The sequence below is a fragment of the Paenibacillus chitinolyticus NBRC 15660 genome, assembly GCF_000739915.1.
GTDB lineage: Bacteria > Bacillota > Bacilli > Paenibacillales > NBRC-103111 > Paenibacillus_F > Paenibacillus_F chitinolyticus.
Window position 1 is genome coordinate 1 of record NZ_BBJT01000003.1, and the last position, 55730, is coordinate 55730.

Here is a 55730-nt window from a genome sequence, read left to right on the forward strand (position 1 = left end):
CAGCCCTGTGGTTTTCGTTTTGTAAATCGGCCTTGCGAATCTCTGTGCATACTTACAGCGCGTCTGCTGCCAGCCCGTTCTTACTAGGCGTTCGCCTTCCCGCGGGAAAACACGTTTTCCAAAGCCAGGAATTGCTTGCCCGTAAAGAACAGGCCCAGGGACATGCCGAGCAGCGCCAGCTCCAGCTCATAGCCTCCTGTGAATCCTAGGCTTAGCTTCGCCGTGAAGATCGCCACCAGCATGATAACGGCAAATGCCGCCGCAATCCAGCGCGTTCCAAGCCCGATCAGCATAAGGATGCCGCCCGCCAGCTCGATAACCGCCACCACATACGCCATAAATCCGGGAAGACCGAGACTGCCGAAAAATCCGGCGACACCGCTCAATCCGCCTTCAAATTTCTGATAGCCGTGAACGAGAAAGATCAAACCGAGAACAATCCGTAAAATAAACGCTCCATACTGCCATTTGTTAAGTGAATTCATTTTTTAATTTCCTCCTTGGTTTTACACTACATCTTGTAGTGTTTATGGTCGCAAGAACACTACGAAATGTAGTGTCTGTGCTTAAAAATTTTTCAGAACAAGATCTGGACGAAAAGCCACGTCATTACAACCAGCACATAACCGGAAATCATGGTCGGTGTCAGTGGCGGGCGAAATGAAATCGGGGATTCCGGATCGACGATTCTTCTGATTCTGTAATTGATCGAGGTATCCGCGAACGATGCGTATGCGAATGGCATGGCAACCGTACCGCCTCTGCGGAGCAGTTTCAGCAATGCGCTGCCGAGATCGCGGGAAGAGCCTTGGCGCGAAATCGCGTAATTGTCCGCAAGTATCTCGCGCGCGATTTTGTACTGGTGGTGGAACCATTTCAGTACGGGAAGATACCACAGCACCGAAGCTAATAACGAGAGGAAGAACATACTGCGCGGATCTCCCGTCTGCTGATGATGCAGCTCATGGTGGATAACGGCCTCCGCCTCACTCGCATCCAGCATATCCAAGAGTCCGGTGGACAGGACAACCGCCGGTTTGCCGAATCCCATCGTCAGCGCGATCGGCTCGTCCGACACGACCACGACGATGTTTCCCCGCGCTTCGGGATACATCCGGTTCAACTCCGCAGACAGCTTCGTATGCCGGTATGCGTCCAGCTTGGCGAAAATTCTCCGCGATAGGACGAACTGCCGGAGGATTTGCCACATACTGTACACGAACGTGCCGATCACAAAGACGTCCAGCAGATGGGCGATGGAGAAAATCCCCTTCGAACGCATCCATTCGGTGCAGACATTCAGCACGTTAAACCCGATTCGGATACCGAACAGGACATGCAGGGCATACATGGTCATCTGAAACAGGACAACGCCCGCAATCAAAACCGACGAACGGAAAATGAATCTGGACCGGGACTGCCACATGTTACTTGTCCTTCCGCAGATCCAGGATTTTCTGTTGCAGCTTCTCAATGAGCATGGGATCCACCTCTTCCAGGGCATCGAGCATATGGTTGACCACCAGAGACGATCCGAATTCCTCCATAAGCTCGTGGGTCAATTCTTTCGACTGGCATTCGAGAAACTCGTCTCTGGATTGGACTGGCTTGTAAAGCGATGTCCTCCTGTCCATTCTTTTCGACAAAATTCCTTTATCCAAAAGCCGGTTCATGACCGTCATAACAGTGTTGAAGTTCACAAGCTTCTCGCGTTCCAGCGAGTGCTGGACATCCTTGATCGCCATCTCGGGCCCGTCCCACAAAATGTTCATGATCTTGGCTTCCAGAGGTCCGAAAAACCGGTTAAGCCCGCTTTCGTTCGTTTTAAACGTATGAATTTTCACGAGGCCACCCCCTTCCACTACCCATTGTAGTGTTAGCGGCCTAACGGTGTCAAGTGTACATGCGCAGAGCCTTATATACGGGGCTTGAGGCAGTAGAAGCGAAGATATGCTATAGTAATAAAAAAGGTACTGTGAAAGGAGGCCGTCCCATGGAAATTATCCCCGAGCAGTGCAAAGTGGTCGTGGCTCTGGACATGATTGTCGGCAAATGGAAACCTCTGGTCATTCAACATTTAATCAGCAAAGATACGCTGCGGTTTAACGAGCTCAGAAGATTGATGCCCGATATTACCCAGCGTATGCTGACCCTGCATCTCCGTGAGCTTGAAGAACAGGACATCGTCCGGCGGGTCGTATATCCGCAAGTTCCTCCTAAGGTGGAATACTCCATCACGGAGTATGGCCGGACCCTGGAGCCGATCCTTCACTCCATGCACGTCTGGGGCGCGGCCCACGTCGAGCATATGAAGCAGCGGAACGCGGAAGCCGCCGCAGACGCGGAAAGCCGGGCGGCTTCGGCCAGACCGTAGCGCCCGGCCCATCGCCTCGGCGCAGACGCGTACGCGCGCACTGCGCGCTGTTCCCGCCGCGCGATGCGGCGTCTCAAGTGGCGTGTGCGGCCTGCCGCGGACGCGGGACGCCTCGCGCCTGAGCTCGCGCAGCAAAAATAACCTCCGTCCCTGACAGGGAAACGGAGGTTATTTTTGCTGCGCCGGCCGGGCCATTCCCGGCCGGACGCTCCGGCTCCCCGCCGGGAGCGATTAGAAGCGTTTCGCCGCTTCTTTCGCTTTCGCGATGGCCGCTTCTTTGATCGCCGGAGCTTTATCCGGCATAGCCGCCATGCCTTCCACGAAGATGCCTTCGAAAGAAGGTACGCCGTGGAACATCATGATTTTTTTCAGGAAGCTGTGTCCGCTCTCGAAGCCCGCGGCAGGACCTTCGGAGTAGACGCCGCCGCTTGCTTGGATATGAATGGCTTTCTTGTCGGTCAGCAGGCCGACCGGGCCGTTTTCCGTGTACTTGAACGTTTTGCCGGCGATGCAGATGGCATCGATGTAAGCTTTAAGAACCGGAGGGAACGAGAAGTTCCACATCGGGGATACATAAACATATTTGTCGGCCGCAATGTACTGCTCCACGATGTCGTTCAGACGCTGAACTTTCGCCTGCTCGGAAGCGGAAAGCTGGTCGAACGAGGAACCGGAGCGCAGCTTGCCCCAGCCGCTGAATACGTCCGCGTCGATTTGCGGAACATCCGAGTTGTAAAGATCAAGGGCGATCACTTCATCGGACGGATTCGCTTCGCGGTACGCCTCGATAAATTCTTTTCCTACCGCCATGCTGTAAGAAGTTTGGTGATCGTGCGGGTGAGCCGTAATGTATAGGACTGTTGCCATAATTGAATTCTTCCCTTCTTATCGGAAATTATCTTGACTTCAAAGTAATTATGTCTCATATTTTCCGTTCTGGGAAGTAGGCACATCTATGTGGGTTAGGATAAAAAAAGGTACTGTAAACGTGCGGATAACAGAATAAACCCCATTTCTGTGGGAGAAATGGGGCTTCTGGTTCGGGACCGCCGATATTTATTTGGCTAGTTTGACCCGATCCTCAACCGGTTTAAATTCCTTGTCGCCCGCAGGCGCGGTCGGCTTGCCGAATGGCATCTGGGCGATCAGTTTCCACGATTCTGGCAGGTTCCAGGTGCTTTTTACCTTCTCGTCGATCAAAGGATTGTAGTGCTGAAGCGTCGCTCCGAGCCCTTCGCTCTCCAGCGCCGTCCAGATGACATATTGCAGCATGCCGCTTGACTGTTGGGACCAATTCGGGAAATGGTCCTGGTAGCTCGGAAACTGCGCCTGCAAACCCTCGATGACAGACATATCCTCGAAAAACACAACCGAACCGTGACCGCTGCGGAAACTGTTCACCTTCTGTTCCGTGGCGGCAAACTGTTCTTCCTTGACGATCGTACGAAGAATATCTTTGACGATATCCCACAGCTTATGATGCTGCTCACCGAGAAGTACGAGCACTCGCGCGCTTTGGGAGTTAAAGGCCGAAGGCGTGTGTTTGACCGCTTCCTTCACGATTTCCACAATCTTGTCGTCCGAAACCGGGGATTCTCCGCTGATTGAATAAATAGAGCGTCTTTCCCGGACCGCTTGCAAAAATGATTCCGCTGACATACGTATCCCTCCGTTATTCGTAGAAGTGAAGTGATTGTAATTTGCCGCGTTGTACCCGTTTTTATGCAAAGCCTATTATTCACGGCGGGTTAAAGGACAATCTTCCCTTATTACCCGCGGCGCCGCGTTAGGAATCTTCTTGACCAATACCGGGAAGGACGGCATTCAAAACGTAGGCAGCACGTTCAAATTCTCGCTCCGCAGGAGGCCGATCCCAGCCAAGTATGGGGATTGCCCGCCCAGCACCAGCCCAGCTTCGGCTTGCCGCCGCTAATCCACAGCGCGCTTACCCTCCGGTCGCCGCATCTGGAGCCGCATAAAGAAAACCCGTGATTTTTCTGCAAAACGTCCGGCAAATGGGTAATCACGGCAATTCCCTCCTCGATCGTCAGCGGAGAACGGTTCCATTCCGCAAATGATTTCATCGCTTCATTCGGCGTCCGGTTCAGTGTTTCCGAGCCCGTATCCACATCCAGGAGCAAGTATGCTTCTCCTTCGGGAAGCTCCACGCCTTCGATAGGTTCGAACCTCGCGAGATCTTCGGCTTCCATGACGCTGAAGCCGTTTTTCCCGCTGCGTTCCACCCGCCGCATCATCTCATCCCGTGGAAGTGTCCCGGTCGTCACGACCAGGACGAAAGGCAGACTGCCCTCTCCCGGCTTGAAATCTTCCCGCATCCGCTCGGCGGCTCTTTCTTTTAACGGGGCGAAAAGCTCGCGGAAAGCCGCTTCCTCCATTCCCATGAAACCGGGGTAGCCTTTGTCTATTAAATTTCGGATCTGTCTTTCAAATTCTTCTTCAAATCTCATCAGTCCGCTCCTCTCCCGCCGGTAGCTTTTTTTAAACTCTCCGGCTCTCCATATTCTCATTTTCATTGTATAACATGCGTGCGAATTCCAAGTTTTCAACAATTAGATCCTTTGAAACCTCACTTTTTTGATAGAATACTTATAACCTTACTTGAAGGTTTAGATTGCTGTGGAGGTCATTCCCATGAATTTCAGACCCATCGATATCGCCCGAAAATTGCGCGTCAGCACAAGTGCTTTAAGAAATTACGAAGCCGCCGGACTCGTCCCTCCCGCAAATCGGACCCCTTCCGGTCACCGGACATACACAGAGCTGCATGCGGCTTATTTCGAGTGCATCCAGGCGATGTCGCCCGGCTTCGGCATGGACATCACCGCGGAAGTACTGCGCCGGCTCCAAAAAGGAGAGTGGGCCTCCGCCCTCTGGTGCATGACCGAAGCGCAAACCGCTCTCTTCCGGGACAAACGGAGAGCCGACGACACGCTGGCTTATCTGGAAAGCGGGGAAGCCGCAACGGCTCAGGAAGCGCAGGACCCGGGCGGCCAAAGCATCGGCCAGGTGTCGGCGGAAACCGGCATCCCGCGCTCCGCTATCCGTCACTGGGAGAAGACGGGGCTCATCACCGCCAACCGGAATCCCGCCAACGGCTACCGGACGTTTAACCGCCTGCAGGTGCGCAAAATCCGGCTGATCCACACGCTCCGGCAGGCCGTTTATTCGCAGGAGCTCGCGGAGCTGAAAAAAGCGATCGGGCTTCTCGACCCTGACAATCTCGAAGCGGCCATAGCCATCGCGCGCGATTCGCTCCGGTATCTGGAGCGGATGAATCTGCATCAGTTGAAGGGCGCGTACTGTGTCTACCGGCTGTGCGAAAGGCTGAATGTGCCGCTTTCCCCCTCCCATAGAGAATAATGGCAATCCCGTTTGAACACATTAGGGGTATCGAATCCAAAGGTGTGTATTGCATGAGTCTCTACCGCAAGCTTCTCCGGGCTGCCCGGAACTCAGGACCGGGTGAAAATTTCCATGAACCGGAAAATTCCCTCCAGGCTTCCGATTCCATTGCCATCAATATCGGTTATCTTCACCATAGTCTATGCCATACGGAAGATATGAAGCAGAAGCCTCTCCCCTTCGCCGGAACGGACGGGATGCTGGTTTACCTCGAATCCCTCGTGGATCAGGACAAAATACAGCTTCATGTGATCCAGCCTCTGCACGAGAACACCGGCCAAGAGCCGGACAACCTGTTTAATATTTTGGAAACGACCCGTGAAACTGCGCTGGATAACGCCGTCAAGGCTTTGATTCTGGGAAAATGCGTTTATTTTCTGGAAGGTCTTCAAGAGTTTTATATTTTGGCAACCGAAGCGGTCTGCAAACGGAGCGTGGAAGAACCCGAGAACGAAGGCGTGATCCGGGATCCGCATTACGGCTTCATCGAAGTTCTGAACGTAAATTTGTTTCTGATCCGCAAGCTGATCGCAAGCCCGTATTTGACGGTCCGCTACTATAAGGCCGGTACGCATACGCAAACCCGGATAGCTATCGTTTATATGAAAAATATCGCCAATGCCGAGCTCGTTCAGGAAGTCGAGGAACGGATCCGGGCCATTTCCACCGACACCGTGCTTACCACGGGAATTATTCAGGAGATGACGGAGGATCACCCGTTCTCCATGTTCCCCCAGCATTTGGCCACCGAGCGTCCGGACCGGACCGCTTCCAATATAATGGAAGGACGCGTCGCGATTCTTACGGAAGGAAGTCCGACCGTTCTTATCGTTCCCGTCACCTTCTTCGCCTTCTACCAATCGCCGGACGATTATAACGGCCGCTGGATCGTCAGTTCTTTTGTCCGGATGATTCGGATGTTCAGTTTCCTGCTGGCATTCACGCTCCCGGCCATTTACATCGGGACCGTTTCCTTTCATCCGGATATTTTGCCGCTGGAGCTTGTTCATACGATCAAAAGCTCGCTGGAACGCGTGCCGTTTCCCGCTATCGTCGAAGCCATGCTGCTCGAACTCATCTTCGAGCTGCTCCGCGAAGCGGGAATCCGGCTGCCCAGCCGGGTCGGACAGACGATCGGTATCGTCGGCGGCTTGGTCATCGGGGATGCCATCGTGCGGGCGGGACTCGTTTCCTACACGATGATCATCGTCGTTTCGCTCACCGCGATCGCCTCTTTTCTCGTCCCGTCCCACGAAATGAGCTCGGCCGTGCGGATTTTGCGCTTTCCGCTGATGATCGCCGCTTCGATTTTCGGATATGTGGGAATCGCTTTCGGTCTCATGCTTCTGACGATCCACTTGTGCAAACTGGAATCTTACGGAACGCCTTACTTCTCTCCTTTCGCACCGCTGAGAATAAAAGATATGAAGGATGTGTTTGTCCGCTTCCCTTCTTGGCTGCTCAACGCGCGTCCCCATGACGCCAATCCTAAAATCATGAAGCAAGAAGAGGCGACCTCAAGGAGCTGGAAACGGGATGAAGATTGAACCCAAGGACACCATTTCGCAAGGCCAGCTTTTTCTGCTCATTATCAAACTCCAGATCGGTGTCGGAATTTTGTCGCTGCCGTACCGTCTTCACCAGCTCGCCAAAGGCGGAGGCTGGATTTCGGTCCTGATCGCCGGTGTCTTCCTGCAGTTGATCCTCGTTATGATGTGGATGCTGATGAAACGATTCCCCTCCTACAGCGTGTTCCGGATCGCGTCCGTCGTAACGGGCCGATATGCGGGCGCTTTGATCGGAGCCGCCTACGTCGCATACTTTCTTCTGGTCGGGGGCGTCGTCATGATGGGCGCGTTCGATATCATCAACCGCTGGATTCTCCAGAACACCCCGCGCTGGGCGGTGTTATTCTTGTTTATGCTGACCGGCGTTTATTTGATCCGGGGCACGTTTCGCACCATTTCGCGCATCTTTATCCTGTTCACGTTTCTCATCGGGCCGATGATGTTCCTTATCGGATACGGTGTGCACCGTGCAAATTTCCTGTACCTGCTTCCGCTTGACGAGGCGGGAATCTGGAATATCGTTGTAAGCTCGAAAGAAACGATAACCGCCATGTACGGGTTCGAGCTGATTCTCATCATTTATCCTTTTGTAAAAGGAAGCCATGGGGGCAAACTGAAAGCCGTTTCGGCCGGCACCTGGTTTGTCGTTTTGTTTTACGCCTTCACGGTATTTACCTGCATGACCGTTTTCAGTCCCCAGCAGCTGAACATGATTCCGGAGCCGGTCATGTATCTGCTGCGTTCGCTGCCGTTCGGGGCGATGGACCGCGCGGATCTGCTGTTCCTCCCCATCTGGATGATCTCCATGGTAGCCTCCATGACCGGCTACTGTTATGCGGCCGCATTTGGCATCGGTCATCTGCTGAAGCATAAGGATCATAAAAAAGCCGCGCCCTTTGCGGTAATTATTTCCTGTATCATCGCGTATCTGCCGCAGACGAAGGAGCAGTTCGAGCTATTCTCGTATATCGCCGACGCGTCGGCTTATTTTTTCCTCATCGGATTCCCGGTTCTGCTCCTCCTGCTGTCCTACGCACTCAAGAAGAAAGAAGGTGATCCCGCATGAAACGGGCCGGACGTATCGGGACCGTGCTGCTCCTGCTCGCCGTGCTGCCGGGCTGCTGGGATGAGGACAGTTTGAGAAATGCCAGACTTGGATACGGGGCGGGGTATGATCTCACACCCGACGGCAGGCTGATGCAGACGATGGAAGTTGTGGATGAGTCCAAACAACCCGAGCAGCAGGGCTCGGCGAAGAACGAGGTCGAATCCGGCGTCGGTTATTCCGTCAGGCAGACGAGTGACATCATCCGCACCAAGGTAACCGGGGATATCCGGTACTTCAAATACGGCTTTATGCTGCTCGGCAAAAGCGTAGCGGAAAAAGATCTTTATCCGTACCTGGATGTTTTGTACCGCGACCCGCGCAACCCGACTTCCCGGGTTAAAATTGCCGTCGTGGACGGCTCCACAAACGAAATGCTGCGGCTGAAACAGATCGGAAACATTCTCATCGGCGAATTTATTACAAGGAAAATCGAAAGCCTGGAAGAGATGAGCATTTTCCCCGAATTATCGCTGGAAACGATGCTCACGCTGCTGCTGGACCCCGGTCAGGACTTCGTACTCCCCTATCTTAAACAAGTCGGTAAAAACGTCGAAGCCACAGGGGTCGCTCTGTTTAACGGTCAACGGATGACAGGCAGCCTGAATGTGGAGGAAGCCATTCTGTACTCGCTTCTCTCGGGATCTCACAAAGATACGGCAAGATTTGTACGGAAAATTAAAGAGGGGGACCGGAGTAACTTGGAGAATTACATCACGTTCGATGCCGGGGGAAAGAAAAGCAAGCGCAAATTGAAAATCCAGGTCCGGGACCGTAAAGTGGATGTTTATTTGGACCTGAACCTTCCCGTAAGAGTGACGGAATTTGCAGAGGATCATCTGCATAAAAAAGACACGGTGAACCGGCTGAACAAAGACTTGTCCGCTCTCCTGACCGAGGACGCCGAAGCCTTGATCGAGAAGCTGCAGGAAAGCGGCTGTGACGCATTCGGGATCGGCAGACGGCTGATGGCCCGACATACAAAGTTGTGGAAGTCCATGGATTGGCTACAGGAGTATAGAAATGTCCGTTTCCATCCGAAAGTCAACGTGGAAATTGTGGGTTCGGGCGTCTTTAACTGACCCGCCGGTCTTGTAGACCTATGCCCGTTATACGCCCGGATTCCAAGAGGCGCTGCCGTCTTCCGGCATTCCCGGCAGGATCAAGCCGCCGTCTATCCGCAGAGAGACGCCGGTCACGTACGACGCCTGCCCGGATGCCAGCCACACCGCCGCATGGCCGATATCGTCCGGCAGCCCTATCCGGCCCAGGGGGACCGTCTCGGCGAACTTGTCCGGCTCCGGCTCCGGTTCCCGCACAAGGACGGCACCGGGAGCAAGGCAGTTGACGCGTATGCCGTAAGGCGCCAGATCGAGCGCGGCGGCTTCCGCTGCCCGCTTCAAACCCGCCTTGAGTCCTCCGTAGGCGACATCCTTCGGATAAGCCCGTTCGGCCCGCGAGGAGGTAATGTTCAGGATGCAGCCGCGAATGCCTCGCTCAATCATGTGGCGGGAGGCATCCCGCATCAGAAGCAGCGGAGCGCGGAAATTCAGCCCGTATAAGCTGTCCAGGTTTTCCGCGGGCAGCTCCTGTATGCGGCCGTACAAGCCGATGCCGGCATTGTTCACGAGAACGTCGAGGCGGCCGAGGATTCGCAAGGCCTCCGGCACGGTCGCTTCGGCCGTTTCAAGCTTCCTCAGGTCGCCTTCGATAACTCCGCATGGGACTCCCGACAAGCGTGAAATCTCCTCGGCGGCTGCCGCCGCGGACTCCCCATCCTGATAATGGGTAATCGCGACCCGGTAGCCTGCCGCCGCAAATGCAAGGGCAATGCCCCGGCCGATTCCGGTGCTTCCTCCCGTTACGAGTACGGCGGGGGGTTGTCCGTTCTGTTTCTCTGGCATGCCATTCTCCTCCTTCGTCTTTTCAATCGTCAAGCGGCCTGCTTACGGGCCCGCAGTCCAGCGCCGCTTCCACGGCGCAGATTATGAGCTCGTGATCCTCGATCACATGCGGCAGCTCCCCGGGCTCGACCCAGATGCGGGCCGTACACTCGTTATCCCGGGTGAAAGGGTGACAGGCGGTTATATCCATCCGGTAAAAAACCTGATAGCCGACGAGCGGATACTTGCCGCCCGGAACGAAATTCGGGTTGTTCTCATGGCTCACCTCGATCATCCCGACCGGACGGATCACTCCTTCCGCGCAAGCCTCCTCCAGGCATTCGCGGTGCAGGGCCTCCCCGGGTGTCTCGCCCGCCTCCACGTGCCCGCCCGGCAAGTTATAACCGCGTGTTTTGACGCGGACGAGCACTATTTTGCCTTCGTAAAAGCAGACGCCATGCACACTCGTGACATCCTTTTCGGGAGGCGCTGCGGCAGCAATCCAGGTCAATTTTACAAGATGGCCTCCCCAATCGGCCTCGATCGTCTTCGGTTTTAACATCGTTTACCTCCGTTTGTCCGCTGTCGGTACCGGCACCTGCACCGGTGCCAAATTCTCAAAGCGGCTGCTTGTGATTTTGCGGCAGCCTATAGTCCAGCCATTTCTGCCAAGCCAAGTCAAGCTGGCTCAGCACGATACCGATATCGACGGGTTTCTTCATTCCGGTCCCTCCGCTTCAAGGTTTCTATTAAAGGAAGCGCCTTCATTTAAGTTCTCTATTAAATATAGCGGTTTCTGCCGAAAAAAAGAATCTGCCCGGGGTTAAAACAGGTTCGGTTTCTGTAAACCGGCCCTGTTCAGCCCGCTGCAAAAAGCCCCAGTCCCTATAAAAGAGGACTGAGGCTGCTTTTGTTTTGAAAAACCGGGGAAGCGGAAGATGGGATGAGTCTCCGCGCGTTTTCCGCTTCCCTACTTGATGACGTGCCGCGTACCGCTTTTCTTCTCGTAAAACAGCTGCCGGTTGCGGTTGAATACACAGCGCAGGACGTGAATAGCGAACCAGGCATTAAACAGGAACATGGCGAACGTCGCGATGACCATCAGGATATCCGGAAGATTCTCGATCCCCGCCCGGATGTACAACTGATTCAGGCCCCCGACGAAGAGATACAACAGCCCGTACCGAACGAAAAGTTCGTACAGCGTTATTTTATCGGATTTGCCTGTGAGACGGATACGGACGATCCATTTGCCGAGCGTCTGGCCGTTCGTGAAATAAGGCAGCACGATAAAATACAGCACGACGCCCGCCGCATAAGGAAGAGGTACGTTCAGTACAGCCAGAATGGCAAGTATCGGACTCATCACGAACCAGTCGAACAGGAACGCCAGCCCGCGGCGGGTGTAGGTGACGCGTTTGGCCGCCAAGTCCACTTTGTCATCGAGCGATTCGATCTTCGGCAGCAGGGAAGAAAGCCATTCCGCCGCCACATATCCGATCATGCCCCCCGCCGTATTCATCATAATATCGTCGACATCGAAGAGCCGGTATGGGTAATCGTAAATCCCGTACAGGCCCGTGACCTGCGTGATTTCGAAAAACAGAGACAGACCTATGGAGAACAATAGGCATTTGACCCAGCTTGTACGGAAATAATACCGCAGAAAAATACCGAACGGCACCGTCAGCAGCACGTTAAAGAACACTTGAAGGAACGCCCGTTCCTTCAGCAGATGGAGATAGGTGCGCGGTTGGTCCGCCACTACGGCCGTCTCCTTGAGGATATCTTCCAGGAAGTGGAACGGAATCCACTGGGCATACGACTCCACCGCCGGAGGCGCGTTGTGGATGCTTGGAGGAAGCGGCAGAATGATCAGGAATACGGCATTCATCATGTACAGAAGAAACAAGTAAAGCAGCAAAGCCCTGTAAAAGTGTACATACCCGTACTTGCGGTACTGGACAATCAGAAAAGGAAGCGTAAACAGGACCGCCGCAATCGGAAACGTCAGAAAAGCATACGAAATCGGAAACAAATAGAAACTGAACACGGAAACACCTGCTGTCAGAGATTTGGTAAGATCTGATTTTAGCACAAGTCATGCCGCTATGCACATCATGCCAAGAGCAGCGTCTTCATATACGCGTACATGCCCTTTTCACATCGAAACATTCACCAGGCATCGCTAAAAAGCCGGGCATCACCGGAAGCCGGAATGAAGATATGCGTGTATTCATTTCCGTTTATACCTTAAAATGGTTGAATATACAAGACGCCAGTCATGTCGAATAGAATCGAAATTATTCGGAAACCCTTCGCCGGACAGGATGGAAACCCCTTCTCAAAACGATCCAAAAACGTCCAAAAAGCTTGATTTTCAGCCTTTTTGTGTGATTTTTGTGACACTTGCGGGAACTTGAAAATAACTGTTAACTTTATGAGTACCCTTGTCGATATAGGTCATACAACCTACAACAAAGAGGTGCGCGAATTTTGGAGAAATCTTCTATCATTGGTATCATTCTGGCGATTATCGCCGTAGGCGTCGGCATGGTTTTAAAAGGGGCCAGCCTGACTGCTCTGTTCAATCCCGCCGCTTTACTCATTATTTTTGTCGGAACGGCGGCCACTCTCTTTATCGGATTTTCGGGCGAAGAACTTAAAAATTTTCCTAAATTGATGAAAATCGTTTTCACCGAACAAAAGCTTATGCCCAAAAAAGACCTCATTAACATGGTCGCGGACTGGACGGCTCTCACACGTCGCGAAGGCCTTCTTTCTCTCGAGGAAAAAGTGAACGATATCGACGATCCCTTCCTTAAAAGCGGAATGCGGATGATTATCGATGCAAACGATCAGGACTTCGTACGCGAAGTGTTGATGGAAGATATTGCGGCTATGGAAGAGCGGCACCGGAACGGCGCTCAAATCTTTACACAGGCGGGAACGTACGCCCCTACTCTGGGGGTATTGGGAGCGGTTGTCGGCCTGATCGCAGCGCTGAGCAACCTGAACGAAATCGAGAAACTCGGCCATCTGATCTCCGCGGCGTTCGTCGCGACTCTTCTCGGTATTTTTTCCGGTTACGTTCTCTGGCATCCCATCGCCAATAAACTGAAGCAGAAATCCAAAAAAGAAGTCACGCTGAAGCTCATGATGGTGGAAGGACTCCTATCCATTCAGGCCGGTATTTCTTCTTCCGCCGTCAAGCAGAAACTGCTCGTATTCGTACCAAGCTCCCAGCGTGAAGATGAGGATTCCTCGAAGCAACCGGGTATGGACAATGAGTAAAAAGCACCGGAGAGAACATCATGAGGAACATATCGACGAGACCTGGCTCATCCCTTATGCCGACCTTTTGACGCTTCTGCTGGCCCTGTTCATTATTTTGTTCGCTTCCAGCCAGGTGGATTCGAAAAAATACGACAGTATTATGCGGGCTTTGAACTCCGCTTTTACCGGGGGAACCGGGACGTTCGAATCGTCCGCCAAAATCCCGTTGAACCGGGACTCCAGTACCGCGCTCAAGAAGCATGACAACCCGAACCCTTCGGAAAGCGAAGCGCTTCAAAAGCAGTACGAGGCCGAGCAGGCCGATCTTGAGAAGCTTAAACAGAAGCTCGATCAATACATCACGGACAACAAGCTGGGCTCCGAGCTGACAACGACCCTGACTGACGACCAGCTCATGATCACCATCCAGGACAAAGCTTTATTCGCCTCCGGGTCTGCCGTCATCAAACCGGAATCGCGCCTTCTGGCCCAGGCCATGACCGATATGCTGAGCCAATATCCGAAATATCGGATCGAAGTGGCCGGACATGCCGATAATGTGCCGATCAACAACAAGGAGTTTGATTCGAACTGGGATTTAAGCTCCAAGCGGGCCCTGAATTTCATGAAAATTTTGCTCGAAAATAACGCTATCGACCCGAGCCGGTTCCGTTCGATCGGATACGGCGAGTACCGGCCGGTGGATTCAAACGTCACAACCGAAGGCCGGTCCAAAAACCGCCGCGTCGAGGTCAGCATTATGCGCGGCATCAAAGCGTCGGAAGTGAAAAAAACCGCCGAGGGCGAATAGCACACTCGAAAAAAAGCAGGTTCCCGATTGATGAGGGGAACCTGCTTTTTTCTGCTGCCTGGGGGACGGTGTGCGGTTTTTGAGCGGCTGCGATGCAGAGCCGGCCCGCACGGCCCTCATCGCTGCTTTTCGCTCCGGCGACCATACCGTTACACATGCTTCACGGTGCTCGTTTCGATTTCTGTGGAGTCCGGCAATTCCGGATCAAGGCGATTCGGCCAGCGCCACTCCGTAAGACTGCATGGCAGCCGGCACACCTTTGAACCTTAGCCGTCCGTCGCTGATCAACGTCCACAGCCGGTATTCGATAAACTCCACCATAACGGCGCCGCCCCAGCTCTCCAGCGCTTCCATAATCACCCGGCTGGCCCGGACGAACCCCTCTTCGTCATCGCTGGCGTCACGCTGCATTTGACCGACAAAAACCGTCCGACCAGATATGAAGCTTCGCATCGGAAGCCGACAGCTCTTCCCAGTCCCGGATGTACGCTTCCCGTGTCTGCGCCGGCAAAGGCCGCTTTCCCTCTTCATGCAGCCGCACGATTTCTTCAATCGCTTCCGTGGAGAGGAAACCGAACGCGTAAGAATGCGGCACCGGGTCGAATCGGTGGGCTATCCTTTCATACAGCTGCGAAACATGGCCGATATAGACGGTATTCGGAGCATCGCGGAGGACAGCCAGGGCTAGACGCATCCCGATCTGCTCATGGGCGTGATCACCGGTCCAGATTGTAATGTCCTTGTCGGCGGGTAAGCCGCGTATAGCCTCCAGAATGAGATCTGAACCGTGCCGGATCCCTGTTAACTGGGCGTACCCATACCCCTTGAAACGTTCGAACATCCATTCCAGCCGGAACTTCCGCCCTTCCTCCGTCTCCAGCCCCCGGATCGGCCCTTCGGAAAAACAATCGTTGAACGCGAGGATCTCGCTTTCTTTCCTTCTGCCCAGGCTGCTGAGCGCACACTTCAAAGCTCCCGCGTCGGACAGTCCCATCACGATGTGGACATGGCTTGCTCTTCCCTCGTTCTCCGCCCGTTTTCGGGACACATGTCCATTCCATATTTCTAAAATTTGTTTTTGAAAACCATGTTCTTTCTCGGAATGCTCGTCGTAACGCCGCGCTTGCTCCAGCATTTGCAGCAGCAGCCCTTTGGCTTCATTGGGATGAAGGGCGTGAATTTCGTCAAGCATATCCGGGCGTTTCATTCCGCACACCTCACTTAGCGGGGTTATGTAAAATAATGGTACTCTATTTTATTTTAGCATAGCACCCTTCCGGAAATCCGGCTATACTCCCGACTATGGCTGCCTGAGGTTCACTAAACTCAAACCCTTCGGTCCCTACATAGGGAGTTCCGCTTTCGGCGGATATAAAAAAGACCGCCGACAAGGCAGTCTTTTTGATGCGTTGCAATTAAACGGTCGAAGCGTCAAGCTTTTCGTTGGCGCCGGACGCGGCGGCTTTGCTTTCCGGAGTGCGTCCCATAAACCACAGCGTGGACCAGATCAGTAGGAAGCCGATCAACTGTCCGATTGTCAGGGCCTGATCGAATACGAGCCAGTTGATCAGAACACCGACGGCGGGGAAGGACAGCTCCGCGATCGTCGCGAGAAACGCCTTGGTCGAGGACAAACCTTTATAGTAGAGCAGCATGCTGATCAGCCCCGGGAAAAACGCCTGGAACAGCAAGTTCACCACAATGAGCGCCCACTCGCCCGTAGCTTTATGAAGCTGCCAGGCGTCCCCACTCGCCATCAGCACGATAAACAGCAGCGGAATGGCCAGTAAAAACCGGAGCGAAGTTACGATCGGGAAATCGAGATTTTTTTGCAGCAAATATTTGCCCATGACCGTGGATCCGCCCCAGAGAATTGCGGCCAGAATCGACAGCAGACAGCTCAGGGTACCCAGATCTTTGAGCCCCAGCGACGGGGATTGAAACCCGAACGTCAGCAAATAGGTGCCCGCAAGCGCGAAAAAGATGTATTTAAAAAATCGGGCCGGCAGAGCTTCTTTCAGCAGTACACGCGCCAAGGTAATCGCAAATAAGGGCTGAAGCTTTTGTAAAAGCAGCACGGCATTCGCGCTTCCATGAGCAAACGCCGACGTGAATAAAATCGTGGCGATCGCCGATCCGCCCCACGAAATGAACAGCAGCGCGCCGATAACAGCCAGCGTCAGCTTCCCGGTCAATTGTTCGCGGTACCGGATCAGGACCGGAAGCGCGTAGCAGGCGAGCAGCAGGTGCTCGATGAACACGATCTGCGCCGATGTTAAGCTTTTCAGCAGCAGGATACGGAAAAGCGGATCGAGCCCCCACAAAGTGGCGCCCATCGCGACATACCAAATGCCGTTAATCCCTTTTCCTTTCGTTAATACGGACTTTCCGTTAAGACCTAAAGCATTTTCCAATTCAAAAACCTCCTGTGGAATGTTTTGAATTGAACCTTCCGAAAAGAGACGATGCCCCCGCTGGAATTTCAACGGGGGCATCGACAAACAGACTTCATTAAAATAAAAATTTTAATGAAGCTGCTTTTCACCTTCTCCCATCCGGACTTTACCGTCGGCCTTGGAGTCGCACCAAGTCAGTCCCGGCCTTAACAGCCGGGAGTCGCGGGCTTAAGGTACTTGCGTACCCATCACCGCCGGTTGGGACTTTCACCCTACCCCGAAGGTTCAATATTCAATTTCGTATGTTCTTCTGGTGACCTTTAGCAGTCGTTTCGGTGCTGAAACCCTTGATATCACTGAATTTGTGGCAATCTTCGTTTTCCGTTGATGACCTAATGTTACCGCTAAGATCATCCGGTTTCAGAACGAAATCCTGCCGAAATCCTGCCAGAAAACCTGCCAGAATCCTACCGAAATACTGGCAGAACTCATATGAGCTCCTGCTGAAATCCTGCCACAATTTCACCCAAGAACACTTAACTGTAATTGAAATATTAACACTCTAAAATAAAAAAAGCAAGGGCTTTATGCCCCGCTTTCTTTGCTTTCTAACCAATTGAAAAGCGCATCTCTTGACGCTTTAATTATTCCTCTTTTTCCCAATCGTCTTACTGGAAACGGCGGAGCCTTCAATAATTCGTAACCGGCCCTCCTACCAATGCCTAAAACCTGAATTATTTGTTCCGCTGTTAAAACTAGAGGCAGATCTGTTTTGTTAATATTAAATTTATTCTCCATATGTATTCTCCTTTTTTATCAATGTTTGATCTAATCATTCTTTAGCATCTTGGCACAATATATTAAACGAGTTATTGAACCATCCCTATTATATTTGGGTTGCTCCCATTTTTGCACTACTTTAAAGCCTCTACGTTCATTATCATTAATCGCTTGATCTAACTGCGCGCTTTCGTATCTTTTCATTATTATCGGCTGCAAATATTCACCTACATTCTTGTAATATACTTCTACTTCTTTATGAAACAACTAATGATCCATTCTTCGAATTGGTTTTCAATCTTACCCCATTTGCCGTCAATTTTTTTACTTTTTTGTCTCATCTCAGTTAAAGTGATCTTTATTAAGTTGCCAACTTTTGAGGCCTCCCCGCAACCATTTAGCTGTATCTTTTAATCTCAAAAAGAAGTGCTCGGTTTTGTTTACACTTTCCTTATAGTTTTGTTCGCATATCTTACCCTCATTTTTCTTGTTCAACCGATCTCTCCTTAAATATTTTTGTATACTTTAATTTTATAACTTCATCATCCTTGCATAGTTGTTGTACCTCACCAATCTATCTTTATCTAGTTTTGGATGATTCCAAATTTTAACCACATGATATCCTCTATTGATATTATCCATAATTGCTTTATTTAGTTGAGCTTCGGTATATCTACTCATTGTGATTGGACCCATATAGTCTCTCCTTTACTGTTATATGAAATTGATATTTTATTGCTTCATTGGCTTTGTATAATTGAGTATTAGCGAGCATTAAGCAGTACTAGCGAGTTCATTTTTTGATTTTACAACTCACTAGCCATTCATCGAATTGGTCTGCTGATTTTACCCACTTTCCATCAACCAACTTGCTTTTTGGCCTCATTTCAGTTTGCGATAGGTGTAAAAGGTCGCCAATTTTAAAATTATCATTACCGTTGCTGTAGAACTTCTTTTTATCTACTTTAATTTGTTTTTCAATACCCCTCATAAGATCGTATATTGTTAATCTTGGAGTATATTTCTTATCCATATCTACAATACAATACCAGTCTATTGCATTTGGATATCTAATACCTGCATATCCCATTAACTCTTTTTCATAAAGAACAGTTTCGTGGATTGGATATCTTTTTTCCTTAAGACTACTTCTTATCTCCGCCTCTCTTTTCTTTTTCATATTTAATCTTTTTAGTTTAGTTATATCTTTCAAAGTTTTCTTGTAAGCGTCTTTCCCTCCGACAAACTCATCATATATACTAATGAGTTCTTTGTTTTCACCAAATTCCTTGAAAAAATTGAGTCGTATTAATATTTGTAATTGCCTTGAGTCGCACGTTGTATTCTCAAGGATATCTACCAGTAGATCACAAAAAGATTCATATGTATTATCTCTTAATTCATAAAGTTCCTTGGCTATTTGTTCATTGAGATACTTGATTGACTTAATGCCTTTATAAATTGCATTTTCTTCTTTTGCCATCATATATTCGCTTACAGATTTTCTAAACATAATTGGTTTAATACTTACTCCTATGCTATTTGCATATTCAGCAATTTTACCCACCTTGTCTAGATTCTCTGCAATATTCAGCATTACAGTTAGAAATTCTAAAGAATAGTAATGTCTTAAATAGCCGTTTCCATATCCAATATGACTATATGGGTTAGAGTGATTATCTGAAAACCCGTAATACTGAGCATCCAATATTACCTGTAAGAAAGGCTCAATGATTGCTTTTGAATGTTCTTCATCTTCAGAAAATTTTTCTCTCATGTTACTGACGAACCGATCTCGAATTAATGGGATGTACTGTTCAGTTCCTTCCTTTTTCGAAAGTCCTCGACGTACAGTATCGCTTTCAGCCATAGAGTAACCACAAAAATCAACCAAGAAGTTCATGATTTGCTCTTGGCTAATTAGATAGCCATGAGTATTATTTAATGAGTTGTTGAGTTCTTTGTGTCCATGATCTTTAAAGATACCGGCAGCTAGACTTTCTCTATAGGACGATCCAGAAGGACGAATTGCACCGTTACCGATTGAGAAGAGCTCAATTAAACTGATTTCAGGATTAACTTCTCTAATCTTCTTTATTGTCTCTTGTTTGAACAGTTCTTTGTAATAACGGTGTGCCGATTCGCTCTCCCACTGAAATATGCCTAACCCCGAATCTTTCATGGATTCCCATACTACCTCGTCATTCACATTCATATTGTCAGGAACCAAACGTTCAATACCTGCAAGCCTACAAGTCTCATTAATAATCTCAATGTTGTCTAAGCCGAGTATATCCAGCTTCACAAAATTGCAGCTATCCAGCTCTTTCATGTTTACTTGGCTCACAGGATACTTGCTTTCTTTTGTATAGCATAGACCAATTGAATCATCTAAGTTCACTGGTGAAACTACATATCCCGAAGGGTGGGAGCCCACACTTATGATTACTCCACTTACCAAATCTACATATTTAAATAGTTCAGGATATTTTTTTCTGTAGCTATCAGGTATACAATCTTTCTTTTCTTCATCTTTAAAGACGGCTTTTGCAGTTTCGTCAACCAATGAAGCGTCTAACTGAAGTGCGCGGCCAACCTCTCTAATTGCCCCCTTTAAAGCAACGGTGTTGAATGTGATAATTTCAGAAAAGTGAATGTTTGGAATGCTTGCTACATAATCAATAACTTCTTGTCTTCGCGAAGGTGGAAAATCGATATCTATATCTGCAAGACTTATTCGTTCAGGATTCAAAAACCGGAAAAAATTTAATTTATGCTTTATGCTATCCATTTCGGTAATTCTCAATAAATAAGCAATTAAGCTTCCATTAACTGAGCCTCGACCATATCCTGGATAAATCTCTTTGGTATAACAGTAGTCGATAATATTTTTCTGCAAAAGCATGTAGTCAATCGTTCCCAATTTCTTATATGTATCAAACTCTTCCCTAACTCTCTCGTAGTATCTCTTTTTCTGTTCGGAAGGCAGTTTATTAGTGCCTCTCGCGACAATCCCTTCGTTTATTTTCTCTTTAAAGACTTTTTCAGAGTCTTCGTATAGCTTTGGATATTTCGGGCTAGAGTCAAGGGTAAACTCTTCAACCATATCTGCCATTACGTTTGTGTTATGAATAGCTTCTAAATAAGCATGACGAGGAATAGCAGACTGTTCTTCAAATTTATCAACCAGTTCTTCATAACTTTTAAAAGTTAAATCAAATAAATCCTCATCGCCGTATGTTGCTCCCTTAGCTTTCATCATTATCTTTCTGGCTGCTGCATGATCTTGGTTCAATGAGTGTGTATCAGTTCCAGCAATGAGAGGTATACCGGTTGATTTTGAAAAATCAAAAAGCCATTGATTGAATTTTATTTGTTCTGGATGTAAGTGGTATTGAATTTCTAAAAAAACCCTATGTTTGTTTCTTGTTAAAAACTCTAAGAGTTTATTAAGCATCGCTGCGTTGTTCTTTTGTAAAGCTCTCCATAGTGGGGACGCTAGGCAGGCAGTTGTCATAATTATATTGTCTGATGTATTGATCACTTCATCTAATGACAGTCTAGGGTTAAAGTAATAATGACCATCTTTACGATTGTTAGATAACGTTGTTAGTTTATTTAATTCTTTCACTCCATACTCATTCTTTGCAATAAGCATGTAGTGCATATTGTCTCGGATTAAACCTTTTTCTCTATCTATGTATTCGGTGACGTAAATCTCATTGGCATGTATGTATTTCATACCGTATTTTTCGACAGTCTGTTTTTTCTTGATCCAATTCATAATCGATCCGTGTTCTGAAAAGCAGAAAGAATTCATTTCTAATTCGTTTGCCACTTTTAAATACTGTTCAAACTTAGTTGTAGAATCCATTGACATACTCGTTGTCGGATTACTTAGATCGCTGTGGCAATGGTAGACCGTATAATTATCTCTCAGCAATATCGCCTCCTTAATCATATATTATCACATTCTTTTATTTTATTCAACTGAATTTCATTTGTCTGTTTCTCTAATTTAACCTTTACATTATTACCAATATATAGTACATTCAATACGGTTCAATAATCATCTCAAAAGCCCTGTGAAATGTACTCACAGGGCTCCCCTATTTCCTATAAAAACATAGTTTTATCGTCTAAATTTTTCATCGTCCTGTTGTAAAATCCTGTATTTTGCATGATGAACTTCTCTTTTTTCATCATGATAAAACTTTGACCTGTTGTGATATCCTACCCAATATAAATGGTACATCTTTTTAATTCTAACTAATAAATCATTATTAAAAACCTTCAACAAAGCCTCCTGTAGCTAAGTTGTATTCGGGCATTGGTGAATTATAGACTTTAACTTCACCTGGATTATATCTATGGAGTATTTGACGCATGTTATCGCGCCCAACAGGGTTTGATGTATGCAAGAATATTGCTTCAGGTAAAGCTGAATAATCGCCTAAAACCCACTTCTCAACCAACCACTTGCAAAAATCATACCCTGTGAGAGTATAATTTCCTTCAACCCCTCCCAAATCATGGTCTAAGGAAAGCCTGCGTATATTATTAGATTCGCAAATTGAGACAGCTTCTTCAACAGTCCTAGCGATATGGAACCCTTTAGGGCAAGGTCTCAAATCGTCCAAGAATAAATCAATCATATTTCCACCCCAAATTATTCGAATTTATATAGAGTCGCATCATAATCTATAAAAACTTCTTCAATAATTTGCTCTACTATATCCCAATCTCCACCGGCTAAACCGCAACCAATATTGTACGGTAGAGCAATAGACTGATTCGACTTCATCGCCAAAGACTTTAATTCATTTAATGCACCACGCAATGCAATATAGTCTGTATGTCTTTTTTGAACTCCATATCCGTATTGTCCAAACAAATTAGCAATGTATTTTTCACATTGCGTTGATACAATTTGACAACGACCCAATAACTCTCCTTTGTTACCGCACGATAGTTTATATTGTTTAAAAGCTTCTGGGTAGTCGCGCTTAATTAATTTAGCTAGTCCTGCTCCCATAACCCCCATACAATTTACCTGATGACCAATAATATCCTCGTTGGCCTCCATTAAATTACCTTGAACAATTTTTACACCCACGTTAACTCTCCTCTCGCAAGTCAGCTTTAATCACCTCTGCAAAATCGATAAATTCGAAGCCATCAACCAGCTCGATCTTAAAATTTTGCCTATATGGATTAATTGATGTAACAACGCCGATTAAATCCTGAAACTCATACTCCCCATATATCGTTACACATATTTCAGTTTTTCTCTTAAAGGAAATGCTGATATTCTCCATTACTATCTGCAGCTCATCTTCATGAAGCTCCGGCTTTCCCTTTAACCCAATTTCTTTTATTTGCTGGTTTATCGCCTCTTTATGTTGTGGTAACATCATACGACTACTCTCCCAACGCCCATTTCCACTTAGTTTTATGCTCATCTATAATGACCTCCGATCTTAGCCGCCCTATCTTTGGCTTGACCAGCAGAAGTTACAGAGCTTGCTCTCAGAATTGCTAATTCCCCAAATTTATCTTTGATACTATCCATCACACTATCTAATGTTCTCTTTTTTTCACAGTCATCAAACAGCGATAGCTGATAAGTGTTAGCGTCAGAAAGATCTGATAGTGATACACTTAATTTCCTGACTGGTTGCCGATCCCAATGAGTATAAAATATCCTTTTGACAACACTGTAAATATCGCCAGAAACATTAGTAGGATCGGGCATTTTCATTTGTCTGTGGAAGCCAGTCGGATGATCCCAGTCGGCACCCATGCAACCAACCGAAACAACAGACCCCATTAGATTCTTATTCCTAGCTCGTTTAGTCACTTCGTTCGTTATGTCCAACAAAACGACTTCTATCTCCCAGGGTTCGCAATAGTCACGCGGAAGAGTCATTCCGTTACCAATTACCTTTTGAGACATGTGAGTGCTCGGTGTAACCGGGGAGTCATCCATTCCATTTGCTGTCATCCAAATGAGTTGACCGTTTACTCCCCATCTTTTAGTGAGTCTAGGTAACGGTGTATTGGCAAGGTCGCCAATTGTTTTTATACCCATTCTGAGTAGATGTTTCTCCATTCTCGATCCAATTCCCCACATATCTCTAATTGGCATATCCCATATGTATTTATAAAGTTCATTCTTACGCAAAATAAAAATTCCATCATTGTTTTTCTTGGCAATCATGTCACAGCATAGCTTTGATAACGTTTTGTTTTCTCCAATACCAGCTCTCGCATGTACACCGGTTTCGATTCTAATTTTGCGTTGAATTTCTTTAGCCATTTCTTCGGGTGTGTTAGCGAATAGATGCATTGTATTTGTGCAATCAATAAAAATTTCGTCAATACTGTAAGGTTCAACTAGATCACTGTATTGCTGAAGTATGTTAGAAATCTGCATTGACACTGCTATGTATGTTTCCATATGAGGACGAATGACAACTAGCCCAGGACACTTTCTTAACGCATCGCCCAAGGTCTCTGCATTTTTAACACCATACTGTTTAGCTAATGGGCAAGCTGCCAATACAACCCCAGACCTTCTTGATGGATCTCCAGCAACAACAATTGGTTTGTTTGTCAGCGTAGGATCTTTGGCTTTCTCTACGCTGGCGTAAAATGATTGCATATCGAAAAGCATTATAATGGATTTCGTCTTAGAAGTCATTTTGCTCCTCCTTTATATGCGAACGTGCGTTTGTATTATTCATTATACACCAAACACATGTTCGTTAATCAAGAGGTAATTCGTTCCTTAGAAAAAAATTTTTATTTAGGGGTTGGATTTTTTCTCTCTCATCGCTTTGTACATTGAAGGAGATGAGAATCGGATGAAAAAAATAAAGCAATTGGCATTATGGATATTAATTAACAAGGAGGGTATTGCAGACATTACCTTAGAGCTACTGAAAAATCCTGCGATTGACGAGTTTATTATGGCTGCGCTAAAATTCTTCATTTTGAAAAAATCTGCAGACAATCGAAAAAATTAAACTTGCGAACAATGTTGACTTGAGACAACAGACAACAATATTAGAGATTGGAGTCCGAATGGACTCCTTTATTCTTTCTTAAAGAGTAATAAAACATGAATTTTATAGTCCAATTATATTTGCCGAATGCTTGTCTGTGCTCAACACTTTAACCAAACCGCTGTCTCTCATCTCGTCCAAAACAGTCTCTGTAAACTTATACTTCATTTCATTTATTAGATAAATTTGGTTAAATAACGGTTTAATTACTCGCGGCTCTCTACCGCAGTAACATCTACTTATGAAGGCTGCAGAGGCTGGTGAAATTTTATACTCACTCATGTTAAATTGCCACCGGCGCTTTAATGCCTGGATGGGGATTGTAGTCATCAAGAATAAAATCAAGCATAGAGAAATCATCAATCTTCTTAATATTACTGTTTAGATAAACTTTTGGAAGAGATTTTGGCTCTCTAGCCAGTTGTTTATTTACCTGATCTACGTGGTTGCTATATATATGTATGTCTCCTCCTGAATAAATCAACTCTCCTAATTGTAAACTACATACCTGCGCAATCATCATAGTTAATAAGGCGTATGATGCAATATTAAAAGGTAATCCTAGAAAATAGTCTGTAGATCGCATTTGAAACATACATGACAACTTACCGTCTGCCACGTAGAACTGGAACGCGTAGTGGCAGGGCGGAAGTGATGCAGAGTCCAACTCTCCAACATTCCAGGCGCTCACGAGATGCCTCCGTGAATCGGGGTTGCCCTTAATTTGGTTGATTACATTTGCTATCTGGTCAATAGTTCGACCATTAGGCGCTTGCCAAGTACGCCACTGAGACCCATACACTCTCCCCAGTTCTCCTGTCTCATCGTCTCCCCACTCATCCCAAATTGTTACACCGTAATTCCTACTCAACTCAAATTTATTTGTAGATCCAGACAGAAACCATAGGAGTTCGCCCAAAATCGAGCGAAAATGAACACGTTTTGTTGTAAGTAAAGGAAAGCCTTCATTCAAATCGAAGCGTAGCTGTCTAGCAAAAATAGATTTTGTTCCTGTACCGGTACGATCATTTTTTTCAATTCCATTTACAAGAATGTCTCTTCCTAGGTTGAGATACACTTTGTCTACATTGTTCATTATTGTATGCTCCTTGTTAATAAAGTTAAGACGGCAGAATTATCTATCTACCGTCTGTTATTTAAATTATTTACTTGACACTTGTTGTCGTTCGATTTCTTTTTTGATCATAGGTTCTGGGCTTACAAAAGTGTCGGACTTAATAATTTTACCGTCTTCCTCACGAAACTTGGGAACTCCATTCCAGAGTTTACTCATGTTTGAATTATGAACTGCCTCCACAACTCTGTCAGGCTTAACACCCATCATCACAAATGATCCCTGATTGAAATATTCTTTGTCACAAAGGGCGTCCACTTGAGCTGAAAGTCTATCTTCAGGAAATTCAGTTTTCAGTAATTGTTCGTATGTATTTTTCATATTGGCGAGAAGTTTGAGATATAAAAATTGGAATTCTTCGATTGTCTCAGAGCTGGCGTGAAGAAGCTCAAGCGACTCTTCTGCATCCCAAGACATGCGATTTAAAGCAGTTTCGACATCCATGATAGTTGGTTGCTCTGCTACAGGATGATTGAATGCCTTATGAAATTCTCGCACCATCTGATAATACATGTTTTCGTTAATGTTCAAATTGCAATAGCTCCCTTTTATATTGATTCACCAAAGTAATCTTTCCACCAATTGCAATAAATTTTTTTATGTCTTATTCTACTGCCTGTGCCCGATGATAAGTTGAACTCTCTTTCTATAGATGCATTCGAAACGCCATTCTTAATTTTTTTGACTACTTGAACAAACTGCTGAGGGCTCAATGATTTGTTTCTGTCGTTTCCATTTGACATCTCGGCATTAATAGAACCGAATTCGCTCCAAAGCTTTTTCCATCGCTTCTTATGTCTGACTAAACTTATGTATCGATCATGTAGATTGTATTTTATTGCTAGTTCTCCGTTTGCTAAGCCTTTTATGATGTCATTGATCAAGTTTCTGGCCTGAGAATTTGTAAGCTTACTCATGCTATTTTCTTCGCCACAAAGTGGAACCATTAATCCATGATCAAAAGCATGACGTGTATTTTCCTTATATGTAACTATTTCAAGGTTGTCAACGTGGTTATTGGTTTTGTTTCCGTCCTTATGGTTCACAACCATACCCTTAGGGATTGGATCGATAAAGTATTGTGCTACGAGCCTATGTGTAAGATAGGTTTTGCTATTATAACTGACAAAGTAGTATCCCGAAGTCCCCATGTATTGAATTTTTTCTGCATTGGTTTTTAGCGACTTTATTCTTCCCTTATTGGAAATCATCCAAGGGCATTTGTCTACTTTCTTTAATATCTCTCCATCTTTTAACACAAAACGATTTAGTTTGGCCGTATTAATTATTTATAATATCCTTTCATGAGTTCGTTTAAATATTCAAAATCACCATTTCTAATTGGCTCGACCTTAGCTTTCACATAGCTTCCGCCTTTAAGCGAAAAGAAATCGAAGGTTCCCCCGGATGAGAGTCCATTTAGAACAATCTGATCGATTTCTTCTGCCGGAAAATAAGGTTCATAACCTAAATTCATTAAAGCTTTATTTGCATTATGTCTAACGAACTTTTTTACTTCCGAAGCAATACCGATATCATCATAAATATCTTCAGAGTATCTGCACTCAATTTCATAAAGCTCATTAAGTAGGACATGTATGGATTCATCGATTCGCTTCTTATCTGTTTTTGTTAACTTTGATTTTATTTTTTGAAAAAGTAAACCCACAAATACACCATGAATAGCCTCATCGCGGGTAATAAGAAAAATTATCTCGCCTGAATTTTTTAACTTGCCCTGCCCTGCCAAATATAGCGGATAATAAAAACCGCTATAAAACAAAAACGATTCAAGAAATACTGAAGCAATCAACGCTTTTGCCAATGTGTAGTCATCTTTGATGTCTTCATAAATAGAATCTATTTTCATTGCTTTTGCCTGCAGCCATTTGTTTTCTTCTGCCCATTTAAAAGCATCATCAATCTGCTTCTTTGTTGCCAGAGTTGTGAAAATGGTGCTGTAGCTCTTTGCGTGAACTTGTTCCATTGCGGCCATAAAAGCAAGTACCGCCTTCTCTTGCAAATCATCAACATGTTGCAATACTTTCGGCATACCCACTCCCCCCTGCTCAGTATCAAGCAGGGTGAGTCCAGCAAGAACTTTCATATAAACTTCTTGTTCCGTATTGGTTAAGGACTCCCACACTTTTTTATCTTTGCTTACAGGAATCTCCGTGTCCAACCAGAATTGCTTTGTGTTTTGCTCCCAAAATATATTCGCATAATCACTTGTTTGTTCATTCCAATTTACTGGCTTAATCAATTAATCACCCATTCTTTCATTTTGATTACACAACGCAACTAACGCACGAGTCATCAATTTGCGTCATCTTCATTCGACTGTAATACAGTGTCTTCAAGCCCTTTTTCCAAGCATAAATGTAATACAAGGAAATATCTCTTGTAGTCATTGTGTCTTTGAGATATAGCGTGCAGCTAATTCCTTGATCAACATGATTTTGAATAGCTGCATACAGATCGATCATATTAAACATATCGATGTCGTAGGCTTCTTTGTAATAAAAGAAGCTTGATTCATCCAGATAAGGCATCGGATAATAGGTATCGCTGTCTCCATAAGTACGATGCTCAATTTTTTCAGTGATTGGAGCTATGCTAGCTGTACTTGATTGTACATAGCTAATGCTTCCCGTAGGAGCAATTGCCAAACGATAGCTATTGGCAATCCCATATTCCATTACATCGCCCTTCAGCATTGACCAATCTTCTCTGGTTGGTAATTTGATGTCTTGAAACAGCAATCGCACCTTGTCTGACTTTGGCAAAAAATCATTACTAAGATATTGATCAAAATAATTACCGCCGTTATATGATGAATTTCTGAATCCTTTGAAATTAAACCCCGTTTCTTTGGCGATCAGCATTGATTCTTTTAGAGAATAATAATTCACTGCGGCAAAAAAAACATTGGCAAATTCAATAGCTTCTTTTGATTCATAAGAAATCTTATTCTTTGCCAAGAACCCATGTAAGTTCATCGCTCCAAGTCCAACAGAACGCATCTGTCTGTTTGCCTTATCTACACTTGGTACAGACTTAATGTTGGTCATCCGCGAAACCACGTCGAGCATTCTAATTCCAGCAGAAACCGCACCAGCAAGATCCTTATTCTCCATCACGTTGACGATATTCAATGAGCCAAGATTACACGAGATGTCTCGTTTAATTTCATCTTGTTCATGATAATCGTTAATTGTCGATGTTTCAGATAATTGGATTATTTCTGTGCAGATATTTGAGAATTTCACTTTGCCTTCTTCGCTTAACGGATGTACGGAGTTAGCATTGTCCTCAAAAAACAGGTATGGATATCCGCTCTCCACTTGAATTTGCGCAATCATAGTCAACATATCACGAGCAGAAATCTTCTTCTTTCTGATGTTCGGGTTTTCGACCAATTCATCATATTTTTCACTGATGTTGATTTCACTCATCCGCTTTCCATATTCCTTGTAGATTCCATACGGTGAAAACAGGTACATGTCATAATCTTTTTCAACGAGTTCAAAAAACTTGTCGGGAACAATCACGCCAAGCGACAAAGTTTTAATCCTCGATTTTTCATCTGCATTGATTTTTTTTGTTGATAAGAAGTCTAGGATATCTAAATGGAATATGTTCAGCCATGCAGCTCCGGCACCATCTCTTACCCCTAATTGATTCGAATAGGAGTAACTGTCTTCCAGAAGTTTCATCACTGGGATGACACCACTACATTTGTCCTCAATACCTTTAATAGGGTCTCCTAATGCACGAAGGTCGGTTAGGTTATGTGACACACCGCCGCCCCGCTTTGACAATTGAAGAGCATTGTTGATGGAATGAGAAATGGAGTTCATCGAATCGTCCGTCATCAAGAGAAAGCAGCTAACAAGTTCTCCTCGTCGTTTCTTACCTGCAGATAAGAATGTTGGTGTGGCAGGCTGATACTCTCTCTTAATCATCTTGTCTGCAAACCAAAAAGCCTTATCGGTATCCCCTTCGGCCAAGGTAAGTGCGACAATACAAATCCTATCCTCATAACGCTCTAGGTATTTTTTATTGTCTTCAGTCCTCAGCGCGTAATTATTGTAGAATTTGAACGCCGACATAAAAGAGGGGAACCTAAATTTCATGCCATATACATGTTTGTACAATTTCTTGATATCTTCCAATTCGTACTGATTAATGATTTCATGTTCGTAATAATCGTTTTCAATCAGGTAATCTAATTTTTCTTTTAAATTGTGAAAGAATACAGTGTTCTGATTGATATGATCGACAAAATAACTCTTAACGGCTTCTTTGTCTTTTTCGAATTGATACTTGCCGTCTTTTTGAACCATTATTTGATTGTTAAGTTGAATCCATTTTGATGCATCAGACAAAATTCATTACCTCCAACATAAATTTAGCAACATCCTTCTCAGTTCCAGAAAGTTCAAACTTGAGTATTGCTGGTACTTTGTATGTATCTGCGATTATGTCCGCAGCCTTAGCAAATTTAACTCCCCAATTTCGGTTACCGCTCGAAGCTACACCTTTTAGATGAACATGATTAGCTTCTAAAAAATCTTTGGTCGACCTAGAAACCTCTCCAAAGCCGGTTGTATATGTAACAAGAATAAAAGAAGTACTCACTTTAAGCTGCGGAACAATCCGATAGCATTCCAGATTTAATTTTTTAACAAAACGTTCAACATTACCCGTTTTCGAATCATATATTATAATCATTTGCTTTAAACCTTTTCAGCGGATAAAATAACAGTTTTATTGCCTAAATAGCTATAAAAAAGCTTGTAGGTATAACGTTTTTAAAATTGTCTTTTACATAAAAGAAGCATATCTTTTGCCATTCTTGCCGGTTCGCTTACGATCCTTGAAAAATTTTGTATTTACTCCGCCTTGTTTCTGGCTTCCTTGAAGAAGGTGAAGATGTTTAAATTTATACCCTCTATCTTTGCACTGAGCAAGTACATCCTTCTCTGCCAATTGTCTTGTATTCTCTGTAGATTCCAAGATAACAGACTTACCCTCTTCGTTATTAACAATTGCGTAAAATTTCATGTATTTATATTCTCCTTTTATTTTAATATGGTGTGAATTCATTTCTATGTACACATGAATACCTGAAAGCACATTGGTTTCTCAAGTTGCATAACTGTGATGCGAAGAAATCCTTTTTACCATCGACAGTTTTACATCGCGGCGTCCAAGTATCTTTATGATTTAAGACTTTACATACAGTGTCTCTAACCCATTGCTTTGTTCTTTCCAGTTCTTCAATTTCAAACTTAAATACACGTTCACGATTTTCCTTTTCCCGCGGGAATATGTATACTAAATTATCGGGATAGACTCCGAATTCATTGTAGTAAGGAATAGAATATAGATATAATTGCATGATATTGTGCTTCATTTTCTTCGTATCGTATACGCGGCTAGTTTTATAGTCTCCAATCACCTTCCCGTATTCTCTATGCTGTGCAAACATATCAGGAAACCCCTTGAGCTTAATCTTGTCGACTTCGAAATTCTTTAATTCTTCGGCCTGGGTAATTGTATAATCCTTGAATACATCCTCAAACTCATCGAAGAATTTAAATAATGAATTCTCGTAAGAAGCCCTCATTTTCTGAAATGGCACTTTGTAATGAAAATTTTTGAGTCCTCGTTTTAGTTCGTCTTCAATATCCCAGGCAATTAAACTCCCGTTATGCAGCCGTTCAGTCATCTCGTGAACCAAAGTTCCGTACTCGGCGAAATAGTTGTTTTCCCCACGGTTACCTATGTTGTACTGTTGGTTAAAAAGGTGAAAGCATCCATCTCCTTCAAGTGCCGAATGATATGTATTTAGTCTACTCCAACTCCAAATTATTTCTGACAATGCATCACACTCCTTATTAGAATCAAGCGCTAAGAAATTTCCCATCCCGATTATCATCAACTATCAGTTATTAATATTTTTTATATTAATTCGTCGATAATGCCTAGTTCCAACCCCTGTTCGGCGGTAATGTACCAATCATCTTTCATTTTCCTAACTTCATCTAACTTGCTCATTGGAATCTTCGTTTTGGTCAGCAATACATCATCATACATATTTTTTACTCTTCGCAGCTCTCCCAAGGTGTCATGAACGTGCCCAAGTTTACCCTCAAGATTCGTTAGGCTATCGTGATACATGAATGTTGCCAACTTGTGAGCGTAACGTTTATGTGCAGCGGCTGCTGCAAGCAGTGCCATTGACATAGCATATCCATAAACATATGAATGAATCGGTGTCTTACTTGATAACATGGTTGCTACAATTGCCATTCCATCATAGATTTGTCCGCCATAGGAATTAATAATTAGTTTAATCGGCTGTCGATCGACAATTTTCTCTTCGTCGTCTCTTTCATTAATATTGATAATTTGTTCAATTAATTTGCCAGCAGCCTCAGGGCAAATTTTATCGTATAAATATAGCGTTCTATCATTTGTTTTAATCATTTTTCCCGGTCAACTATATAGCGAGTTGTTCTTTCCGTTATTTTAGTAATTTCAAATGTATCTAACCCATTTTCTTTTGCCAGATTCTCAATCCTTTTAATGGTAGGGAGATCGGTCAGATTATCTATAGTTTTTATAACCTGAGACCCTTTGTCGCTAACTTCCTTGGCATTATAGATATCTATCCTAAAGGATTCACTTTTTACCCCATCATATTTTCGAGCTATTTTTTTCACCTCATTATTCGAATTGAGTGAGCAAATAAACAATCTAACTTTTATCAACAAAATGTATTCATTTGTGTACATTTGCACACATACGTACACACTCGTTTACCACTGTATACAGTAGGAACATTTGTTTGACATACTATATATAGTGTGATATTGTCTATATGTAGAAAATATTTACAAGAAGGAGGGTCATTATTATGGCTAAAAGCAGCACTCGAAAAGTGTCTTCGTCAGCAATGTCTACTAAGGCTTCCTCAGTACTAAGATCTAGTTCTTCAAGTAAGACAGCAAAGTCACTTGCCGGTTCCGTACTGGCGCAATCTCGTGCAGGTAGAAAATAGTACGTTATTTATTCATTTCTCCAGGCACACTAGTCTGGAGTTTCTGTTTTTTACGGAAGTGTTAGCCATGTTGCAAGGATGCGAATTCATTCATCCGAGCATATGGCCCCTCTTTCTTTCCATAAAAGATTGATTTTATTGGTCCGTATCAAAGACTCTTCTTCTTCCTCGGTCATAATTGTCTAGCGGGTCTGAAATAAATCTACCGTTCTTGTCGCGCACTTTTACTAAATAGTCCATCCAATTTTTTGGCATTAACTCGGTTCGCCAATTTGTATCATCGACCTCTTCGAGCAATTCAACAAATTTAATCTGCCATTCCATAGGCATAGATTGGAGAACAGTACGAGGCAAAACTAGATAGTTTGCATAGGACAGCCCAAAATAACTATGAATATCTTGGTTCATACAGTAATTCCGTTTCTCGCAGCAACTTTATCAAAGTCTCTACGTGCATGTTCATTGTATTTTTTATAATTATCGTTTTTTAGACCGTATTCTAAAAATTCATCGTCATTACGTTTTAACACTCTTTCAAAAACTTTCATCGCATTGTCATTAATAAACTTTGGATTGCTTTCGTCTTCAACGGTAGGCCTAATATTAGCTGCTTCCCAGATCTCATACATGTCGGCTGAAAAATATGTTCTAAAAGGACTGTAAGCGGAAATCTGTTTGTGACCAAATGTTTCAAGTAATTCCATCATTTCCTCTTCATAAAACTCATACTCAGGAACATAGTCTGCAATCTTGTACATCCATACTTTAATCAACATCGTAAGATCTTCATCCGACCATGTTGTTTTAAAATATATCTTCGGATCTTGCCCTGCTTCAACGACTGCTAAGTGTTCAAGTTTATAAACTCTTGGTCTTGGCATAAATCAGCCTCCCTTTTGTAAAATTATTCATTTCAAATACTCTTAACCTAATTTCATTTTCACATTGATGTAGAAAACAATATCTTCATAACTGAAATTCTCTGTAATTGCAGGATGCATGTAATACTTCCAAGCTTTTTTAAATGTACAATTAAATATAGCCGCCTGATTAGCTAATGTGTCAGCAACTTTAGAGATCTCAAGCACACTCACTCCTCCTATGAAATTAAACTTTTATTCATTAATTCTCAGATTTAATCTATTTCTTTGAGAATTGTCCAACCCAAACCGAATCGCTTCTTCAAGGCTTCCTGTTACTTCCGCACTTCCCCACGCCTGACAGTCCCAACCTGTATAGTCGCAGCCTGCATCAATAATCGCGTACCTGCCATCTTTAAGTTTGAAAATACCAATCCAATTAGACGTATCGTTCTCTCCGTCATCCATTGCGATAATTTCAACAACATCTTCCCTACTAAATGGCCTCGTAGATACTGGTTTTGCAAAGTGAACAGTAAATACTGAATTAGCGTAGCCGAATGCTTCCTTCCAATCATATGTATTGATTTCTTCTAACATTTCATCGTCTCCTATAAAATGAACTTTTTATCAACTAACAGTTCTAATATGCTTGACAGGTATACCGCCAATTATCTCACGTTGCTTAGCCTCAAATGATGTATTGTCATTTACTAATAAGCGAATTTTTATATAACCATATTCATTTTCTTCTTCTACAATTTCACAAATTCGTCCCCTATGCCTTCTCCACCAATTCAGAGGTGAATCACAACTAATAATAACAGCCTTTTTCATATACCTGTTTTCATCCTGACTTTTTGAGATCTTCAAGGTATTTTTCTTGATACTCGATTTCAGTAATCAGATCGAAGTTACCTTGAGATCGTTTTTCTAAATTAAAGTCTGCTTTATAGTAAATCTCCTTATCTAATGAAATATACCTTTCTAAGGACTCACCTCCCAAGGAGCATATACCGTGCTTAAACTCGACCAGTTTAATGTCTTCATAATTTGATAATCCAAATCGATTTAGAATTTTTATGTATTCAGAATTATAATCTTTTGCTTTTTTATCGTTCTTTCTCAATCTACCTTCATTGGTGAATAGCTTTTTGTTTTCATCCTTAGACAGTTCTCTTACATCTAAGCATAGAATATTGGTCGATGGCCAAATGCTTTTTACTGACTCTCCAAGCAACTTATTCACTTCATTAATCACTTTTTTCCATTCGCCTCTTTGGGTCATACTTTTTCTTGCATCTAAATAGAACTCGCTTCCCGATTTAGCCTTGTAACAAAAGCCCACACAATCAATCCTCTCGAAAATTCATTCATTTGCTGCATGATATTTAATGGTAACTATAAAAACTTATAGCCACCAAGCAAATTCTTCTTGGCCATGACCGGTTTACCATCAACAAACAATTCGGCAACTTTTACATCATCACTAAGCCATTGTTCATTCGGATTCTTTTCTGAGTTAGGCTGAGTGAACTCGCACATTAATCTTCCTCCGTACTCTTTAAGAATGAGGCATCGATCATCGTAAATTTTTGAAACAACTCCGTATTCCCAACCGCCTGGATGTTTGTAACTGATTTCCACCAACTGTCCCTTCTTCATATCTCCCTCCAAAAAATCATTCGTATTATTATTCATTGCTTTGATAGAATCGCATCATTTACAAAATCCTTTTCCTGAATCGCACTTCTGATTGTAACAGTTACATCGTAACTTTTACCTTTTTCTAAATTATATGACTGACTAGGATCAACAAAGTAGTTAATCTTATACCCTTCGATATCAATAAATTGAAGGATGTCTCCTCTGCTAGTCTTAATTTGTTCAACATATTCTAAATCTTTGATTATTTTTACAGGTTTAGCCTTACATCCAGCGGCTAACAATAGTGCGCTCAACGCCAAAACTATAGTCCATTTAATCATTATCGTCCCCTATAATATAAGTATTTCCTTAGTTCAATGATTCAGCTTTTTAGAATTTCTTTCATTTCGAACAATTCCATTATTAATGACATTGAGAAGAGACAATTTGTTCTTCTTTTGATTGTTTACAATTGAATTAATAAATGCGTCGATCATGCATTCGGCTTCATCTAAACTCACATTCTGAACCACAGAGATAGTCTTTGCTATATCCTTGAAAATCCGATTATTTTCAAAGTCCAATTGGGCACCTCATGAAATGTAATTTTTATCGTCTAGTCAATCGTGTTTCCATAACCAGTACACCATGTTTTACAATATCCTTCTTCAATGATTTCTCCTCCACGAATGAGCCAATACTTACTTTTAGAGTCCTGATCGCGGAAATCTTCAATTTCATATTGAAAATCAATTCTGCCTTCTGCGTTTGGGAAACGAGCAATTAAATACTTAATCCATTCCTCTGCGTCATCATCATAGTTTTTCAACTCTGTTCCTATAAACAAAAAGATTGAATTATTCGCTCCCAAATGAATATTGGTGTCCTCACTAATACAAGCTCGGCCTTCTGCAAAGTCGAGGTAATCTTTTCTGACCTCATTCAATTTATTTCTCAACGCTCTGTAGTTTTCTTTGTTGAAATCTCCAATACTATCTATGTTCAACCAACCTCTGACCTGTGTGAACATTCCCACCGTTTCGCTCTCCTTATGAAATCCGTATTTTATTCTCCCTTAAATAAGTCGATTGCCTCTTCTTTGATTTCCTCAACACTCTTTTGTAAACCTCTTTCTTCTGCTGCACCAAGAACCTCATTTAATGACTTCATGTGTATTCGTATAATCTATGTATTATTTTGTTTATAATACTTAGTCTTTATAAATGCCCATACACCGTGCATTCTTTCTCCATTGTCATCTATAATGTAGTGCTCGTCTTCACCACACGATATGCCAATTGGTTTACCAACATATAGCTCGTATATTTTATCCTTGGTGATATTGCTAAGATCCTTGTCTACTGAGATATGAGTTGCCTCGTCAAAACTATTTACTCCAACCAATTGGCTTATCTCAATCATAAAGCACCTTCTTTTTTATTATATTCTTTTACTTTGTAAGAATAGCACCAACCTCTTATTCAGTCAATCAATAATTTATTTTTCATGTAATCACATCTATTTCTTGTAATTTCTGGAATATGAGGTTAATATGTATAGGTCGACAGTAATTGCAGTTTGTACAAACGAGCACTTCATTATCTGGAGGTCAGTATTTTGAAAAAGCTTGCTTTGTCTTTAACAATTTGCAGTGTTGTTCTTAGTTCTATTGTACCTGTTGCCGCAGCTAGTTCAATTTCCGAAACTACACTAAATGATTATCTTTCAAAGGCGCGCTACCCTAAGAATGTAATTAATATCTTAGACAAAGAGCAGAAGGAGACTATTTACAATAATAAGGCGGAATTCGCTTTTGTTAAAAGTGGTTCTGAACTATTAACTGATGGTCAAGAAAAGTCTTTGATTACACCGCAAGAATTAGCCAATTTTTCTGCACAATTAGTTGGCAGCCAAATATCATCTCCTAGTGGTTATGCAAAAATTATTCTAGATTTTAACTTCGATTGGAACTACATGCCTGTCTTTACTTCAAAAGATAAATTCGGAATAGCCTGGTCTGATGATTTCACTGCGTTACCAGAAACCGCAAAGTATAATTACAAGGCTGTTAATAACGCATCAGGTTTGTATGCGGAACTGGGTAACACTTCCGACTACAGCGATTATAATATTAAAAAAGGCATTGGGTGGGAAATCAACCTAACTGCAGGCTTTACAAGAAACGGCACTTTTTATCCTGTCGGCAGGCACAAGGGATGGGGTCAGGTAATTATTCAACGTCCCAAAGATAAGCCTGGAACCCCAATGACAACCGCAGCAGTTGGAAACTATTTCCACAAAGAAATCGCAGGTAATGGATCGCTCTCTTTCGGTCTTTTTGATGGCAAGCCTCAAATTTCGATCAGTCCATCAATCAGCTTTGATAAGTCTAATGATTATGCCGATGTTGTAAACTGGACTCAATAATTGTATTCTTATTGTAGCAAAGGAATATATAGAACATTTTTCCTTTGCTACAATATTTAGGGGAGGTATTATATGCTAGGTGTATCAGTTGCATTTATGATATTTTTTTCGCTTTTTGCCATCCGTTCAGCAGTTTTGAAAGAAGGCCTCGGAAAGTTTATAGTCTACGCTCTTCTTGCAGCAATTCCAATATCTATCTTAGCAGAGATAATGCTCATAAATTATAAGTGATCAATTAGAGGCTCTACTTTTGTAGAGTTTTATTTTTTTAAAATTCACTGCCATTTAATGCGCCGACTAAAACCAAGAGTTTCTTTGTAATATTTTCTCACGTATTTTTTTGCTCTCCACAGCGAAATAGGCGAGCTAAGAACCATCCCTTTGGACTCAAATTCGATGATGCTAGCAAAGAATTTGCAATTGTTTTGTCTATCCCAAAGACTTTTTCCGTCAGTCCAATTTTCGCGAGACCAAGTGTATTTATTAAATTCTTTTATAAAATTATTGTAATTACCCCAACCGTATTGATTGGTGAAATCTCTTGTCATAATAATGTGGGTAAGCCAATCAACTGAAAGAACAGCCGCAACAAATATAACAAAATTCGTAATTAAAAAGGTAATTATATTTTTCCCTCTTTTCTTGTATTTTCTTTAAAGATAAAACCTACATTTTATTGGTTAGCTGCTTTCATATTCAGCTTGATAACATCTTTAACTCGCGCTGACGCCGTTCAAATTGGGTCATGCAAGTTGATTCGATCTGCTCCCACTCACTAAAGTCTTTGTCATTGACCTCTATTACGATGTAATGAGGAACGACCAAGAATTCTTTCCCGCACTCGCTACAATGTGGTCTGTCGAATGCGTAGCATCCGTACTTTTCGTCCAATGGTATGTCTTTAAGGTCAAAATCTGCATTCTCGATCAAGACAAACCCCTTACATTCTGGTTGGTTGCATTTATGCGCTTCAATAGCCAATATAAACCCTCCCTTAGTTGATGTTACTCCATGGTCAATTGGTGTTTATTGATTTTGACCTCTTGGCCATTTCAAAGACATGTTGCATATGACGCAAATCCTTTTCTGTAATGCTTATGTCCACCTCGTCGATTGGTTCATCTCGCAAATGTTTAGGGATTTTAATCAGTACAGATATTTCGCCTTTGCTATTCAAACTTAAATCGAATAAAAAATTATCGATGTACATATGCCCATTCCCTCCCATGTATTTCTGTGTTACGAATGATCAATCTACATTTCCGTTGATTTCATCCGCGAAGTAAGCAGATAAAGCCTTTGCTAGATTTGAAAGTCTAGCTGCAGAATCTGCCAAACTATAAGATGATTTTGCTAGGTCCCCCAATTCCTTTAGAGCGTGTTCTTGTTTTGAATCATCTTCAAAATTCCCCTTCGTTATATTCATCCAAAGGAACGATATGTCAAGCCTCGTTCTCTCCAAAAGCTCCTTTGCCTTTTCTTGCTCTTCTAGGATGTAAGCATACGCTTCTCGACTTGAATTAAAGGTTGTTCTGCTCATTTTATATAGACCTCCATGTATTTCGCTATTCAGACATGACCAGTGCACTTTTCGTACTTTTTTGCCCTATACTCCGAATCTCGCTTAATACCGGAGCTAAGTCCATGCCGTTTCCCTGTAACACCGCAACGCTCGCAGCGCATTTTATCGTAAATGTGCGCCCCTCTGATGATGGTAATTGTGTTTTGTTTCTCCCATAGGTGTTCGACTATGCTCTCTTCGGGCAACACTTCCACATCCACAAGCTCGCGGGGATTCTCGCCTGGCCTCAATTTGCTATTAAACCTGTCGATCATAGCCTGCGCCCATGCCTGCGGATCTCCTTCGTGAAAATCGTATTTTTCCTTCCATGTTGACATCGAACCTACTTGTCGCACTTCAATCTCTATTCTTGGCATATATAAACCCTCCCAAGTTCGTCAATATTCATCGGTGTTCATAAAAACTATCTTTCTTGTCGTATGTCAATTACCATAAACAACCCATTCTTCAATTCTAGTTTCAACGCAGTACTATAATGGTCATCAACTACAGATGTCGTTACATCTACAACCTTGGCACCTCTTACATCAGGCGTACCATGGTACAAATCCTGTCCAAGAAAATTAGAATATGTAATCAAGGTTTTCATTTTCTCATGTCCTTCCGTATTCACTTTGTTGTATGGACTACTTCCTCAATATCTGGATGGTTGAAGAAGAAAAAGTATGGAGAAAAACTCTTGTCTTGACTTACAGTCCATTGAAAGCCCTTAGTAGAAACCGAAACATAATCCCATGCAATGAGTGATTTTGGACTGACGATCCGCCTGCCGATAATAATCCACTCCTGCTGTTCATCGTTATCTGGAGCGACCTTCACAACACTTCCGATATTAAGTAAGCACTCTTCCATTTGATCCTCCGTTTTGTTATTTATTTTTTCGTGTTTATATTTACTGTTTGGATGTTCTAATTGCCATTGAGCGTAATATATCTCATCTTCTATTCGCTCTTGTTCAGATAAATAATTCATCAAATCGCTGACTCTCTCAAATTTAATCCTGTATCCATACGATAAAATCAATATTTTATATGTATTTCTAAAAACATCTTCTTACATATTTATTGTATTCTTTTATTATTATAATGTCAATACACATATTTCCTTTTTCGCATCTAACTAATCCTATAGTTATAATGATCCTTATAGAGATCCATAAATGACTGAAAACCTAAATCCGTTGGTGAGTGCTTTGCTTCAACCGTAAAGACACTTTTTCCATCCCACATCACAAAAATACTGCGACTCTTACCAAACTTCTGAGCTTGCAGTTTAATCTCTTCAGGTTTCTTATCCCGGTCAAAAGCCAATACAATTTTTATATCGATGCCAAGCGATTTAATCATTCTTGCTTGGTAATCGGTTACCTCGCTGCCACCAAGAGCTACACAATTCCTTACACCAAATTGTGTAGATAGCCAACAGGTTTTTTCGGCTTCATATATAATTATCTCTTTGCTCTCAATGATATACCATAAAGCCCGATGCCAGTTATAAAGCTCCCACATGTTATTGAAATTATGCAAATATAAATACTTAGGTATATCTTTTATTTTGTAGTCCGGGTCTGTCGTTCGTCCTTTAATCGATACTATCTCTCCGTAACTGTTGTGTATCGGAAATATAATTCTTTCCGACTTCAGATCGAAACCAACTTGAAACTCCTGCTGTATACCATACTCAATTCCTTCTTCAATAAGCGCAGCATGTGGGAACATTACAAATCGATCTAGGGAGTCATCACTAAGTACTTTATTCTCTTTAACTTCCAGAATTGATTTACTTCTATTTTTCTTTATATCCTTCAGCCATTTCAAGGGGTCATTAAAAACTACAACCTGTTCGCCAGTCAAATACTCATGGTAGCCTAATTGTTCGCAGATCCACCTTTTAGACTTTGGCAGGCATTTATGTATGTCTAAAGCCTCGATTTTATCAAATACAATGTATGAAATGAGATCAAATATATCACTACCGAGAAAAGTCCTGTTTCTGATCTTACACGTCAAGGATTCGTTGAGATAGACCTGTAAACCGCGACTATTGTCAGACTCAAATTTGTCAGGCAACATTGATTCATACCGATTGCTCTTTTCTTTAATGTTTTCACAACCGGCTTTAGACAGTATTTCTTCAATACGATTTTCCGTGATAATTCGCTTCTTAATCAGCATTAAATCATTTATCATTAAACTCCCCCGTGGGAATGCTACCTGCCGTTATTTGGAACTTTTACATATGCAACTTCGCGCCAAATATTAAAATCGTAATTAACTTCAAAAACAATCTGTTCATCTTCCGAGCCTTCACGATTTTTAGGGAGAAACAGAATTAAGTACTTCTTTTTAGGATCTAGTTTATATGGTATTGGAATCCATTCGCCACTAAAATCATCTTTTTTCCAATTGTAAGGATATAGTCTATTCTTATGACCATCCTCTTTATATTCGTCATCAAACATCAGTCTGCCAGCCATCACTACGGCCGCAACCTCAACAATTTCCAATGATTTTCCAATACAGTCAAGATCGATAAATCGATACTCTCTACCGATTTTTAGCTGTACGGTGGCCAAGCAATGGCAATTATACGCCTCCTCTTTAATACAATCGTACAGATCCTGTGCCGAATTACTAAAGGCCAACCATCTTTCTATTTGCTGTGACAAATCTGGTTTAAATGTATCGAACAAAATATGTTTGTAGCCGCGCGCGCGATAAAGCTCAATTCGACCGATTACGTCCTGCACTCTGTACTTCTTTAAATTGATGAAAAGAATATTCTCTTTTCTATGTTTTTCGATCCACTCTCTTGCTTCGTTAAGAATTGCCTCCCCTTCATCCGTAAACGTTCCTCTTTCAATTATATCTCTTGCGAGAGGTTTCTTTAATATCCTGGAGGCAACCGTTGCTAGAAGCCTTGATCTCCAACGCCTGATTCCTTCTTCGTTTGCGAATACAATAGCTTTCTCATCAGATTCATAAATGCCTAGTACGGCCTTTTCGGTGAGAATACTCGATTTGCCTACTCCCGATGGTAGGACCAAGTAATTGAGATTACCAAGCTTAAGCCCGTTTATCTTCTTATTTAACCGAGGTGAATCAAAGAATGGAATGCCTGACTGGATACCCTTTTTTAACTCCTCAATGGTTTCATTTAAATTATCGCCTAGATAATACTCGACAACTTCACCGGCGTTTATTTGTGCAAACGAGGATTTAAATTTAGTCTGATAGAAAGTCTGCAGTTGACTTAATGACATACTTGTTAACTTATGTATCAGTTCAAGATTCAAGACATTGATAAAGCCCTCGTCTTGGAGTTTTCTCAGACTCTCATATTTTTGGATTTCTGCGAGATGATAATCTTCGTTACCTTTCTCCGGATTGCACTCTTCAACAAGTTCAGCTATGGTGCTGTATGCACCAAACTCATTGTATACTTCAAGCCAATCCGCCTTTCCTTTTTCTTTTGGCTTTGAAGAAAGAAACGAATATACAGAAGTGTCTTCAAAACTCCGTAAGCCACTCTCGAACATTTCTTTTCCAACATAATAATAAAAGTACCATATCGGCCTTGTAAATGTGGTTTTATCGATCTTATGTATTTTATATTTCGAATACAGTGTCGGAGTTTTCCAAAGATAACCCACAAACAATGATTCGTGAACTTCCGAAGGCGCAATAAATTCTGTGATATGTTTTGTGCTCAATAAATCGCTCCTTTATAACAAGTGAGAGATATCCATCTCGTCTTTTACTTTAGATCTTGCCGCAGCTCCCAATGACATATCGGCTCTCGTTTTAACCTCATACATTTCTTTTTGATGTATCTCTTGTTTGGCTTTATTTTTTCTCTCTTGAAAAGCCGGATTAATTCCGTGTTTCAGCATCAATGTAATGCATGCGTTAATTCCTTCCGAATCGTTTCTGTAATCAAGCACATTTGAGATAAACCATTTTATCTTCTCTTCGCTTATCTTATAAGCTTCTAAAATTAACTTGTACTCTATATTTTTGTTTTCTTTTATTTCTTTTAATCTCAAGAGATTCCGTGCCGGTATTTCTATAGCATTGTGCAAGCATAATAAATAACTGTATAATTCTCTTCGCTGTTCTTGTTCGACTGCTTTTTTCTTTTCATTATCACGGAAATCAACAATGCAATTTTTATGTATGTAGCCCTTTTTATGTATTCCCTTTTCCATCAAGGTTTTATCGCCTTTTACTAGGCAATACTGACACTTCACCATACCCATGATTAGCCAATCACCTCCTCATAAAATAGTTATTTTATTGCTTGGGTAATCGCAATTTCAACACTATATCTCTGTCTTATCATCCTTCAAGTCCATGGCAAGATAAGCTGCAAGCCTTAATTCTACCTCGCTTTTAATTAGTACTCCCAACATGCTAAATTCATGATGATATCCGCGGCATAAAAACTTCGCATAAACACCTTTTGAGTCGCGCTTATATTCATAAATTTTCAGTCCTCGGTTTTTCAGATCCTTTTTTGTATCAACAAAGTCTTCACTAATAAGGTTCTGAATGTGCTTGAGCTTTCTAGCATAAATTTGTTTCATCTTGATTTCAGAATCCATCATCAATTTGATATCTCTTTCTAAGACATCAAGCAATATCGGATTTAAGGCTGCCTCTTTGATACAGGATAGATCCTCATGATTACAGGATGCGGCGACCATACGCTTCACCTTCGATTATATGTTTGTGTACTTATTATAACCAAACACATGTTCGTGGTAAACCGGAAAAATTTATGCTATATTCAATCTTCATCAATATGCTCAACTTCCTCATTGCTAATCTCTTCAAGTTCCCATTCTAAAATTCCATCTACATTAAATAACTCGTGATCGATCTGCCCGATAATGTTATTCCCATGATTGAGCTTATCTTCGTTAAATATTATATACCCTTTCAATTCTGCCCTTCGCATTTCATGTCCTCCTTGCTAAGACCCAAAGTGATCTGCATCGGGTTTCTCCTTACAAGCAATCAATGTTTCCACTTCTTTCTCGCTAAAGCCTACATTCTTGAGTCGGAGTAGCATCTTTGCCATTTCTTTTTGTGAAATCTTCATGCCTCTGGCTACAAATTTGCTGCTTCTAAATACGCTGCCACAGATATCTCTGGCTCTATCTTCGTTGTACTTTAAATCCCTGCTGTCCAGGAAGTCATATTGTGTAACAGTCTCGATTCCATTACCTACGTAGTAAAATTGTAAGTGTCTGAAGTCGAACTCTTTTACGACCTCTTTTGGCTGGCCAATCCAACGAGTAATAATTTGATACCTGCCGATAGAAATTGCATTCTCAGTAATCGTCAACGGGTAATCAAGATACATCCCTCCGGAAACTTCTTTTCCGTGATACCCCGACTCTTTCTCCAAGAAGTGCTTTCTTAATTGGCTTGCGAATGACTCATCCGTAAGAAAAAAGTCATAATCTTTTGGTTCCTGGCTTTGATAAATACTGTATATACAGCCTCCCGCTATATATGAATGTTTTAAAAAATCCAAACGAAGATGGGACGGCATTAATTCGGCAAGAATTTTCTTTTCTAAATCCAGTCGGAATTCTACGTATTTTAGTTTAGTTTTATTCATATTCAGATCTTCCTCCTCCGCTTTTTTTCATAAGCACCATACTTAGTCTAGCTATGTAAATACCATACTTAGTAATTTCATTTCCCATCGTTTTCCGGATATCAAACAGTCTTACGTTTTGAGGAGAGTCCTTCCACCACCAATCTCCTTTATTTCGGCTCCATCCAAAACCAATCGTAAACCGATTGTTCAATCGTAGCCCTCTTATAATAGCATAGGTATTGTCAGCATTAACCAATTTCATCTAGCAACTCCTTATTTATAATTCCCTATTTCTTTGGTCGCTCTATTTCTTCAAGATACATCAGCTCATTTGTTTGAAACGCAAACTTATCAAAAATATTCCAATTTGCTTTTAGTAGATGGTTTGATGCTTCTCTGAAATTAGAGTAGTTGTCCATGTTGAAGTCTAAAGTTTTTCCACTCTTAAATGTCGCTTTGATTCTAACTATTCAATTCGTCTCCTTTTAGCAAATAAAATTCCTATTTTATTGGGTTAAATTATAAAAGTATTCATAGGTTTTCTTGTTAAACTGCCAGTTCTTATTGTTAAGTTTAAAGATAAATTCTTTCGGTTCTCCTTTTTTAAACCCTCCTGTGCTTCGCTGGTAAAGAATTACTTCAAGTTTAAAGTTTTCTGCAAGATATTCCTTAATTAATTGGACTGCAACCTCAGTATAATATACGGCAATTCCAGAATTTCCATTGTGAGTATTGTCCATAATTACATTTACATATTCATTTTTATCTCCTAAAATACCACTATAAATGTTAAGTTTCTTTGCTACAGCATCAACAAAATTAAAATGTGGATTATCACTGGAAGAAAAGAGTTTCAACTCTCTTGCGACAATGTATCCTGATTTGTCTCCAATTCTAATTGTGTATTTTTCAAAATCTTCTCTAAGGCTGTTAATATCCTGTGTTAGCATCAAACCATTTTCTTTGAGACTATCAATTTCTTTACCATGATTCTTTATTTCTTTTTCATGATCAACAAGCTGATTGATTGCTAACTGCATTACTTCTAATGGCGATAACTGGCTTAACTTCTTTTCCATTTCCTCGAACTTAGTTACGTAGGTCGCTGTAAATAGCGTTCCCTTTTCCCCAGTCATCTTATTTGCAACCATATCGCACCCTTTGCGTGTTAGAAAGTAACAAGGGAGAGTCCTACCTGTGGTATCTTGATATGTACTTTCTATAAAGAAATTACTGAGGGAGATATTCCCCTGAGTAAGATATTGTGCATAGATACGGATACTCTTCATTAGATCATTATGTGGTTTTTCAATCATCTCAGAGACCTGACGGCTCTCAATATACAAATTACCGTTGTGGTTAATAATATTAAAATCCAAAATACCATTCTCCTTTATATGAATAAAATTACATTTTCATCTGTTCTACTTTGGTAGCAATCATTCTTGTTCCGCTTGCTAAGATATGAAAAATTTCCTCTAAATCCTCAATTGAATCATTAAATCCTTCTGCTTCTAATTGCACCTTGTCGTTCTGGTCAATATATAGAACAATTTTGTTAATGCTTTCACTCTCCCTTTCTCCCATAAAATCACAATTTTATATTAATCTTCCCAAGCTTTTTTAATTCTATTGATCTTGAAATTATTGTTATCATCAATATCAAACGTGAGCTTAGCACACTTCTCAACCTCGACATACTCTTGTTTAAATTCATACCTTGTATCGCAACAAGGACATATGAGCCATAACTCTTGAGCGGTACAATCTGAATCAATTACTTTCAAGATTCCATCCTCGCCAATTTTATATTGTGTAGTTTGGGCCTCTTCAACATTGAGAATCAGTTCAATATCTTCCCATTCTGTCTCATGCAGCTCAATGCACTCAGGATCTTTACACTTCAATTTTTCCATCATTCATGCTCCTCGTATCTTAACAATCCCAAAATAGCATATATTCTAAGCAGGCCGTGTCTTCCAGATCATATGGGAATTCATCTTCAATATTTTTATTTTTATTAATTACTATGAATAGATCGCCATGTTCGTTTATGTATGTGTGTTGGTAATCATTTTTATATTCTGAATCTCCCCAAGGTACATATAACTCCTCTTCGGTATAATCATTATAAATAATATGGATCGAAGTAATGTCGTTTCCTTTGAGCCTAGTATATTTACTGCTGGTACTCATAAAATCATTGGGTAATTTATATTGCTCATCACCATCTCGAAATGAAGCAAGCGCAAAATGATCGCATTCATTAAACTTGCATGTAGAGTTCCTTGTAGCTACGATAGAAGTTTTTATATCAAGTATTGATATTCTACCAATATGCTTGTTCTCAATTTCAATGCAATCTGTGTTTTCTAGAACAAGGTTCAGTTTTAGAATTTCCTTTTTTATTTGCTCCACCTCACTTACAGAATAAAATTCTCATTGTATTTGTCAATGCTTAAAATTTTTATACCTTCTTAAATTACGTCCATAATTTATTAAGACTCAGTGCTTGATTACTCATTTTCTCGCTGATTATCATTTGAGAAAAAATTTTTGAGATGGTGTAAGGTATCTTATATAGGACGGATGAACATGGAAAAGACCATATACTTGATGTTAAATGAAAACTATAACGGACGTGTAGAGTGTAACGAATGGTTTCTTAATGAACGGTGCGCGATGGGGTTTCGTAATTGTATCTACTCGCTCCGGAAAATTGAAAGAAGATTAATGATTAAATAATTCTTATTGTTTGATGTTTTATTTACTTTTAGTTATTAACATTATATTATAGATATATCTTAATCAAAGGATGGATAATCATGTCAATTATTAAACGCGGTTTTATCTATGCTCTATCTGATATACATTTTCACACTCTAAGTAACTTTTCTTCCGATATTGAGCATTCAATAAAAACATCTAGTGCTGAATATATTGCTCATCTTGAAGCAATTTCTGAGAACTATAAAGATGATAACTTGGAAATGTTTTGGGAATATAACATAGACCAAGTTAATGATTTGCGCTATGAGTACCCTACATTACTACGTTCATCTGTCTTGATTTCTTGCTATTCTAATCTCGAAAAAACAATGGTAAATTTTCACGAGGATTTAAAGCTTAAAACAGGACTAAGTTTAAATTACAACAATAGAAGATTTTCAAGAAGAAGCACCATAGAAAAAGTCCTAGAAAGCTTGCAAGAATCAATACCTTTACCAAATTCCTCGGGGTCAATAGAGTGGACAAATATTCTCTTTTACAAAAGCCTTAGGAATAAGGTCGTTCATGATTTAGGTAAAATTAACAAAAGAAAGGATAGAGCGTTATTGAACCAAATTGAACAATCATCTTTTGTTTCTGTAAACGAAATTAATACTATAACTTTCAATGAGCATTTTTCTGAAAAAGTAATTACAGATTGTAGGAACTTCATCGACTTGTTGTATACTGATATAAAACTATATACAGACAGTTTAAGACCATCCTCCTAGTGAGGATTTTTTTATCGATAAAATCCAAGTTTTATAATGATTCATCCGCTCTTGTTACTGTCTTCGTGTAAGGTTATAATAGGAAAATATGGTTGAAAACAGATGGTACAGAGGTGGCACAATTGTTCGAAATGAATGATATCGATAGTCGGTTAAGACATTTAAATCACGATCAAATAAATAAACTTATTAGCCGGTATTATGACGGAGAAAAAATTGAAACTCTATTGAAGGAATATCAAATATCTGCTCGTGCGAGTGAGTTGTACAAAATGTTTCCGGCTACTATTGAAAATATAAAATGTTTTTATTGCAATGTGCATCTTGTAACAATGATGCCCTCCCGCACCTCAAACGCAAAAAATTACGCTTTTTGCCCTCACTGTGATCATAAAGAAACTCCGCTTTGTAGATGCACCAATTGTAAGAAGCTTGAGCAAGAAAAGATTCTTTCCGAAAATCAATATAAGAAAATAAAGATTGCAGAAACATACGATATTGCAAATTATAAATCCAACCAGATTAATGATTTAAATTTGCGCGATGTTTTATATCTGGCCTGTCTTCTTCGCAGTAGGCTTGATGAAAATTTCTCAATTATACAACCATTAGAAAATTATATAGAAAGCATAACTCCAACAAGCGATAAAACCAAAGAATTAGTTCTCTCGTTAGCTAATAAAAAGATAATTGTACCTCATTCTTCATCACCGATTAATTCATTCAAGGAAGATGAAGATTTTCCAAACACCTATTATATTTACCGTGTAAATTACCAAGTTAACGTCGAAGAAGAATTAAGCGTTCTTCTAAATCCTGATTCTACTATTTTTTTAAATGACCCACATTTTGTTTATAAAATGTGGAGAGAAATAGCTTTAGAAGAAACTAAGCAGTATCTTCTATATAGTATGAAAAAAGTTAAGTTTGATTTCTCTATCGGTGATAAAACAATCTCTGTATTTAACGATCTATTAGACCACTTCTCAACTTCTCAAATTCACGCGTTAATATACAGAGGGGTCTCTAACGCAACAAGATATTACCAGGAAGGACAAGTTCCAAAGCAACAAGCAGCAAACTCTGTAATAACAAATTGTCAACGTTTAGGCGAAAAGGCAATTGCGGAAAATTGGGATGTCAAAGGGTTTAATAGAAATTATGATTTGCCACAGTCAGTTTTGAGCGAATTATTTTTCAACAGAATTCTTAAGATTGGAAGTCGCGGATTTGATGAGGTTCCAGACATATTAATTGATAGTTAGGCCCTAATGGAGAAAGATAGTTCTTTCTCCTTTTTTATTTAGGATAAAATACAGGTTTTATCGTAAATCAGAATATTTAATATTTCCCCAAACAGAATCTGATGTCAGAAACATACCCTGTGTATTTTTTCGTGCAAATTTCACTTCAGACCAACCAAATCCGGATTTATCCAAGTCGACCGCATACAAATACCATGATTGACCAAGTTTCAACTCTTCACGTCCGCGATCCTCAAGTCTTTGCCATAAGTTCAATAGTTCCACCTCCAATCATCCTATAAACTAAGATTTTCATTTGCCGAGTTCAATGTCCGCAAGACGTATTCCATAGTTGCTGCCCCTTTTACAGAATGTCCAATGCGCTTTAACTCTCCCGTCAATAATATCTTTTGCTTTAATCAAATCTTCGGTATCAGTTAAAAACATATTGTATTCAGCACCGGTACTACCACTAAAATGCATTACTGCGGAAGATCTTCCCCTACCATAACCAGTAAATGTTAAAACATCTTCGAAAACATATTGTCGACCCATTCGACATTTGCCTCTTTATCAATAACCGGCACGGAAGGATAGTTGTGCGAATATGAAAGTAGGCTGCCTTTGTAAGTATGAATTTCACCATTTCTGTAGCTACCTTGCCAATATTTATTCTCATGAACAATCGGATACAGTATTCTTTTCTTAGATTTTGTCATTTAGCATCTCCTTGAATTTAATATGTGTAAGCTCTATTTTTCTAATTACCAGCCTTCAATTTTCTAACGGCCAGTAATCTAGTTGCGTGAATTTCACGGATAACTCTCCAACCATCCCTAATACAAGCCCTTTCATCGATTCAAATACAGCTTTCATTGCCAATGAGTTAAAACGATCAATTTAGGCTCCAATTCCACATCGAAGACTTCCTTTATTGCTTTGGTTACTTTTTCCTTGTGCTCTGCGTATCTGTTCTCTTCATAAATAAAAGGACTGAGCCCTTCGTATCCGTCTGGATCGTGCTCAACTATTACTCCAAAATAATCATAATCCCCACTATTGTTATCTGGTAGATGAACGATCTCTCCATTTCGACGATTCCATCTATAATATCCATCGTAAAAATTATCTTTTCCTTCTTCGTCCATCTTGTCTACGAGCTGCTTAACATCACAGCCAATAATGATGTAATCAGAACGATCCGTTCCCATTTGGCAACCTCCAATAAAAATGAATTTTTATTGCATATAATCATTTTTTAGAAACTCTTTCTATAGATTTCTCCCAATATTCTCTTTCTTTTTCAAAGCATATGTAGTTTCTTTCTTCCTCTAGACATGCAACCGCAGTAGTGCCACTTCCACTTGCATTATCCAGCACTATGTCGCCCTTATTTGTGTAAGTTCTTATAAAATATCTAAATAGATCAACGGGTTTTTGCGTGGGATGAATGGCTAGTTTTTGCTTGTCTGTTGAGAACTTTAGTACACTTCTAGGATAACGCTCTGTGCTGCCTCCGCCACAAATACCAATCGTTGTTTTACCATAATTACTACCGTCGTCTTGGTGTTTTGTATAACTGTTGACCGGCTTATGCCCAATAGTTTTTTGAGGATTGTAAGTAGGTAAATTTTTATAAAACACCAAGACATTCTCATGAGCCTTCATAGGCATTTTCTTAGCATTTAAGTGACCTGTTGCTGTAGTCTTTTCCCAGATCCATTCATATCTTAACCAATCCAGGTTGCTATTGCCCAACACCTTATCGAATGGGGTTTGAGCCGTCAAAACGATTGCTCCATTGTCTTTTATAATTCTCTTATAATGACGCCACAATACGTCTAAGGGAATAATGGAGTCCCATTTATTACGAGTTGTGCCATAAGGAAGGTCGCACAGAATCAAATCAATTGACTTGTTATTAATTAAACTCAGACCGTTCTCACCAAGACAATCTACATTATAAATCTTATTTAACTCTAGCAGTTTCAAACTCCTTTCAAGAATTAGAAACAACAGCTATCACGGTTATAACAATAAAGCATACTGAAATTAAAACTGTCATTAACACAGTTGACCTATTCATATTTTTTTCTATATACATTCCTAAGAACACTCCGATGAAAACTATGACGCTTACCAGTAGGCCCATCCAAAGAGGATACCATTTGTCATTCATACTTAATCTCCTAATGCATTTAGATAAAAGCCTTCTTTTATTAGATCTTATTCTTAAATTAGCCTATACAAAAAAGCAAGGTCGGCATCGAGCGATTCTAATGTTGGAGTTTCGGCAAATGAATCATCGTCTTCTGGATCTGAAAGGTTATTAGAATTGTCAAATCGATAAAAAGACATCTGATCCATAATACTTTTGTTAGGGCTGAAACGATTATCATTTCCTGTCTGGTAGATAGCACTGTTTTGTATCATCCTATTTACTTGTTCTTGTGCAGTGGGTAAGTGCTCACTAAGAAAAAAGAACGCTTCCTGTGCTGTGTCGTTGCCTTTATATGAAATATCTAGAATGTTTTCAATCCCCCAGATAGCTTTTCGCTGTTTTTCTGTCATTGGTTTCACTGATTAATGCCCCTCCTTCTGAACATTCACTTAATCGATCCAGCTCATGTATTCTTCTCGCGGTACTTCTCTTACTACAAAACACTTCTTTGCATGAACCTTAGCATCATCCTTATGGTCAAAGTGTTCGTAAGGAATGATCACTTCAATAAGCGCTCCTTGATACCGATAGTTTGACTCGTTAATTTCCTTCTGTTCATTAAAATACAGATAGTCGTTTTTAGGTATTGCAAATTCGCCGATTTTATAAATGAAATTAGAGTCGTAGTGACTGCTGTAATTCCCATCTTTATTGTACTTTACAAACTTATAAAACCTTTTATTTTCTATGTATGTTTTTCCATCAAACTCGGTATACTTTTTAGGTATATCACTGATAAACTTAAGCGTCCCTTTTCTCGTTAGGCGATAATCGCGCTCATTAATATACGTTATCTGTACCGGCTCTTTTGAAATCTCTTTAATAATGTCCTCTACACATTCAAATTTAACTTCCTCTGGCTTTTTAAAATAATCCTCGTGTAACGATAAATCGGCTATTTTATCAATCACATTATCCAGACTAAACTCTTCGCCTTCCTCAAACTGAATCAGTTTGTCATAGTTGATTCCATACATTCCTCCGAGTTGCTCCTTCAGCTCATCGACGGATTTAATTTGTAGATCCATACATTTGAGTGCAATCCGAATAAATTCCGGTTTTGAAATTGTGTATCCCTTTTCAGTGTACTTATGGACTCGAAGTAATGAAACTATTGGAAAAGCGGTATCTTTGTTGAATCTGAGCATTCTTTGAGCATTATCTTTCAGGAAATGTTTATGTAGCACAAACTCTTCAGTCTTAAAATCGAAAGCTCCCATACACGATGTGAAGTCAAAAGTATCAAAAATATCCTTGGCTTCTGGGAAGTACTTAAAGTGAATCAACTGTACATTCTTATCTCTGCCCATTCTAACCATAATTGATTTGTTAGTGAGAATGTTAACCCAATCGCTACCTTCCCAGGCTTCCTCAACGAACTCAATAAGCGAGGCTTCATGTCGGAAATACACATCAATATCATTAACTTTCCTGTTGCTGAACAGGCTTGTGATTGCTCCACCGGCTACGTAAACCTCGTGTCTTTTAAAAGCATTTACTACATGTTTACCAAGATAGTCATACAGTTTATTTTTCTCAAAAGTATACTTCATTTAATTCCTCCAATAATAATTTCCACATTCTTTTTACCAAGTTTCGCGAGTTCATTTCACAACTTACTAAAGTCAATAAATCGCTTACTCATCGTCATACATATTCATTAGCTCCATATCTCTGGAAAAACCTTTTTTAGCGCTATGGCACAATTTTCGTGCGTCTTCTTCACTTAAGTTAACTCCAACATCGTATACCTTTATACAGTCGTTTTTCCATTCATAAACTCGGTATAACATACTCTTTAAACCCCCGAATAAAATCTACCTTTTATTCACAAAAAGGCTTTCCGCTCTGGTCGTAAATCTGTGCTAATGAACCGATACCATTCCTATCGGAAGTGCTTAGTGCAAAATAACATCCAGTCTTTTGATGTTTTACTGTAATTAATGACGCAGTGTCTGCTTGATCTACAGATACTACCGAAAATTCTTGACTATCAACTGTCGCCCGTTTAATTTCGGTTTCGGTCTGACCACAAGCAGCTATTAAGACTGATAGAAGACTTAGTACGGATACTATAAAATTTTTTTTCATTAACTCTCCTTCAGAATCTTTACTAGTTTATTAGCTTCCCTAGATGTCTTATCAATCTCAAGTCCAATTTTACTGATGATAAACTTTACATGAGGGCTATACGTACGATTATCTACATATATATCCTTAGTCAAATAAGGATATGGATCTGCCGGATGCTTATAGTAGCTAGTCTCTGTAAAAAACCTATCTCCAAAATGATCTCCCCCTAGGGTCCTAACTAACAATCGAACGTATTTATCCTTTCGCTGAGGAACCCAAGCATAATGATGCCAACAATATGAACCATCCGTTTCGTATGTATTATTTTCATCTATAAAATACATTATCTCCCCAACAGAATATAAAATTTTCTTTTCTAAACCACGATTGCTAAACGAGGTAGGAAGGTTATAAGTCACTCCCCCAATTTCCACTTTTTTTAAATTGCTGTTCACTCGGATTTCTTCCGCGTCTATTTTCTTTGTTAAAATATATAAGGCGTCTCTTATTCCATTCCTGGCCGTTGCAGATTTTGCATTTTGACGATCTTGCTTTGCCAATTCATACTCTTTTCTCATATCATCTAGATTCATTTACATCTCCTTGTTCGTACTGACTTATTCAATAAATTTTCCACTTCATTGTCTACAGTTTTCTTGTCATCCTCAAGATAATGGTCTTATTGTCGTAACCAACAATCTTCATTCGCGCTGCTGCTCTCAATATCTCGATGGCATCTTCGTGGCACATAGGATAGGCATTAAGAATTTGTGCATACTCATTGGCATGCCCGATAGTACTCTTGAAACGATCTGATCGTGCTAAACCATTGATTAATTCCCTTCTTTAGGCTGAAACCTTCAATGTTACCATCCTTATCTAAGTGGATATCAGTAATTTCGACCTCGCGACCATCGATAATGTCATAAAAATTTTGATCGATTTTATAATCCACTTCTATCGCTCCTATAAAAATCCGATTTTATCTCCTAATAATCAAATCCCTGTTTTATCATTTCTTCCTTGATCTCCTTCAAAGTCTCAATTACAACATCTAACGAAGCTATGCGATCAAATAGCATGATTACATGAGCATCATGGTTATCAAGAGATGTACCTACAACTTCCTTCCATTCCTCGCCTATTTCTCGGGGCTTTGATTGTATAAACGCTGCTCCATATGTTAATTTAGAACCATCATCTTTTAATTCTGCTACGAAAATATCTCCATATCCAAATTGAAGATATTTTATATTGTTATCTGTTTTAATGGGCAAGAAGCTCACTCCTTTCCGATATTGTTTTTATTAATGCCTAACCACGCGAACCTGTAGTTCATACTTATGCGCTAAGTCAATCATATGTTTTGTACCTTTGCTCGTTCCATCCCAGAAAGCGACTAAGGCATTAGACTTTTTCGCCATCTCTTCATTTCTTATGTATTCCGCATTATTTCCGCACTTTTCCCAGTCTGCAGGGTGACTAGAAATTCTATAGCCCTTTTCAGTAGCGTACCTTTCGCCCAGCTTATCTGCTCCTTTTGCAGCTCCCGATACAATTACGATTTCATTGCGAGGTTGCAATGCAAGAAGTAAATCGAGCTTTCTTTTTAACATCTCATAGTCACTAAAGGTTCGTGAACCGGCAACGATTACTTTCAAAATAGCCCTCCTTTCAGT

At 41.5% G+C, this 55730-nt stretch carries 76 protein-coding genes and 1 riboswitch (1 of these 77 running past the window's edge); of the genes, 11 read left to right on the top strand and 65 right to left on the bottom strand.

Annotated features, from left to right (window positions below; all coding sequences use genetic code 11):
• Positions 1-83 precede the first annotated feature (83 nt).
• The 3 genes from PCH01S_RS05320 to PCH01S_RS05330 form a co-directional block, all read right to left on the bottom strand.
• Positions 84-485 (bottom strand): DoxX family protein, encoded by a 402-nt coding sequence (locus tag PCH01S_RS05320; protein ID WP_042227499.1) that lies wholly within the window; start codon positions 483-485, stop codon positions 84-86.
• Positions 486-577: 92 nt separating this feature from the next.
• Positions 578-1426 (bottom strand): M56 family metallopeptidase, encoded by an 849-nt coding sequence (locus PCH01S_RS05325; protein WP_042227500.1) that lies wholly within the window; start codon positions 1424-1426, stop codon positions 578-580.
• 1 nt (position 1427) lies between these two features.
• Complete coding sequence (locus tag PCH01S_RS05330) at positions 1428-1844, bottom strand: BlaI/MecI/CopY family transcriptional regulator (protein ID WP_042227501.1); 417 nt, start codon at positions 1842-1844, stop codon at positions 1428-1430.
• 149 nt (positions 1845-1993) lie between these two features.
• On the opposite strand from PCH01S_RS05330, the gene PCH01S_RS05335 reads away from it, so the two are divergent.
• Complete coding sequence (locus PCH01S_RS05335) at positions 1994-2374, top strand: winged helix-turn-helix transcriptional regulator (RefSeq protein ID WP_042227503.1); 381 nt, start codon at positions 1994-1996, stop codon at positions 2372-2374.
• A gap of 231 nt (positions 2375-2605) precedes the next feature.
• Here the strand turns inward: PCH01S_RS05335 and PCH01S_RS05340 are convergent, their stop codons facing one another.
• The 3 genes from PCH01S_RS05340 to PCH01S_RS05350 form a co-directional block, all read right to left on the bottom strand.
• Positions 2606-3241, bottom strand: a complete 636-nt coding sequence (locus PCH01S_RS05340) for an FMN-dependent NADH-azoreductase (protein ID WP_042227504.1) — start codon at positions 3239-3241, stop codon at positions 2606-2608.
• 189 nt (positions 3242-3430) lie between these two features.
• Positions 3431-4033 carry a nitroreductase family protein gene (locus tag PCH01S_RS05345; protein WP_042227505.1) on the bottom strand — a complete coding sequence of 201 codons (603 nt, stop codon included), beginning with the start codon at positions 4031-4033 and terminating at the stop codon, positions 3431-3433.
• A gap of 185 nt (positions 4034-4218) precedes the next feature.
• Positions 4219-4842, bottom strand: coding sequence for a DUF5701 family protein (locus PCH01S_RS05350; protein ID WP_042227507.1), 624 nt, complete (start codon positions 4840-4842; stop codon positions 4219-4221).
• A gap of 184 nt (positions 4843-5026) precedes the next feature.
• Between PCH01S_RS05350 and PCH01S_RS05355 the strand changes: the two genes are divergently transcribed.
• Genes PCH01S_RS05355 through PCH01S_RS05370 form a run of 4 tightly spaced genes read left to right on the top strand, consistent with a single transcriptional unit; the run spans position 5027 to position 9552 of the window.
• Positions 5027-5755, top strand: coding sequence for a MerR family DNA-binding transcriptional regulator (locus PCH01S_RS05355; RefSeq protein WP_042227508.1), 729 nt, complete (start codon positions 5027-5029; stop codon positions 5753-5755).
• A gap of 53 nt (positions 5756-5808) precedes the next feature.
• Positions 5809-7344, top strand: a complete 1536-nt coding sequence (locus PCH01S_RS05360) for a spore germination protein (protein WP_241688663.1) — start codon at positions 5809-5811, stop codon at positions 7342-7344.
• On the top strand, positions 7334-8431 hold the full coding sequence (locus tag PCH01S_RS05365) for a GerAB/ArcD/ProY family transporter (RefSeq protein WP_042227510.1): 1098 nt from the start codon (positions 7334-7336) through the stop codon (positions 8429-8431). The genes PCH01S_RS05360 and PCH01S_RS05365 overlap by 11 nt, the downstream gene beginning before the upstream one ends.
• Entirely contained in the window at positions 8428-9552 is a 1125-nt protein-coding gene (locus tag PCH01S_RS05370) for a Ger(x)C family spore germination protein (protein WP_042227511.1), read from the top strand. Before PCH01S_RS05365 ends, PCH01S_RS05370 begins: the two co-directional genes overlap by 4 nt.
• A gap of 27 nt (positions 9553-9579) precedes the next feature.
• On the opposite strand, the gene PCH01S_RS05375 is transcribed toward PCH01S_RS05370, so the two are convergent.
• The 3 genes from PCH01S_RS05375 to PCH01S_RS05385 all read right to left on the bottom strand — a co-directional run bounded on the left by PCH01S_RS05375 (position 9580) and on the right by PCH01S_RS05385 (position 12406).
• Complete coding sequence (locus tag PCH01S_RS05375) at positions 9580-10374, bottom strand: SDR family NAD(P)-dependent oxidoreductase (RefSeq protein WP_042227512.1); 795 nt, start codon at positions 10372-10374, stop codon at positions 9580-9582.
• A 22-nt stretch (positions 10375-10396) separates the two neighbouring features.
• A complete protein-coding gene (locus PCH01S_RS05380) occupies positions 10397-10915 on the bottom strand; it encodes an NUDIX hydrolase (protein WP_042227514.1) in 519 nt (172 codons plus the stop codon).
• Positions 10916-11323: 408 nt separating this feature from the next.
• On the bottom strand, positions 11324-12406 hold the full coding sequence (locus PCH01S_RS05385) for a VanZ family protein (protein WP_042227515.1): 1083 nt from the start codon (positions 12404-12406) through the stop codon (positions 11324-11326).
• 443 nt (positions 12407-12849) lie between these two features.
• Between PCH01S_RS05385 and motA the strand changes: the two genes are divergently transcribed.
• Both motA and motB read left to right on the top strand, forming a co-directional pair.
• Positions 12850-13647, top strand: a complete 798-nt coding sequence (gene motA / locus PCH01S_RS05390) for a flagellar motor stator protein MotA (RefSeq protein ID WP_042227517.1) — start codon at positions 12850-12852, stop codon at positions 13645-13647.
• A complete protein-coding gene (motB, locus tag PCH01S_RS05395; RefSeq protein ID WP_042227519.1) occupies positions 13640-14440 on the top strand; it encodes a flagellar motor protein MotB in 801 nt (266 codons plus the stop codon). The genes motA and motB overlap by 8 nt, the downstream gene beginning before the upstream one ends.
• A gap of 204 nt (positions 14441-14644) precedes the next feature.
• Here motB and PCH01S_RS31240 read toward each other — a convergent pair whose 3' ends face one another.
• From PCH01S_RS31240 to PCH01S_RS05430, 10 genes are all read right to left on the bottom strand, one after another.
• Positions 14645-14851 (bottom strand): DUF3658 domain-containing protein, encoded by a 207-nt coding sequence (locus tag PCH01S_RS31240; RefSeq protein ID WP_241688662.1) that lies wholly within the window; start codon positions 14849-14851, stop codon positions 14645-14647.
• Positions 14841-15647, bottom strand: coding sequence for a DUF1835 domain-containing protein (locus PCH01S_RS05400; protein WP_241688661.1), 807 nt, complete (start codon positions 15645-15647; stop codon positions 14841-14843). Before PCH01S_RS05400 ends, PCH01S_RS31240 begins: the two co-directional genes overlap by 11 nt.
• A gap of 208 nt (positions 15648-15855) precedes the next feature.
• Positions 15856-16854, bottom strand: coding sequence for a DMT family transporter (locus PCH01S_RS05405; protein ID WP_042227521.1), 999 nt, complete (start codon positions 16852-16854; stop codon positions 15856-15858).
• Positions 16855-16979: 125 nt separating this feature from the next.
• Positions 16980-17125: riboswitch (FMN riboswitch) on the bottom strand.
• Between the two features lie 296 nt (positions 17126-17421).
• A complete protein-coding gene (locus PCH01S_RS05410; RefSeq protein WP_042227523.1) occupies positions 17422-17634 on the bottom strand; it encodes a hypothetical protein in 213 nt (70 codons plus the stop codon).
• A gap of 324 nt (positions 17635-17958) precedes the next feature.
• Entirely contained in the window at positions 17959-18111 is a 153-nt protein-coding gene (locus tag PCH01S_RS30800) for a hypothetical protein (protein ID WP_164977129.1), read from the bottom strand.
• Between the two features lie 298 nt (positions 18112-18409).
• Complete coding sequence (gene dnaE, locus PCH01S_RS05415; protein ID WP_053228649.1) at positions 18410-21559, bottom strand: DNA polymerase III subunit alpha; 3150 nt, start codon at positions 21557-21559, stop codon at positions 18410-18412.
• Between the two features lie 340 nt (positions 21560-21899).
• Positions 21900-22271, bottom strand: a complete 372-nt coding sequence (locus PCH01S_RS30225) for a cyclic-phosphate processing receiver domain-containing protein (RefSeq protein WP_129112496.1) — start codon at positions 22269-22271, stop codon at positions 21900-21902.
• A 14-nt stretch (positions 22272-22285) separates the two neighbouring features.
• Positions 22286-22732 carry a macro domain-containing protein gene (locus tag PCH01S_RS05420; RefSeq protein WP_042227525.1) on the bottom strand — a complete coding sequence of 149 codons (447 nt, stop codon included), beginning with the start codon at positions 22730-22732 and terminating at the stop codon, positions 22286-22288.
• Position 22733: 1 nt separating this feature from the next.
• Positions 22734-23078 carry a YolD-like family protein gene (locus PCH01S_RS05425; protein WP_042227527.1) on the bottom strand — a complete coding sequence of 115 codons (345 nt, stop codon included), beginning with the start codon at positions 23076-23078 and terminating at the stop codon, positions 22734-22736.
• On the bottom strand, positions 23075-24319 hold the full coding sequence (locus PCH01S_RS05430; RefSeq protein WP_042227528.1) for a DNA polymerase IV: 1245 nt from the start codon (positions 24317-24319) through the stop codon (positions 23075-23077). Before PCH01S_RS05430 ends, PCH01S_RS05425 begins: the two co-directional genes overlap by 4 nt.
• A 163-nt stretch (positions 24320-24482) precedes the next feature.
• On the opposite strand from PCH01S_RS05430, the gene PCH01S_RS30230 reads away from it, so the two are divergent.
• The gene (locus tag PCH01S_RS30230) at positions 24483-24644 is read left to right on the top strand and encodes a hypothetical protein (protein ID WP_156972789.1); all 162 of its coding nucleotides are present in this window, start codon (positions 24483-24485) and stop codon (positions 24642-24644) included.
• Positions 24645-24966: 322 nt separating this feature from the next.
• On the opposite strand, the gene PCH01S_RS05440 is transcribed toward PCH01S_RS30230, so the two are convergent.
• From PCH01S_RS05440 to PCH01S_RS05530, 20 genes are all read right to left on the bottom strand, one after another.
• Positions 24967-25779, bottom strand: coding sequence for a thymidylate synthase (locus tag PCH01S_RS05440; RefSeq protein ID WP_042227532.1), 813 nt, complete (start codon positions 25777-25779; stop codon positions 24967-24969).
• Between the two features lie 66 nt (positions 25780-25845).
• Entirely contained in the window at positions 25846-26349 is a 504-nt protein-coding gene (locus PCH01S_RS05445; protein WP_053228650.1) for a pyrophosphohydrolase domain-containing protein, read from the bottom strand.
• A gap of 17 nt (positions 26350-26366) precedes the next feature.
• Positions 26367-27077: an HNH endonuclease signature motif containing protein gene (locus tag PCH01S_RS05450; RefSeq protein ID WP_241688660.1), complete on the bottom strand. Its 711-nt coding sequence runs from the start codon at positions 27075-27077 to the stop codon at positions 26367-26369.
• A gap of 26 nt (positions 27078-27103) precedes the next feature.
• Complete coding sequence (nrdF, locus tag PCH01S_RS05455; protein ID WP_042227535.1) at positions 27104-28081, bottom strand: class 1b ribonucleoside-diphosphate reductase subunit beta; 978 nt, start codon at positions 28079-28081, stop codon at positions 27104-27106.
• Positions 28082-28106: 25 nt separating this feature from the next.
• Positions 28107-30209, bottom strand: coding sequence for a class 1b ribonucleoside-diphosphate reductase subunit alpha (nrdE, locus tag PCH01S_RS05460; protein WP_409372155.1), 2103 nt, complete (start codon positions 30207-30209; stop codon positions 28107-28109).
• Complete coding sequence (nrdI, locus tag PCH01S_RS05465; RefSeq protein WP_042227537.1) at positions 30199-30552, bottom strand: class Ib ribonucleoside-diphosphate reductase assembly flavoprotein NrdI; 354 nt, start codon at positions 30550-30552, stop codon at positions 30199-30201. Before nrdI ends, nrdE begins: the two co-directional genes overlap by 11 nt.
• A 93-nt stretch (positions 30553-30645) precedes the next feature.
• A complete protein-coding gene (locus tag PCH01S_RS05470; RefSeq protein ID WP_042227540.1) occupies positions 30646-30885 on the bottom strand; it encodes a hypothetical protein in 240 nt (79 codons plus the stop codon).
• Between the two features lie 22 nt (positions 30886-30907).
• Positions 30908-31705: a PD-(D/E)XK nuclease family protein gene (locus tag PCH01S_RS05475; RefSeq protein ID WP_042227541.1), complete on the bottom strand. Its 798-nt coding sequence runs from the start codon at positions 31703-31705 to the stop codon at positions 30908-30910.
• Positions 31706-31785: 80 nt separating this feature from the next.
• Complete coding sequence (locus tag PCH01S_RS05480; RefSeq protein WP_042227542.1) at positions 31786-32313, bottom strand: ATP-dependent Clp protease proteolytic subunit; 528 nt, start codon at positions 32311-32313, stop codon at positions 31786-31788.
• Positions 32310-32549, bottom strand: coding sequence for a hypothetical protein (locus PCH01S_RS05485; RefSeq protein WP_241688659.1), 240 nt, complete (start codon positions 32547-32549; stop codon positions 32310-32312). The genes PCH01S_RS05480 and PCH01S_RS05485 overlap by 4 nt, the downstream gene beginning before the upstream one ends.
• 473 nt (positions 32550-33022) lie before the next feature.
• A complete protein-coding gene (locus PCH01S_RS05490; RefSeq protein WP_042227544.1) occupies positions 33023-33295 on the bottom strand; it encodes a hypothetical protein in 273 nt (90 codons plus the stop codon).
• Positions 33292-33768, bottom strand: coding sequence for a hypothetical protein (locus tag PCH01S_RS05495; RefSeq protein WP_042227545.1), 477 nt, complete (start codon positions 33766-33768; stop codon positions 33292-33294). The genes PCH01S_RS05490 and PCH01S_RS05495 overlap by 4 nt, the downstream gene beginning before the upstream one ends.
• A gap of 42 nt (positions 33769-33810) precedes the next feature.
• Positions 33811-33975 (bottom strand): hypothetical protein, encoded by a 165-nt coding sequence (locus PCH01S_RS30805; protein WP_164977128.1) that lies wholly within the window; start codon positions 33973-33975, stop codon positions 33811-33813.
• Between the two features lie 27 nt (positions 33976-34002).
• On the bottom strand, positions 34003-34347 hold the full coding sequence (locus PCH01S_RS05500) for a hypothetical protein (RefSeq protein WP_042227546.1): 345 nt from the start codon (positions 34345-34347) through the stop codon (positions 34003-34005).
• A gap of 30 nt (positions 34348-34377) precedes the next feature.
• Positions 34378-34584, bottom strand: a complete 207-nt coding sequence (locus PCH01S_RS30235) for a hypothetical protein (protein WP_129112495.1) — start codon at positions 34582-34584, stop codon at positions 34378-34380.
• Positions 34585-34594: 10 nt separating this feature from the next.
• Positions 34595-35095, bottom strand: a complete 501-nt coding sequence (locus tag PCH01S_RS05505; RefSeq protein ID WP_042227547.1) for a hypothetical protein — start codon at positions 35093-35095, stop codon at positions 34595-34597.
• Positions 35096-35148: 53 nt separating this feature from the next.
• Positions 35149-35412, bottom strand: a complete 264-nt coding sequence (locus PCH01S_RS05510) for a hypothetical protein (RefSeq protein WP_129112494.1) — start codon at positions 35410-35412, stop codon at positions 35149-35151.
• 32 nt (positions 35413-35444) lie between these two features.
• The gene (locus PCH01S_RS05515; RefSeq protein ID WP_042227551.1) at positions 35445-35735 is read right to left on the bottom strand and encodes a hypothetical protein; all 291 of its coding nucleotides are present in this window, start codon (positions 35733-35735) and stop codon (positions 35445-35447) included.
• 275 nt (positions 35736-36010) lie between these two features.
• On the bottom strand, positions 36011-36430 hold the full coding sequence (locus tag PCH01S_RS05525) for a hypothetical protein (RefSeq protein WP_042227555.1): 420 nt from the start codon (positions 36428-36430) through the stop codon (positions 36011-36013).
• A 149-nt stretch (positions 36431-36579) separates the two neighbouring features.
• Positions 36580-36816, bottom strand: a complete 237-nt coding sequence (locus tag PCH01S_RS05530) for a hypothetical protein (RefSeq protein ID WP_042227558.1) — start codon at positions 36814-36816, stop codon at positions 36580-36582.
• Positions 36817-37011: 195 nt separating this feature from the next.
• Here PCH01S_RS05530 and PCH01S_RS05535 point away from each other — a divergent pair, with 195 nt between their 5' ends.
• Positions 37012-37821, top strand: coding sequence for a hypothetical protein (locus PCH01S_RS05535; RefSeq protein ID WP_042227560.1), 810 nt, complete (start codon positions 37012-37014; stop codon positions 37819-37821).
• 696 nt (positions 37822-38517) lie between these two features.
• Here PCH01S_RS05535 and PCH01S_RS05540 read toward each other — a convergent pair.
• From PCH01S_RS05540 to PCH01S_RS05615, 14 genes are all read right to left on the bottom strand, one after another.
• Entirely contained in the window at positions 38518-38802 is a 285-nt protein-coding gene (locus PCH01S_RS05540; RefSeq protein ID WP_042227561.1) for a hypothetical protein, read from the bottom strand.
• Between the two features lie 268 nt (positions 38803-39070).
• A complete protein-coding gene (locus PCH01S_RS05550) occupies positions 39071-39361 on the bottom strand; it encodes a hypothetical protein (RefSeq protein ID WP_042227565.1) in 291 nt (96 codons plus the stop codon).
• Positions 39362-39390: 29 nt separating this feature from the next.
• A complete protein-coding gene (locus tag PCH01S_RS05555) occupies positions 39391-39759 on the bottom strand; it encodes a hypothetical protein (RefSeq protein WP_042227567.1) in 369 nt (122 codons plus the stop codon).
• A 253-nt stretch (positions 39760-40012) separates the two neighbouring features.
• On the bottom strand, positions 40013-40375 hold the full coding sequence (locus PCH01S_RS05565; RefSeq protein WP_042227571.1) for a DUF4176 domain-containing protein: 363 nt from the start codon (positions 40373-40375) through the stop codon (positions 40013-40015).
• 143 nt (positions 40376-40518) lie between these two features.
• Entirely contained in the window at positions 40519-41592 is a 1074-nt protein-coding gene (locus PCH01S_RS05570) for a DNA primase (protein WP_042227573.1), read from the bottom strand.
• A gap of 20 nt (positions 41593-41612) precedes the next feature.
• Positions 41613-43115: a replication protein gene (locus PCH01S_RS05575; protein WP_042227575.1), complete on the bottom strand. Its 1503-nt coding sequence runs from the start codon at positions 43113-43115 to the stop codon at positions 41613-41615.
• Between the two features lie 12 nt (positions 43116-43127).
• The gene (locus PCH01S_RS05580; RefSeq protein ID WP_042227577.1) at positions 43128-43661 is read right to left on the bottom strand and encodes a hypothetical protein; all 534 of its coding nucleotides are present in this window, start codon (positions 43659-43661) and stop codon (positions 43128-43130) included.
• A gap of 63 nt (positions 43662-43724) precedes the next feature.
• Positions 43725-44108 (bottom strand): hypothetical protein, encoded by a 384-nt coding sequence (locus tag PCH01S_RS05585; protein WP_042227579.1) that lies wholly within the window; start codon positions 44106-44108, stop codon positions 43725-43727.
• 83 nt (positions 44109-44191) lie between these two features.
• Positions 44192-44362 carry a hypothetical protein gene (locus PCH01S_RS30240; protein WP_156972791.1) on the bottom strand — a complete coding sequence of 57 codons (171 nt, stop codon included), beginning with the start codon at positions 44360-44362 and terminating at the stop codon, positions 44192-44194.
• 15 nt (positions 44363-44377) lie between these two features.
• A complete protein-coding gene (locus PCH01S_RS05590) occupies positions 44378-45031 on the bottom strand; it encodes a hypothetical protein (RefSeq protein WP_042227581.1) in 654 nt (217 codons plus the stop codon).
• Positions 45024-45275: a hypothetical protein gene (locus PCH01S_RS05595; RefSeq protein WP_042227582.1), complete on the bottom strand. Its 252-nt coding sequence runs from the start codon at positions 45273-45275 to the stop codon at positions 45024-45026. Before PCH01S_RS05595 ends, PCH01S_RS05590 begins: the two co-directional genes overlap by 8 nt.
• 244 nt (positions 45276-45519) lie before the next feature.
• Positions 45520-46392 carry a Rha family transcriptional regulator gene (locus PCH01S_RS29185; RefSeq protein ID WP_053228651.1) on the bottom strand — a complete coding sequence of 291 codons (873 nt, stop codon included), beginning with the start codon at positions 46390-46392 and terminating at the stop codon, positions 45520-45522.
• Positions 46393-46617: 225 nt separating this feature from the next.
• Entirely contained in the window at positions 46618-46929 is a 312-nt protein-coding gene (locus PCH01S_RS05610) for a hypothetical protein (protein WP_042227585.1), read from the bottom strand.
• A gap of 19 nt (positions 46930-46948) precedes the next feature.
• Positions 46949-47431, bottom strand: coding sequence for a hypothetical protein (locus PCH01S_RS05615; protein WP_042227586.1), 483 nt, complete (start codon positions 47429-47431; stop codon positions 46949-46951).
• A 407-nt stretch (positions 47432-47838) separates the two neighbouring features.
• Between PCH01S_RS05615 and PCH01S_RS05620 the strand changes: the two genes are divergently transcribed.
• Positions 47839-48513 (top strand): hypothetical protein, encoded by a 675-nt coding sequence (locus PCH01S_RS05620; protein ID WP_042227588.1) that lies wholly within the window; start codon positions 47839-47841, stop codon positions 48511-48513.
• A 92-nt stretch (positions 48514-48605) separates the two neighbouring features.
• A complete protein-coding gene (locus PCH01S_RS29190) occupies positions 48606-49778 on the top strand; it encodes a hypothetical protein (RefSeq protein ID WP_053228652.1) in 1173 nt (390 codons plus the stop codon).
• A 57-nt stretch (positions 49779-49835) separates the two neighbouring features.
• On the opposite strand, the gene PCH01S_RS30245 is transcribed toward PCH01S_RS29190, so the two are convergent.
• The 12 genes from PCH01S_RS30245 to PCH01S_RS29195 all read right to left on the bottom strand — a co-directional run.
• Positions 49836-50033 carry a hypothetical protein gene (locus tag PCH01S_RS30245; protein WP_129112492.1) on the bottom strand — a complete coding sequence of 66 codons (198 nt, stop codon included), beginning with the start codon at positions 50031-50033 and terminating at the stop codon, positions 49836-49838.
• 36 nt (positions 50034-50069) lie between these two features.
• Positions 50070-50312 (bottom strand): hypothetical protein, encoded by a 243-nt coding sequence (locus PCH01S_RS31245; RefSeq protein ID WP_241688658.1) that lies wholly within the window; start codon positions 50310-50312, stop codon positions 50070-50072.
• 317 nt (positions 50313-50629) lie between these two features.
• Positions 50630-50968, bottom strand: a complete 339-nt coding sequence (locus PCH01S_RS05635) for a hypothetical protein (protein WP_042227590.1) — start codon at positions 50966-50968, stop codon at positions 50630-50632.
• Between the two features lie 40 nt (positions 50969-51008).
• A complete protein-coding gene (locus tag PCH01S_RS05640; RefSeq protein ID WP_241688657.1) occupies positions 51009-51749 on the bottom strand; it encodes a DNA-methyltransferase in 741 nt (246 codons plus the stop codon).
• A 240-nt stretch (positions 51750-51989) separates the two neighbouring features.
• Positions 51990-52337 (bottom strand): hypothetical protein, encoded by a 348-nt coding sequence (locus PCH01S_RS05650; RefSeq protein WP_042227594.1) that lies wholly within the window; start codon positions 52335-52337, stop codon positions 51990-51992.
• A 30-nt stretch (positions 52338-52367) separates the two neighbouring features.
• A complete protein-coding gene (locus PCH01S_RS05655) occupies positions 52368-53531 on the bottom strand; it encodes a hypothetical protein (RefSeq protein WP_042227596.1) in 1164 nt (387 codons plus the stop codon).
• A 271-nt stretch (positions 53532-53802) separates the two neighbouring features.
• A complete protein-coding gene (locus PCH01S_RS05660) occupies positions 53803-54069 on the bottom strand; it encodes a hypothetical protein (protein ID WP_042227598.1) in 267 nt (88 codons plus the stop codon).
• Complete coding sequence (locus PCH01S_RS05665) at positions 54069-54644, bottom strand: hypothetical protein (RefSeq protein WP_042227600.1); 576 nt, start codon at positions 54642-54644, stop codon at positions 54069-54071. The genes PCH01S_RS05660 and PCH01S_RS05665 overlap by 1 nt, the downstream gene beginning before the upstream one ends.
• 185 nt (positions 54645-54829) lie before the next feature.
• Positions 54830-55006 carry a hypothetical protein gene (locus tag PCH01S_RS30250; protein WP_156972793.1) on the bottom strand — a complete coding sequence of 59 codons (177 nt, stop codon included), beginning with the start codon at positions 55004-55006 and terminating at the stop codon, positions 54830-54832.
• 34 nt (positions 55007-55040) lie between these two features.
• Positions 55041-55328, bottom strand: coding sequence for a hypothetical protein (locus tag PCH01S_RS05670; RefSeq protein ID WP_042227601.1), 288 nt, complete (start codon positions 55326-55328; stop codon positions 55041-55043).
• A gap of 30 nt (positions 55329-55358) precedes the next feature.
• Complete coding sequence (locus PCH01S_RS05675; protein WP_042227602.1) at positions 55359-55712, bottom strand: DUF2493 domain-containing protein; 354 nt, start codon at positions 55710-55712, stop codon at positions 55359-55361.
• Positions 55713-55725: 13 nt separating this feature from the next.
• Positions 55726-55730, bottom strand: the 3' end of a protein-coding gene (locus PCH01S_RS29195) for a hypothetical protein (RefSeq protein WP_053228653.1). Its footprint extends 367 nt past the window's final position; only the last 5 of its 372 coding nucleotides appear in the window; the start codon falls outside the window, past its right edge; its stop codon occupies positions 55726-55728.

What these genes read in the sequence shown, in the direction of transcription:
- PCH01S_RS05320 (WP_042227499.1), bottom strand. Translation starts at nt 485, where the DNA reads ATGAATTCACTTAACAAATGGCAGTATGGAGCGTTTATTTTACGGATT.
- PCH01S_RS05325 (WP_042227500.1), bottom strand. Translation starts at nt 1,426, where the DNA reads ATGTGGCAGTCCCGGTCCAGATTCATTTTCCGTTCGTCGGTTTTGATT.
- PCH01S_RS05335 (WP_042227503.1), top strand. Translation starts at nt 1,994, where the DNA reads ATGGAAATTATCCCCGAGCAGTGCAAAGTGGTCGTGGCTCTGGACATG.
- PCH01S_RS05340 (WP_042227504.1), bottom strand. Translation starts at nt 3,241, where the DNA reads ATGGCAACAGTCCTATACATTACGGCTCACCCGCACGATCACCAAACT.
- PCH01S_RS05345 (WP_042227505.1), bottom strand. Translation starts at nt 4,033, where the DNA reads ATGTCAGCGGAATCATTTTTGCAAGCGGTCCGGGAAAGACGCTCTATT.
- PCH01S_RS05350 (WP_042227507.1), bottom strand. Translation starts at nt 4,842, where the DNA reads ATGAGATTTGAAGAAGAATTTGAAAGACAGATCCGAAATTTAATAGAC.
- PCH01S_RS05355 (WP_042227508.1), top strand. Translation starts at nt 5,027, where the DNA reads ATGAATTTCAGACCCATCGATATCGCCCGAAAATTGCGCGTCAGCACA.
- PCH01S_RS05360 (WP_241688663.1), top strand. Translation starts at nt 5,809, where the DNA reads ATGAGTCTCTACCGCAAGCTTCTCCGGGCTGCCCGGAACTCAGGACCG.
- PCH01S_RS05365 (WP_042227510.1), top strand. Translation starts at nt 7,334, where the DNA reads ATGAAGATTGAACCCAAGGACACCATTTCGCAAGGCCAGCTTTTTCTG.
- PCH01S_RS05370 (WP_042227511.1), top strand. Translation starts at nt 8,428, where the DNA reads ATGAAACGGGCCGGACGTATCGGGACCGTGCTGCTCCTGCTCGCCGTG.
- PCH01S_RS05375 (WP_042227512.1), bottom strand. Translation starts at nt 10,374, where the DNA reads ATGCCAGAGAAACAGAACGGACAACCCCCCGCCGTACTCGTAACGGGA.
- PCH01S_RS05380 (WP_042227514.1), bottom strand. Translation starts at nt 10,915, where the DNA reads ATGTTAAAACCGAAGACGATCGAGGCCGATTGGGGAGGCCATCTTGTA.
- motB (WP_042227519.1), top strand. Translation starts at nt 13,640, where the DNA reads ATGAGTAAAAAGCACCGGAGAGAACATCATGAGGAACATATCGACGAG.
- PCH01S_RS31240 (WP_241688662.1), bottom strand. Translation starts at nt 14,851, where the DNA reads ATGCAGCGTGACGCCAGCGATGACGAAGAGGGGTTCGTCCGGGCCAGC.
- PCH01S_RS05400 (WP_241688661.1), bottom strand. Translation starts at nt 15,647, where the DNA reads ATGAAACGCCCGGATATGCTTGACGAAATTCACGCCCTTCATCCCAAT.
- PCH01S_RS05410 (WP_042227523.1), bottom strand. Translation starts at nt 17,634, where the DNA reads ATGGAGAATAAATTTAATATTAACAAAACAGATCTGCCTCTAGTTTTA.
- PCH01S_RS30225 (WP_129112496.1), bottom strand. Translation starts at nt 22,271, where the DNA reads ATGATTGATTTATTCTTGGACGATTTGAGACCTTGCCCTAAAGGGTTC.
- PCH01S_RS05425 (WP_042227527.1), bottom strand. Translation starts at nt 23,078, where the DNA reads ATGAGCATAAAACTAAGTGGAAATGGGCGTTGGGAGAGTAGTCGTATG.
- PCH01S_RS05430 (WP_042227528.1), bottom strand. Translation starts at nt 24,319, where the DNA reads ATGACTTCTAAGACGAAATCCATTATAATGCTTTTCGATATGCAATCA.
- PCH01S_RS30230 (WP_156972789.1), top strand. Translation starts at nt 24,483, where the DNA reads ATGAAAAAAATAAAGCAATTGGCATTATGGATATTAATTAACAAGGAG.
- PCH01S_RS05440 (WP_042227532.1), bottom strand. Translation starts at nt 25,779, where the DNA reads ATGAACAATGTAGACAAAGTGTATCTCAACCTAGGAAGAGACATTCTT.
- nrdI (WP_042227537.1), bottom strand. Translation starts at nt 30,552, where the DNA reads ATGATTATAATATATGATTCGAAAACGGGTAATGTTGAACGTTTTGTT.
- PCH01S_RS05470 (WP_042227540.1), bottom strand. Translation starts at nt 30,885, where the DNA reads ATGAAATTTTACGCAATTGTTAATAACGAAGAGGGTAAGTCTGTTATC.
- PCH01S_RS05480 (WP_042227542.1), bottom strand. Translation starts at nt 32,313, where the DNA reads ATGATTAAAACAAATGATAGAACGCTATATTTATACGATAAAATTTGC.
- PCH01S_RS05490 (WP_042227544.1), bottom strand. Translation starts at nt 33,295, where the DNA reads ATGAACCAAGATATTCATAGTTATTTTGGGCTGTCCTATGCAAACTAT.
- PCH01S_RS05495 (WP_042227545.1), bottom strand. Translation starts at nt 33,768, where the DNA reads ATGCCAAGACCAAGAGTTTATAAACTTGAACACTTAGCAGTCGTTGAA.
- PCH01S_RS05500 (WP_042227546.1), bottom strand. Translation starts at nt 34,347, where the DNA reads ATGTTAGAAGAAATCAATACATATGATTGGAAGGAAGCATTCGGCTAC.
- PCH01S_RS30235 (WP_129112495.1), bottom strand. Translation starts at nt 34,584, where the DNA reads ATGAAAAAGGCTGTTATTATTAGTTGTGATTCACCTCTGAATTGGTGG.
- PCH01S_RS05510 (WP_129112494.1), bottom strand. Translation starts at nt 35,412, where the DNA reads ATGAAGAAGGGACAGTTGGTGGAAATCAGTTACAAACATCCAGGCGGT.
- PCH01S_RS05515 (WP_042227551.1), bottom strand. Translation starts at nt 35,735, where the DNA reads ATGATTAAATGGACTATAGTTTTGGCGTTGAGCGCACTATTGTTAGCC.
- PCH01S_RS05530 (WP_042227558.1), bottom strand. Translation starts at nt 36,816, where the DNA reads ATGATTGAGATAAGCCAATTGGTTGGAGTAAATAGTTTTGACGAGGCA.
- PCH01S_RS05550 (WP_042227565.1), bottom strand. Translation starts at nt 39,361, where the DNA reads ATGAGCAGAACAACCTTTAATTCAAGTCGAGAAGCGTATGCTTACATC.
- PCH01S_RS05555 (WP_042227567.1), bottom strand. Translation starts at nt 39,759, where the DNA reads ATGCCAAGAATAGAGATTGAAGTGCGACAAGTAGGTTCGATGTCAACA.
- PCH01S_RS05565 (WP_042227571.1), bottom strand. Translation starts at nt 40,375, where the DNA reads ATGAATTATTTATCTGAACAAGAGCGAATAGAAGATGAGATATATTAC.
- PCH01S_RS05570 (WP_042227573.1), bottom strand. Translation starts at nt 41,592, where the DNA reads ATGATAAATGATTTAATGCTGATTAAGAAGCGAATTATCACGGAAAAT.
- PCH01S_RS05580 (WP_042227577.1), bottom strand. Translation starts at nt 43,661, where the DNA reads ATGGGTATGGTGAAGTGTCAGTATTGCCTAGTAAAAGGCGATAAAACC.
- PCH01S_RS05585 (WP_042227579.1), bottom strand. Translation starts at nt 44,108, where the DNA reads ATGGTCGCCGCATCCTGTAATCATGAGGATCTATCCTGTATCAAAGAG.
- PCH01S_RS30240 (WP_156972791.1), bottom strand. Translation starts at nt 44,362, where the DNA reads ATGCGAAGGGCAGAATTGAAAGGGTATATAATATTTAACGAAGATAAG.
- PCH01S_RS05590 (WP_042227581.1), bottom strand. Translation starts at nt 45,031, where the DNA reads ATGAATAAAACTAAACTAAAATACGTAGAATTCCGACTGGATTTAGAA.
- PCH01S_RS05595 (WP_042227582.1), bottom strand. Translation starts at nt 45,275, where the DNA reads ATGAAATTGGTTAATGCTGACAATACCTATGCTATTATAAGAGGGCTA.
- PCH01S_RS05610 (WP_042227585.1), bottom strand. Translation starts at nt 46,929, where the DNA reads ATGGAAAAATTGAAGTGTAAAGATCCTGAGTGCATTGAGCTGCATGAG.
- PCH01S_RS05620 (WP_042227588.1), top strand. Translation starts at nt 47,839, where the DNA reads ATGTCAATTATTAAACGCGGTTTTATCTATGCTCTATCTGATATACAT.
- PCH01S_RS31245 (WP_241688658.1), bottom strand. Translation starts at nt 50,312, where the DNA reads ATGGGTCGACAATATGTTTTCGAAGATGTTTTAACATTTACTGGTTAT.
- PCH01S_RS05635 (WP_042227590.1), bottom strand. Translation starts at nt 50,968, where the DNA reads ATGGGAACGGATCGTTCTGATTACATCATTATTGGCTGTGATGTTAAG.
- PCH01S_RS05655 (WP_042227596.1), bottom strand. Translation starts at nt 53,531, where the DNA reads ATGAAGTATACTTTTGAGAAAAATAAACTGTATGACTATCTTGGTAAA.
- PCH01S_RS05660 (WP_042227598.1), bottom strand. Translation starts at nt 54,069, where the DNA reads ATGAAAAAAAATTTTATAGTATCCGTACTAAGTCTTCTATCAGTCTTA.
- PCH01S_RS05665 (WP_042227600.1), bottom strand. Translation starts at nt 54,644, where the DNA reads ATGAATCTAGATGATATGAGAAAAGAGTATGAATTGGCAAAGCAAGAT.